This is a genomic window from Candidatus Omnitrophota bacterium (assembly GCA_041653595.1).
In the GTDB taxonomy this organism is placed as follows: domain Bacteria; phylum Omnitrophota; class Gorgyraeia; order Pluralincolimonadales; family Pluralincolimonadaceae; genus Pluralincolimonas.
The window spans coordinates 1-53,949 of sequence record JBAZFB010000009.1 but is presented as its reverse complement, the minus strand read 5'-3'; the positions used below and the strand labels follow the sequence as shown (position 1 = coordinate 53,949).

Sequence of the window (53,949 nt, the reverse complement as noted above, 5' to 3'; positions counted from 1 at the left end):
CAGACAAAAAAGGACCTATTCGTATCGCTGGCCGACTTGGCCCATGCGACGGGTTCACTTTATGCGGGAGATATAACAAATGAACAAGACAAGTGACAGGTTATTCGGTCTGCTGAAATTAGCGGTAGTACTGCTTATAATCTTTCTGGCGGTCTTCTTTATCTCGAAACTCATAAAGAAGCCGGCCAAGGCGGCGATCCCTCCCCGCAATGTGGAAACGGCGCTGGCTGAAAAGAAAGATGTCGTCGTATTCATAGAATCTTTCGGGAACCTCGATTCCCCCAACGACGTGGACATAAAATCGCAGGTCACGGGCCAGATAATGCAAGTGAATTTCAATGAGGGCGACCTGGTCAAGACCGGGGACCTGCTTTTCACGATCGATCCCAGCCAATATAAAGCCCAGTTGGAAAGGGCCGAAGCGGCCCTGATACAGGACCTAGCCAACCTTAAGCTCAATAAGGATACGGTCGAAAGGAATAGGAAGCTCCTCGCAAAAGAACTTATATCCCAGCAGGATTTCGATAAGCTCCAGACGGACGTGACCTCGTCCGAAGCCGCGGTAAAGAGCGACAACGCGAATATAGACCTCGCCAAGATCAATTTGAATTACTGCTATATAGTTTCTCCCATAGACGGCTTAACGGGAAAGCGCCAGGTCGACCAAGGCAACATACTGACGGCAAATGACGGGCCTACGCTCGTTAACGTCAAGACTATAGACCCGCTTTATGTGGATTTTACGATACCCGAGCGCGACCTCGGCAGCGTAAGGAAAGCTATGTCCGAAAGCAAATTAAAGGTCGTGTTGACGCTTGAAAAAGGATCCGGGGTGACGCAGGATAGGGCGGGAAAGGAAGGGGATTCCTACGAAGGGGAACTCCATTTCCTTGACAACGCGGTCAATAACACGACCGGGACCGTATTATTGCGCGCGATAGTGCCGAATCATGGTATGAAGCTTTGGTCCGGGCAGTTTGTAACGGTCCGGCTGCATCTCGCGATAAAGAAAAATGCCGTGGTGGTCCCGTATGAGGCCGTCCAGATCGGACAGCAGGGAAATTACATCTTCGTCGTCTCCCCTGACAAGAAAGCGGACCTGAGAAATGTTATCGTCGGCAGCAAGGAAGACGACCATATAATCATCGAGGACGGCGTAAAGGCCGGCGAAACCGTCGTTACGGTAGGCCAGATGGGACTAAGGCCGGGGACGCCGGTAGCCGAGGCAAAATAATATGAGCTTTACCGAAAACTTCATCAGAAAACCGATAATGACCACTCTTATGATGGTGGTCGTTACGATATTCGGTATCGTCGCGTTTTTCACTCTGCCTATAAGCGACCTTCCGGTCATAGACTTCCCTGTCATATTGGTCACGGTAGCGTATCCCGGCGCGAGCCCGGAAACTATGGCATCGGCAGTCGCCTCCCCTCTCGAGAATGAGTTTACCGAGATACAGGGTCTTACAAGCATCATATCGAACAATACTGAAGGCCAGTCGCAGATAATACTCACCTTCGACTTAAGCCGCAACGTCGATCTTGCCGCGCCTGACGTGCAGGCAGCCATCGCGCGCGCCCAGGGGAACCTGCCTATCGACCTGCCCGAGCCGCCGTCATATCAAAAAGTCAACCCTTCGGATACGCCGATACTCTATTTGATGCTTACATCCGATACCCTGACTTCGGGGCAGCTATACGACCTCGGCAACAGGACCGTCGGAAAAAGGATAAGCATGATAGACGGAGTATCACAGGTCCAGGTCTGGGGCGCTAAGACCGCGGTCAGGATACAGGTCGACCCCAACAAGCTTTCGGCTTTCGGCATAGGGCTCAACGACATAGCCCAGGTATTGTATTCCGGGACCGTGCTGATACCGGCAGGCAGCCTGAACGGCACCACAAGGGCATTCTCCATCGAACCCCACGGGCAGCTTTTCAAGGCAAAAGATTACTAGGAACTTATCGTAGCTTACCGCGACAGCAGTCCCGTAAGGCTCAGGGACGTCGCGAAATGCATAGACAGTATGGACAACGACGTGGTAAATCCCATGCTGGGGCGGCCCGGCCAGAAGATGAGGCCCGGGGCCGTCGTCATCGCGGTCTCCCGTTCCGCCGGCTCGAACACGGTCGAACTTTCCAAGCGGGTCCGCGGAACCATCGATATGCTCCAGGTGGAACTGCCCGGCTCTGCCAGGCTTGAGGTATTTTACGACAAGTCCGTCTCGATAGTCGAATCCGTAGACGATGTGAAGCAGACCATACTTATAGCGCTCTTCCTCGTCGTAGCCATAATCTTCCTCTCCCTGGGCCGGATATCCGACACGATAATACCGAGCATCACGCTTCCTTTGTCCGTCATCGCGACTTTCGTCGTCATGTACGCATTGAACTTCAGCCTCGACCAGATGTCGCTGATGGGGCTTACGCTTTGCATAGGTTTTGTCGTTGATGACGCCATCGTCGTGCTTGAGAATACTGTCCGCCTTATCGAAGAAGGCAAGAAGCCTATGGAGGCCGCGATAGAGAGCGCCCGGCAGATCACATTTACCATCATATCGATGACGTTATCATTGTCGGTAATATTCATCCCCCTCGTCTTCATGGGCGGAGTCGTAGGAAGGATATTCCGCGAATTCGCCATTACGGTAGTCGTCGCGATCCTCTGTTCGGGGATCATATCACTTACCCTCACGCCTATGATGTGCGCGCGCATGCTTAAAGCAAAGGGCGTGGGAGAGACCGGCCTCCAGAGGGCCATCACCGCGTTCATGAAAGGCATTATCGACAGGTACGGCGTCATGCTAAAATGGACCCTGCAGCGGCCGCTGACGACCGTCATCGCCTGGATAATATGCTTCGCGGGAACCATCGTCTTCTTCCAGGCCCTGCCGAAGACATTTATCCCCGAAGGTGACAGCGGCAGTATCTTCTCCATGATGATGACGCCCCTCGGCACCTCGACCAAACAGATGAGGCAATACCAGGACAAGATAAATAACGTCCTGCAAAACGATCCCAATGTGGACAGGTTCGTCACCGTGACCGGGCTTAACCCGGGCGCCGACCAGAGCACCGGCATAGCCTATACCGTCCTCAAGGAACGCAATAAGAGAAAGCCCATGCCTGATGTCGTCCGGGAATTGCGCACAAAGATGGCCACGCTGCCGGACGGCCAGGTCTTCTTGATGGCGATACCCGCCATAAAGGTAAGCGCGGGAGGAGAGGCGACGGCGCAGGGAGAAAAATATTCGTACACGCTGACCGGCTCGGACCGGGATGAGCTTTATAAAATATCCTTCAAGCTCCAGGACGAAATGAAAAAACTTCCCGGCTTCCTCGACATTCAAAACGACATAAGGCTGAACCTGCCCCAGCTGGACATAAAGATACTCCGCGACCGCGCCTCTACCCTGGGATTGACGGCGCAGGATATAGAAAATGCCCTCTTGCTGGCTTTCGCACAGGGAAAGGTCACTACATATAAGACTGACGTCGACCAGTATAACGTCATCGTCGAGCTGGATAAAAATTTCCAATTGAGGCCGGAGAGCCTCTCGCAAATATATATCAGGTCGTCTTTTACCAATAAACTGGTCCCGTTAAGCTCGGTCGCGAAATGGGAGATCGGGTTGGGCCCGCAGAATGTCCCGCATTTGAACCAGTTGAACTCCGCCACGCTCTCGTTCAACCTCGACCCGCAGGTCCCCATAGGGAACGCGACTAAGTCGCTCGAAGACGCCGCAAAGAAGGTACTGCCGGACGGAATAACCGGCGCGTTCGAGGGAGAAGCCGCGCAATTTGAGTCCGCTATCGCCAGTCTCGGGTTCCTCATACTGGTCGCAATCTTCATAAAATACGTCATACTCGGCATCCTTTACGAGAGCTACGTCCACCCCTTCACTATACTTACGACCCTTCCCGTCGCCACATTCGGAGGCCTTGTCACGTTGTACATATTCGGGTCCGAACTTTCGCTATACGCATATGTCGGTATATTCATGCTCCTCGGCATCGTCGCGAAGAACGGCATCATGATGGTCGACTTTGCGAATGAGAACCTCGTAAAAAACAATATGAATGATTTCGACGCCATATACAACGCCTGCCTTGTCAGGTTCCGCCCCATACTCATGACCGGCCTCGCGGCCATCATGGGCGCGATGCCTATCGCGCTCGGCTATGGCGCTGACGGCGCGTCGAGAAAGCCTCTCGGGTTGATCGTCGTAGGAGGACTGATATTCTCCCAGATAGTGACCCTCTTCGTCACGCCCGGGATATTCCTCTATATGCAGAAGTTCCAGGAAAGATATCTCGATAAGTTCGAGATGACGCGGTCGGATTCGGCGCGCAAGGCGCGGAAGGAATAATTGTAGTTCTCCGTAAAATAAAAAACCCTTCTTAAATGAAGGGTTTTTTATTTGTAATCATACTTAATTGCAACTACTGGGCTTGCGTTACCTCTAAGTCGTCAAAATAGATATCCCCGCTCGATCCGGCGGCGCTTGTTACCTTAACTACAAATCTCGCCTTATCTGCGCCGTCAGGGGCCGGGCCGCTTACCGAGAGTTGTTTCCAGTCGGTCGCTCCGGTAACGCTCTCGCTCTTTATGCTGCTCAATTTAGCGTCACCCTGAAACCACTCGATCTCCAGGAACGCCTCGCCTCCGGCGAGGGGACTTTTATGCATGCCCGACTCGTTGGGACTCATTATATAACCGGTGAAAACATACTTTGTCCCCGCGGTCGTGTTGATATCCTGGTAGGCACCCCTGTTATCGGTACCGTCAGCGGCCCAGTCATGCAGGCACCAGTCGCCGCCATGCTTGAATTCGTTGAGGCGCTCGACGCCGCCCCAGCCGTTCCAGTTGTCCGCAGTGATATCCGTACCCGACTCAAACCCCGGGTTAAGAAGTAAGTTGTCTGCCGCATTAACGGATGATTGCGTAAAGATGAACACTGCCGCCGCCGCAATTGCCAAAACAGCCAAATAAGCCCTGCTCATGCCGGTCTCCTTTTGTTATTTTTGGTTGCCCCGCTAGGACTCGAACCTAGACAGCAAGATCCAGAATCTTGTGGGCTACCATTACCCAACGGGGCAGAAACTTCGGATCTTATATTGCCGGAAGATAATTATACCTGATTTCCGGCGGAAATAAAACCTATTTTAACGGGGGGATTTTTTCGCTTAGGACGACCACCCTGTCTAAATTACTCGATATTACCGCGTTCCTCCTGCCGCTTCCGAAAAACCCGTTTATCTTCTCCAGGCCTTCTTCGGTCAAGACGCACAGCACTTTATCCTTATCCCTGAAAAAAGTCACCGCCTCAGCTTCAGTGCTCAATACATCCAGAGGATGATCGCTCCAAAAAGGCTTTTTCCCGCCCATATTCAATACCAGGACCGGGTTTCCGGTATAAAAATATACCCCTCTCACATACATCTTGCTGCATACTATCGGCTTTCCTTCATACCCGTGCTTCCTCACGATTTCAGGAAGGCCGTGATCGCTAAAAGCCGTTTCAAGTTTAGCCGGGACCGAAGAGACACCCGCGAGCAGGAAAGCCGCGAGCGCCGCGATATTCAAAAATACCGCCTGTTTTATCCTGCCTTTTATCAGCGATACCCCTCCTGCCGCCATGAAAAGGAAAAGCAGGAAAAGGCCCAAAAAAAGCGGCCTTGCCAGGCTCGGGTATTCTTTCGCGATCAACGGCAACGCTATCAAGCCCGCCGCCCCAAAGAGGATATTAACGGCTCCCGCGGCGATAAGCGTCTTCGGCCTTCCGGACAGGGAATTCACGGAAATGGCAAGGGCGCAGCAGAGCGCGGGGAAGAGCGGAAGTATATAACTGGCTAATTTAGAATGCGCGCAGATTAATATCAAAAAGGTCGAGACGATCCATGAGATAAAGAAAAGGTATTCGTCCCTATGCTCCTTAAAACCCTTTCCCAGGAACAGCAGGTAAGCTGTCCACGGGGCCATGCCCCCCATTACGACGGCCGGATAGAAATACCATCTGTCGGAACTCCGGTGTTCGGCATAGATAATCCTGTGCCAGTTATCGCGCACAAAAAATTCCCCGACAAACTCATTCCCGTATTTTGCGACGGCATAAATAAACCAGCTGCATCCGAGCGCCAGGAATATGAGCCAGTACCTGTTCAACAAAAATGCCGGCAACGCACTCGCCCCCTTGACCAAGAAGAGGAAAGGTATTATGGCGGCGAAAACAAGGACTACGGCGAGCGGACCTTTTGTCAATACGGACAAGGAGAGGGTTACCATAAAAAGGACTACATAAAGGTCTTTCCTGGACCTGTACCAGATGTAAAAGGAGTAAAGGGCGAATGCCGTAAAGACCGAAAAGGCGATATCGGTGATCACCGTCTTTGAAAGCCCGAAATACAAAAACGCGGCCGACAGGAACAGGGCCGCGTAAAAAGAGACTTGGGCGCCGGATATCTTCCTCATGAAAAAATAAGTCCCCAAGACTCCTAACAGCCCGACCAGGGCAGGGACAAGCCGCGCCGCGAATGTATTGATGCCGAAGGCCTTGAATGAACCCATCAGCATCCAGTAAAATAACGGAGGTTTCTCGAATTGGGGCTTGCCGAAGATAAGCGGCGTAAGGAGGCTCTTGTTAGCGAGCATCTCTTTTGCCGTACCGGCGTAGAAGACCTCGTCCGGATCGGTAAGATTAATGGAGGCGCTTCCGATAAAATACAAGAATAAACAGCATGCTATAAGTATAAGAACGTTTATTTTATCATTCATCTTTAATATTCGGGAGGGAACCGGTTGAAATCCGACGGCAAAATGCTACCTTTTCACTTTAAACCTTATCGACCTGACTATATGGTCGAAATCCTTGCTGTATTTGTCAAAAGCCTCTTCCCTGTTCTGGTATTTGACGGTATAAAGCTTGCCGCCATTATTTAAGATCACGACCCTTTCTTTTACGGGCACCAGTTTAGAGGCCGTGCTGTAAAGCCTGTCCGGGGCCTTAAAGGAAAAAGAAAGGTCCATCGCCTCTCCGGCAGGAAGCTTTATCTTCTCTTTTCCGAGCAGTTTGCCGTCGTTAAATTTCAAATTACCGGCGGTGATCCCCTCGGCAACGGCCGAGATATCCGGCGTCCCGGTCTTAGGGCCCTGGAAAGAAATGACTTCAATGGACGCCCTGCGTGTCTTCGCCCCCACCTTATCCCACGGTTCGCCAAAATAGACATCGGCATAGCTGTTATGGGCGCCGCGCGTCTCGCTGGGTTCCCAGCCCGGGATATGATCCATCGTCAAATTGAGCTCCGGGTCTGTGCTGGAATATTTTTTATATTTGCCCGCTCCGGAACAACCGCTACAAGTAACCATATAGGCCGCTCCTAATAATAAAATAAAAACCGTTACCGCCGATTTTTTCATATGGTCTGCTCCGATAATATCAATATTCCGGCAACCCGCCCGATCCTATCGGTATCGGCGGATTGGTCGGATACCTGTTCCTGACCTCAGCCTTCATGGCCGCTTCCGGTCCTATACCTATAGGCGGAGGAGGCGTATCCTGGAGCGTGATCCAGTCATCCATTTCGGTATTTCTATCGGCTCCCCTTATCTCTCTCCAGGTATTCGTGGAACTATTAAAGGCCTGATATTCCTGGTCTATGGAATCACCCGGATATTGGGTTATATGGATGTCGCTATCCGTCAATTCCGGATGCGCGAGTTTAGTCGCGTCTATCCACGCCTGAGGATGATAGTCGTAATCGGCATGAGTAGCCTCATGCGTGATTATGGAAGCTATGGCAGTATCGGGATACCCGAGCGCGGAAAGGTGCTCGTTTATGAATATAGTGTTGCCTGTAACAAATACATTATGCCTGCCTACGACTAAATATCCGCTTTCTATGCCTCCCCAAAAAGCCAAAGAGCCCGTGGCGCCGTAATCATCAACATTGACATAGACTACTTTTATGCTGTTGTTAGCGATAAGGTCAAGCGCCCACTGCCCGAAAATAGTGCCGTCCAGCAAATTCAATATGTCGGAGCTAAGAGTGCTTTGGCGCGGCCTTATCGTCCGTATCCCGCCGCCGCCGCTAGGGCTTCCGCCCCCGCCCGGGGTGCTAACCGGGCTGTTTTCGCCCGAAGGGGCCCCGCCGCCCGGACTTCCGCCGGGAGAATCACCGCCGGGGGGACTATTTTCTCCGGGAGGGGCTTCATCTCCTTGGGTATCGACCGATTCCGGAGGAATCGGGCCCGACTTGTTCCTGGCTATTACGGCCTGATCCGAAGAAAGGTCCCCGCTATTGATATCATCTAGTATCTTTTCCGCCAGGACGATGAAATTATCGTTCGTTACGCCGACAACCTTATAGTTATATTCCCTCGACTCTATGTCAAGCCCGAGTTTCTCGTTTACCTCTTGCGTGTTGGCGGCCGCCACATACTCGCCGGTATTCATGTCGTTTATCTCTTCGGCCTTGCTGATAGAATCAACCGTCGCGACGGCCTCGACATACTTGGACCTGTCTACGGCGGACCTGTAGAAAGCGAATATAAGGCCAAAAAGGACTCCTACTACCGCCAGCACGATCAATATCTCGACTAGGGTAAACGCCCTTATCCCTGACCTCTTATATCGCATAACTCTTTTCATATTATAATTTTATCATATTTATGAGAAATATCAAACTACTTATTTTTTCTCAAAAGCGCCTTAAGCGCTTTCTTTGCGCTTTCGTCGCCCTTGTCTATCGCGATGACTTTTTCGAACCGGTCCCTCGCCCCGGCAAAATCCCCCTTGAACGCGCAGGCCACGCCAAGATTATACAAGGCCGTGGTGTTATCGGGTTCCTTGGCTATCACTTTATTGTATTCATCTATCGCTTTATCGTAGTCCTTCTCCTGCAGGAACAGGAAGGCGAGGTTATAATGGACTTCGGGCATATCGCCGTTCATCTCCGCGGCTTTCTTGAACATCTCCATCGCGCGCCGGTTGTCTTTATCCGCGGCGTATATCGCGCCGAGGTTGTTAAAGACCTTGGCGTCGCTATTCTTGCTGTCGATTATGAATTTGTAATCTTCGGCGGTCTTGGAAAATCTTCCGGCCTTCTGGTTAAGCACCGCCCGAAGGTAATGGACCTCGTTGCTCTTCGGGAACGATTGCACCAAAAGGTCGCATAAGTCCGCGGCCTCGTTGTAATCGCCGGCTCTCACTTTCTCTTCTATCTTCCTCAGTATCGTCCCGTAATCATACCTGGAGACCGACCCGTCATCATTCAGGATCTTTTCTATGCGATCCGGGTTTACGGCTATATCCCCCGAGGGGTCTTTGACCCAGACCGATCTCTTATCGCGGCCGATCACCTGCTCCGTGACTATGGTCCCGTCTTTGTAGTATATCTTCTCCGCCCGCAGGTCCCGGCATGTCATCAAAAATCCGGCTGCCATCATGACCGATAAGGCCTTCGCGAGGCCCGCTTTAAGGCGCGCCAGCGTCTTTTCTTTTCCGATAAGGGAAAGGGTCTCAAAGAGGCTCGCGCCGACCTTCCGGCCCGTGACGGCTACGCGGACCGGATGTATGAGATCCGCCGCCTTAACGCCCGACTCCGAGGCAAGGTCCCTGACGCAGGCCTCGAGCGTCTGAGGATCGAACGTCTTGAGCGGCCCGAATTTCGCGATAACAGCCTCCAGTTTTGCCTTTACCCCTTCCTTCGCGAGGACAGAAGCGACCGCGGCTTCGTCGTAATCCACCGCATCCGTAAAAAACGGCGCTGCGGAATCTGCGAGCTCTACGATCGTCTTCGCGCGGGGATGAAAAAGCTCCACCGCCTCCTTGAGCCGCATCTTATCGTAGTTGTCTCCTATTACGCCTTTCTCTTTAAGCCTCGGCGCAACGAACGGGACCAGGTCTTCCGTCTTTTTTGCCCTGATATATTCGCCGTTCATCCAGATCAGTTTGTCTATATCGAATACGGCGCCGGTCTTCCCGACCCTCTCAAGGGAAAATTCCTTTATTATCTCGTCGATCGGCATCACCTCGCGGTCGCCTGTCGGCGCCCAGCCTAAAAGGGAGATGTAATTGACGAGGGCGTCGGGAAGGAAACCCATCTCTTTGTATTCCGAAATAGAAGTCGCGCCGTGGCGTTTTGACATCCGCGAACGGTCCGTCCCCAATATTAGCGGTATATGCGCGAATTTCGGCGGCTCGATACCGAGAGCCTGATAGGCCGCCAGCTGTTTCGGCGTATTCGATATATGGTCGTCGCCGCGTATCACGTGGGTGATCTGCATGTCGTGATCGTCGATGACACACGCGAAATTATAGGCGGGAAATCCGTCCGACTTCATGAGAACGAGGTCTTTCTGCAGGTTCATATCGAACGATACCGGCCCGTGGACGATATCGTCCATCGTCATCGTCGTCTTCGGCATTGTGAGTATAACCGCCTTCTCGCCTCCGAGAGTCCCCTCCGCCTCATACGCCTTTCCCTCCTTAAGCAGCCTTTTGGCGTATTCGCGGTAGACATCGAGACGCTTGGTCTGGTAGAACGGCCCCTCGTCCCAATTCATGCCCATCCATTCGAGCGAAGATACTATTTCCCGGAGGAATTCGTCTTTCGACCGCTCCCTGTCGGTGTCCTCCACCCTGAAGACAAAAGTGCCTTTCATGTGCCTGGCGAAGAGCCAGTTGAAGAGCGCGGTTCGCGCGCTTCCTATGTGGAGAAAACCCGTCGGAGACGGGGCGAACCTTACCTTTACCATCTATTGCCTTGAGACCAATTTGGCGCCCTCTTTCAGCGCCTCTTCGTTCATCGGAATAAGGCCGCGCTTGTCCGGAGGAATCACTTCCTTTAAAGCGTCGACCAATGCCCTCATCGATACTATCTTCAATTTCGCGTTCAGCGCGCCGAGCGCTATCATGTTCGCGCAGCGCGTATTGCCCAGCTCTTTGGCCAGCCTGGTTACCGGTATCTCCAGGACATCTATATCTTTCCTCGCCGCCTGCCTGTCGATCAGCGTGGAATTCACTATCAAAGTGCCCGATCTCGCTAGAGAATCCTCATACCTGTCCATAGACGGCCTGTTCATTACGACGCACGCGGTCGGGGTCGTCACGACCGGCGAAGGGACCATTTCGTCCGATATGACCACCATTGAATGCGCCGTGCCGCCGCGCACCTCTGCGCCGTAAGAAGGCATCCACGTAACCTTTAACCCTTCGCGCATCGCGGCCCAGGCAAGGACCTTGCCCATCACCATTATTCCCTGCCCGCCGAAACCCGCGAAAATTATCTCTTCTGTCATTTTCTTATTCTTTTTAGTGGCTTAAAATGACCCTGAGCATGCGCGAACGGGCCATTTTATGCTATGCGTCCTTTATCACGCCGAGCGGAAAATCCTTTACCATCTCTCCGGAGATCCGCAAACATGCGTCTTTCGGTGAAAGGCCCCAATAAGTCGGGCACGGCGACAAAACCTCAACCAGGGAAAATCCTTTTTTCTCTATCTGGTTCCTGAACGCCTTCTTTATCGCGGCTTTCGCCTTGATCACATTCGACGGCGTATCGACCGAGACCCGCTCGACATACCTCGATCCCGGAAGCTGGGCCAACAGTTCGGTTATTTTGAGAGGATAGCCGTCCCGCAAAACATCCCGGCCCTGAGGCGTCGTAGATGTCCTCTGCCCTATCAGCGTCGTCGGCGCCATCTGCCCGTTTGTCATGCCGTAGACGCCGTTATTTATGAATATCACCGTGATATTTTCCCCGCGGTTCGCGGTGTGGATTATCTCTGCGGTGCCTATCGCCGCCAGGTCCCCGTCGCCCTGATAACTGAAGACTATCTTATCCGGGTGGACGCGCTTTATCCCGGTAGCGACGCACGGCGTCCTCCCGTGCGCGGCTTCGGAGCAGTCGAAATCCCAGTATTCATAGGCTATGACGGCGCATCCGACCGGGCATACGGCGATCGTGTCCTCGCGGATGCCCAACTCGTCGATGACCTCGCAGATGAGCCTGTGCGCGAGGCTGTGGCCGCAACCGGCGCAGTAATGCGTCGGCACATTCCTCAACGATCTTGGGCGCTCGAATACTTTTTTCATACGCGGACCCTGTTCCTTGATCTGGGCCTCAATATATCCCTTATTATATCCAGGAGAGCGGCCTCAGTCGGGATGCCGCCGCCGGCCCTTCCGTAAAAATGGATCGGTTTTTTCCCGAGAACGGAAAGCTTTACGTCATCTACCATCTGGCCCGCGCTCATCTCGACGACAAGGAATGCCCTGGCTTTATTCGCCAGTTTTTGCAGCTCGGCTTCCGGAAAAGGCCATAATGTGACCGGCCTGAGCATCCCTACATGCAGCCTTTCCTGCCTTGCTTTCGATATCGCGGAACGGACTATCCTGCTCGTCGTGCCGTAGGCGACGACCACCAGGTCCGAATCTTCCGTATAGAGCGACTCGAAACGGACTTCCTTGGATTTCACCATGCTATATTTCATCTGGAGGAGCCTGTTGAGCTCCTCGAGTTCGCCTTCGCCCAAATATAAGGAACGGATGACGTTGGGCTTCCTGCCCTTGCATCCGGTCAACGCCCACGGCTTGTGGCGCATATCGTGGTTTGCCATTTTGCCGTGGAGGTGTTTCCTGACGACCTCTATAGGCTCCATCATCTGGCCGAGGATCCCGTCGCCGAGGATCAGGACGGGGTTCCTGTATTCGTCGGCCAGGTCGAACGCGAGATGCGTAAGGTGCCACGCCTCTTCCACCGCTGAGGGCGCCAGGACTATCGTCCTGTAATCGCCGTGGCCTCCGCCGCGCGTCGCCTGGAAATAATCCGCCTGCGACGGGGCGATATTTCCCAATCCCGGGCCGCCGCGCATCATGTTCACGATGACAGCGGGAAGCTGGCATGCGGCCAGATACGATATCCCTTCCTGTTTAAGGCTTATGCCGGGGCTCGAGCTTGATGTCATCGCGCGGGCGCCTGCCGCGGCCGCGCCGAAGACCATGTTTATCGCGGCCAGCTCGGACTCGGCCTGGATGAATGTCCCTCCGGATTCGGTCATCCTTGAGGCCATATACTGCGTCAATTCATTCTGCGGGGTAATCGGGTATCCGGAGTAGAAAGTGCAGCCGGCGTGGACGGCCGCTTCTCCTATGACCTCGTTTCCGCACATCATTATTTTTGCCATTTATTTGAATACCTCGATGCATATGTCCGGACACATCATCGCGCAAATCTTGCAGCCCTTGCACTTATCCGACTCGCGGAATTTCGCGGGATGGACGCCGCGGACGTTAAGCGATTCATCCATGAAGATGAGCTTCTCCGGGCAGTTTACCGAGCAGAGCTCGCAGCCTTTGCATGCATTCCTATTTATGGTTATCTTTGCCATCTATCTAGCGCACTTCCCCTTCGCGCATACCTTTTTTATCTCGTTCGCTATACCTTGCGCGTCTAATCCGTAATTCTTGAGGAGTTCCGTTTTTTTCCCGTGTTCGATGAACTTGCCGGGGAACCCTATCCTCTTCACGAATACGCCGGTGATCCTCTCGCGCTCAAAAAATTCCATCACCGCGCTGCCGAAACCGCCATCAAGGACGCCCTCCTCGATGACCACGAACATATTCGTGCGCGATGCCAGGTCCTTAAGCAATTCTTCGTCGAGCGGCTTTATGAACCTCATATTTACCAGCGAACTCTTTATCCCCTCATTAAACAATAATCCCGCAGCGGCGGCGGCCGGCCAGACCATGGAACCGACGGCAAGTATCGCGAGCTCGCCCTCCTTCGACATCACCTCCGCCTTCCCGTATGAGACCGGCGAGGTCTTTTCGAGGACAGGAGGCGATACGACCTTTCCGCGGGGATACCTTATCGCCACAGGGCCCTTGCATTCGTCCACGGCGAACTTGAGCATCGCCTTAAGTTCGGACTGGTCTTTCGGCGCCATTATGGTCATGTTAGGTATGTGCCTGAGGTAAGGTATATCAAAAAGGCCATGGTGCGTCGGGCCGTCCTCCCCGACGATACCCGCGCGGTCGAGGCAAAGGACCACATGGAAATTCTGCAGGCATACGTCGTGCACTATCTGGTCGTAAGACCTCTGGAGGAAGGTGGAATATATGGCGACGATCGGGATAAGCCCGCCCTTCGCCAGCCCGGCCGCGAACGTCACCGCGTGCTGTTCGGCCATACCGACATCAAAAAACCTGTCGGGATACGCCTTCTGGAATTCGTCGAGCCCTGTGCCGTCCGACATTGCGGCTGTCACAGCGGCCACCTTCGGGTTGTCCTTCGCGATATCCATTATGGCGTCGGAGAAAGCCTCGGTGAAAGAGACGGCTGAGTCCGGCGCCGCTTCCCTCAGGTCTCCCGTTTCAACATTAAAGGGCGCCGTGCCATGGAATCTCTCGGGATGTTTCTCCGCGTGGACATACCCTTTCCCTTTTTTCGTAAGAGCGTGTATCAATATCGGGCCATCCAGCCTTAAGGCGCTGTCGATAGTCTTTATCAGCTCCTCGAGGTTGTTCCCGTCGATCGGGCCGATATACCTCAATCCCAGCTCCTCGAACAACATTCCCGGTATAAGCAGGCTCTTCACGCTCTCTTCGAGCCTCTTAGCCGCCCGGTAGGCCCTGAAGCCGTACCAGGGGACCCTCTTGACGAGCCCTTCGAGGTCCTTGTGGATCTTATTGTATGTCGGATTCATCAGTATCTTGTTAAGGTATTTTGATAACGCTCCGACCGACGGGGAGATGGACATCTCGTTGTCGTTTAAGATTATCAGCAAGTTGGTGTTCGCGTGCCCGGCATGGTTTAGCGCCTCGAACGCCATCCCGCCGACCAGCGAACCGTCGCCTATGACAGCCGCCACCTTATAGGACTCGCCCGATATATCCCGCGCCTTCGCCAATCCCAGCGCGGACGAAATAGATGTGGAACCGTGCCCGACAGTAAAGGCGTCGTATTCACTTTCGTTTATATTCGGAAAACCGCTAAGCCCGCCCAGCTGGCGGATCGTCTTGAATTTATCGCGCCTGCCGGTAAGTATCTTATGGGCATAGGCCTGATGGCCGACGTCCCAGACTATCTTATCGTATGGTGTATTTAAACAATAGTGGAGGGCGATCGCTATCTCTACCGCGCCGAGGCTCGGGGCGAGGTGGCCGCCGGTCTTCGAGACCGTATCGACCAGGAGCTCCCTGATCTCTTTAGCCAGGAGATCGCGCTCCTCCCTGGATAGGACCTTGAGGTCTTGCGGAGAATTTATGGAATTAAGGATTTTGAACATAATTTATTTCTTGCGGTTTAAAATGAATCCGGCCAGGTCGCCTAACGGCTTGGCCCTTCTTCCGAAGATCTCCAGTTCCCTGCGGGCCTTCGCGATAAGCCGCGCCGCTTCTTTTTTCGCGCCGTCGACGCCCAGCGCCAGGGCAAAACCTTCCTTATCTAATATATCATCTACAACTTGGAACGTAAAGCCGATATATTCGCCGTATCTCTTGAGGGCGTCAAGTTTCTTCTTCGGCGCCTTGGCGGATATCGCGCCTATCATGCAGGAGGCCGCGATCAGGGCTCCGGTCTTGTGGGCATTAATGTAGGTAAGCGTTGGCAGGTCGGGGTCGGACTGGTTCTGGATATCCACGACCTGTCCGCCGATCATGCCGTTGGAGCCTGCCGCCCCGGCCAGCGTCTTTATTATCCGGTTATTTACTGCCGGATCCTTCCCCTCGCTCAAAAGTTCAAAAGCATAAGTCAAAAGCGCGTCGCCGGCCAACACCGCGATCCCCTCGCCGAATTTTTTGTGGCAGGTGGGTTTTCCCCTCCTGAAATCATCATCATCCATCGCCGGGAGGTCGTCGTGTATCAACGAATAGGTATGGACCATCTCCACGGCGCAGGCTGCGGCCATGGCCCCTTTTATGTTCCCGCCGCACGCCTCGCAAGAGGCCAGCGTAAGTATGGGCCTTACCCTCTTGCCCCCGCTAAAGACGGAGTACCTTATCGCCCTGTGGATCTCTTTGGGATATTCGTTCTCGGCCGGGAGGCAGGAATCCAGCGCCGCATCTATCAGTTTTCGCCGAGCCTTAAGGTATCCGGTGATCTTCAATCGCGTTCTCCCTGTTATTCCTCGAGCGCCTTTTCATTGAACGGCTTCGTTTCCAGCTTTCCGCCGCTCGTCTTGACGAGTATCTCTACTTTCCTTCGCGCTGTATCCAGTTTCTTTGAGCAGAACTGCGCCAGCTTCACGCCCTCCTCGTATTTCTTGAGCGAATCATCCAGCGACAACTCGCCGGACTCGAGGTCGGATACGGCCTTCTCCAGTTTTTTCAGGGCATCCTCAAATTTCATCTCGGCGGTCATCTGGTCTCCTCCTTTGAGATCTCTTTCACTTCGCTGGTCATCCGGCCCCCGGCCAGCTTAGTCTCTATTATATCACCGGCTTTGACGCCTTTCACGCCCCTTAATAACCTACCCTCCGGCATCCTCAGCGTTATGCTGTATCCGCGTTTCAATATCGCCAGCGGGGAGAGCGCGTCGAGCATCCCGATCAGGGAATTTAATTTCTCGGTCCCCATCTCGATGGCGTGGGCGGCATGGCTGTCCATCCTCCTGCACAAGTCGTCTATCTCCTGGCCGTATCTTTCTATCGCCTCGATAGGATATTTACGCAGGATCCTCATCAGTGAATCGAGTTTACCGGACAGGTCCTCTTTATTGGCTATGACAAGTTCCGCCGCCGCCGAGGGCGTAGGCGCGCGGAGGTCCGCTACAAAATCCGCTATCGTATAATCTATCTCGTGCCCGATTGCCGATATGACAGGTATGCCGGAGGCGTATATCGCCCGCGCGACCGCCTCTTCGTTAAAGGCCCACAGGTCCTCGAGGCTGCCGCCGCCCCTGGCGAGTATCAGGACGTCGATATCTTTAATGCGGTTCATCTCTTTTATCGCCCCGGAGATATCTTCGGCCGCGCCTTCCCCCTGCACTTTGACCGGATAGATCAGGACCTCTATATCGTTAAAACGGCGCTTCAATATGTGCAATATGTCCCGTATCGCGGCGCCTGTCGGCGACGTGACTATGCCGATCTTCGAAGGGAGCATCGGGACCGGTCTTTTGTGCGCCTCGTCGAAAAGCCCTTCCTTCTGGAGCCTCTCCTTCAGCTGTTCGAACGCGAGTTGGAGTTCGCCGACCCCTTTCGGCTCGACCCTTTCCACATAGAGCTGCGTCTGGCCCGACTTATTATAGAAACCGACCCTGCCGAAACACAGGATCTTCAGGCCGTCTTTTATCTGGAATTTTATGCCCTGGTTCGAACCCCTGAAGAACGCGCAATTCAGGACCGACTCCGGGTCTTTAAGCGCGAAATACATATGGCCGGATGAATGGAGCTTGAAATTCGACACTTCGCCCTCCACCCAGACCTGCGGGAACGCGTCCTCGAGGACGACCTTTATCTCCCTCGTGATCTGGGTTACCGAATAGACAAGCCTGCCTGCGTTGCTCTGCGCGGTCGGGGACATAAACCCTTTTAGGAAAGCTTCTCCTGTATCCTTTTTATGGAAACTGCTTTTCCGGTCTTATCGTCGCAGTTTATGACTGCTCCCTGGAGTTGGATATCCGAATCGGCCATCTCGAATCTCGTCGGTAGGCCGGTTATGAACCGCCTTATTATCTGCTCGGGCTTGCGTCCCAGGACGGAATCGAACGGGCCTGTCATCCCGACATCGGTGATATAGGACAGCCCCTTCGGGAATATCCTTTCGTCCGCGGTCTGGATGTGCGTATGCGTCCCGCATATGGCCGTAGCCAGGCCATCGAGATAATACGCGAGCGCTATCTTCTCTGATGTCGCCTCGGCGTGCATATCGATGACGATGACCGGGGTCTCCTTCTTTACCTTCTCTATCTCTTTTACCGCCGCCTTGAACGGGCATTCGACCGCCTGCATGAATACGCGGCCGACGAGGCAGATGACGCCGACCTTCGCGCCCGTCTTAGAGTGCATCACTATCGAGCCGCTGCCTGGTGCGCCGTCGCCGTAATTAGACGGCCGCAGGATCCTCTGCTCCTTGTCTATCTCCTCGAGGATCTCTTTCCTGTCCCAGATATGGTCGCCGTTCGTCAGGACATCCACGCCAAGGCCCAGCAGTTCCTGGGCTATCTCGGGTGTGATGCCGGCGCCTCCGGCCGCATTCTCGGAATTAGCTATCGTGAAATCTATCTTCTCCCTCTGCTTTATCTTCGGGAGCAGCGATTTCACGGCTTCGCGGCCGGGGTTACCGACTATATCGCCTATAAATAGTATGTTCATTTCATTTCGCGTATTCTATCGCGCGGGTCTCGCGTATGACGGTTATCTTTATCTGGCCCGGATACTCCATGCCTTCCTCTATCTTTTTCTTTATCTCGCGCGCGAGGACCGTCGCCTGCGCGTCGGTTATCTTTGCCGGCTCGACTATTACCCTTATCTCGCGCCCGGCTTGGATGGCGTACGCCTTTTCTACGCCCTTGAACGAGTCGGCGATCTCTTCTAGTTTTTCGAGGCGCTTTATGTATATCTCAAGCGTCTCGCGCCTGGCGCCGGGCCTGGCGCCGGAAACCGCGTCTGCCGCGCTTGACAATACGGTGTAGATGGAAAGGGCGGGTATTTCGCCGTGGTGCCCCTCAATAGCATTCACGACGATCTCGTTCTCGCCGTATTTCTTGGCCATATCGGCGCCGAGTTTCGGATGCGCGCCTTCGACCTCGTGGCTGACGGCCTTTCCTATATCATGCAAAAGCCCGATGCGCTTGGCGAGGTTGGCGTCAAGCCCGAGCTCGTTGGCCATCGTCCCCATTATAAAAGCCGATTCCTTCAGATGGTCTAGGACATTCTGCCCGTACGAGGTCCTGTATTTCAATTTACCTATCAATTTGACAAGTTCGGGGTGAAGGTTGCGTATCCCGAGCTCGAATACCGCGTGTTCGCCGGCTTCCTTGATCGACACTTCCATTTCTTTCTTGACCTTCTCGACGATCTCTTCTATCCTGCCCGGATGTATCCTTCCGTCTTCCATGAGCTTGGTCAAGGCTATCCTGGCTATCTCTCTTTTTACCGGATCAAATCCCGACAGTATTACCGCTTCGGGGGTGTCGTCTATAATAACGTCGACACCCGTGGCCATCTCAAGGGCGCGGATATTGCGCCCTTCGCGCCCGATTATCCTTCCCTTCATCTCGTCGCTCGGAAGGTTGACGACCGAGACCGTAGACTCGACGGTATGCTCGACCGCGCATCTCTGTATGGCCGTAGCTAAGATCTCGCGCGCCTTTTTGTCGGATTCCTGCCTGGTTTCATCCTCTATCCGCTTTATCATTACACCGGCTTCCTGCTTTACGTCTTCCTCCATCCTGGCCAGGAGCAGCTTCTTGGCTTCCTCGGCGGTCATGCCCGAGACCCTCTGCAGCCTGTCTTTCTCCTCGGCTAATAGCACCTTATATTCGTCTTCCATAGAACGGAGCTTCTGTTCTTTGGTTGTTATATCCCTTAGTTTTTCGTTAAGTTCCTTCTCTTTCCTGTCGAGGAGCTCAACTTTCTTATCAAGGTTCTCTTCGCGCTGTATGAGGCGCTTCTCCATGTTAAAGAGTTCCGCGCGCCTGTCCTTTGTCTCTTTCTCGAAGTCGGCCCTTATGTTATGGAGGAGCTCTTTCGATTCAAGCTCTATCTCTTTCTTCTTCTCCTGCGCTTTCTTGTCGGCCTCTTCCAGGATGAGCTTTGCCCTCTCCTCGGCAGACTGGACCTTCTTTTCCGCGTACATCTTCCTTGCAACAAAACCTACTAAGCCTCCGCCTATCAGCGCAGCAAGGCAGAGGACGAGTGATAAAACACCGTTCATTTAAGTACCCCCTGATTAAATTATATTGATCGTTATGCGGTAAGGAGTTTTGTGACGGGCTGGTCGTGAGAAAGTCTGGGCAACTTCTTGACTACCTGGAATTTGAAGGCGAGGCCTACGGTCGTCGCTCCCGGACGGAGCCTGACAAGGAATTTATCGTAATAGCCCATCCCGCGGCCAAGCCGGTTTCCTTTCGTATCGAAAGCGACACCTGGCACTACCGCAAGGTCTATCGAGCGCGGGTGAAAAACCTCAAAATGCGCCTTAGGCTGATAAATCCCGTAAGGGCCTCTAACCAGATCTTTATTGGGATCCATTATCTCGGATACCACCATTTTTTTCTTTCTCACTTTTATGACCGGCACAAGCACTGCCTTACCACGTTCCAAAGCCGCCTCGATCATCGGCATTGTCTCAACTTCGCCGTCTTTCGAGACGTAAAACATTATTACATTTGCCCTTTTGAAGTCGGGCAACGACAAAAGCCTCCTCTTTATAGCGAGGCTCCTACTATGCCTTTCATCCTCCTTTTGGGTTTTTAACCTTCTAAGGATATTTTCTCTAATGTTCTGTTTTAGCTTATGTACCATCTATTTATTATAAGTTAAAATACCGCTAAGTCAAGGGAAAATGCCCTAAAATCACGGCCTCGATAACAGCCTCTCGAACCAGCCCGCGAGCGTGCCGAACGAGTTAGTGAATATCAATACGCCCACGGCTACCAGGAATATACCGGTTATCACCGATATCACCCGTAAATATTTCTTTATCGCCTTAAAATAAGTCAGGAAATTGTTTATAAGTATGCTTGAAAAGAAGAAAGGCAGCGCCAGGCCCAGGGAATAGGAAAGCAGGAGCATGGCTCCCCTCGCTATGTCTTTCTCTGTAGAGCTTAACAAGAGGATTGACGCCAATAGCGGCCCGACGCACGGCGTCCAGCCGAGCGCAAAAGTCGACCCTATCAGGAATGACCCGAAATATCCGGCAGGTTTAAATTTTATCTCGAGCGCCTTCTCTTTATGCAAAAAGCCTAAGTTTATGATACCCGTTATGTTAAGTCCAAAGATGACTATTATGATCCCCCCGATCTTACTTATAACCTGCCTGTGTTGTAATAACATCCCGCCGGCAAAAGTGAGCGACAACCCCAAAAGCACAAAAATCAGGGTAAACCCAAATATGAAAAGCAGCGAATGGGCAGCGGCCAAAAACCTTATCCTTCCAGGCGCCGCCTCCCGGGTCAATTCGCCGAATGTGATGCCTGTTATATATGAGATATAGGACGGTATGAGAGGCAGCACGCACGGTGAAAGAAATGACAGGAATCCGGCTATAAAAGCGGCTATGAGACTGACCGATCCGGTATCGCTATTCATGTCAAACCCTCCTCGCCTTCACGGCGGTTTCCCCGCAAGGCCCTGACTTGAGGAACCTGTCCTCGCCCTGGTTCATGAAATACCTTATCTTGACCTCGCCTTCGTTATCCTTGCCGAGCGCATACCTTGCGGTTATCGATGCGGCCTCGTCAACGAACTCCCCGCCGGTGCTGCCCCGCAATATCGAAACGGGCCCGAGCGGGTCCTGCGCGTGGAACATGATGTCACTTTTATTTTTCAGCGACGCCAGCCTGAAATTCTCGCTCTCATCCCTCGCCACGACGAGCTTTACCGACGGGGACATCCTGAAATGCCTGCCGTATTTCAAGAGCAGCACGTCGGGCAGCCCGAAATCAGGCTTGTATTTCATCAGGTCTTCCATCCGCTGCGCGAAACTCTTGTCAGTCAAAAGGCATCCGCCGCTCGAACAGGGATAATCTTTTATGTTGAACCTTTTCGTAAGGGAGATCTGGCCCTTCCTTGAACGCCCGGAAATAGACAACAGCTTTTCCCTGTCGACGATGCCATTCTCTTCTGCCAGCGTAGGCGGGAATAGCTTGGCGCAGAGCGGCCTCAAGAGATAACCCTTGAGCCCCGACTCCCGCTCTATGGTATTCATCGCCTCGCGCCTCTGCGACATCGGCCTCTGGCCCAGCACCTCTCCGGTAAATATGAACGCCGCTCCGGACTCGCGCATATATTCCCTGGCTTTCTTGAATACGAATATGCGGCAATCGAGGCACGGGTTCATCCCGCTGCCGTATCCGAACTTCGGGTGTTTCACGACATCGAGGATCTCCTCGGAGATATCCACGACTTTTAGCGGGATCCCGAGCTGGTCTGCGGCCTTCTGCGAAGCGAGGCAGCCCGAGCCCTTGGAAGTACAGGTGCAAAACGCCGTCACGAAATTAAGCGCCTCTACTTCTATCCCCTGGTCCAGGATAAGCCTTGAGGCGACGATCGAATCGAGCCCGCCGCTCAACAGCCCTATTGCTTTTGCCCTGTTAGAAACACTGTTTCTAACAGGGTTCATTTTCTTTTCCATAATTTTTCTAAGCGTTCCTTGAACTGTTTCTCAAAGCCTATATCGGTCGGCTCATAATAAGTAGTCTTCTTGGGCATATATTCCTGTTCGACGAAATGCCCTTTATAATCGTGGGCATATTTGTATCCCTTGCCGTGGCCGAGCCCCTCGGAATCCATCGAAGCGTCTTTCAGGTGCGGCGGCACTTCCATTACCCTGCCGGCCTCGACGTCCTTTAACGCCTTTTCTATCCCGAGATAAGCCGCATTCGACTTCGGCGCGCACGCCACATAGACCGCCGCCTCGGCGAGAGGTATCCTGGCCTCGGGAAGCCCTACGAATTCCGATATCTGCAGGGCCGCGTTGGCCACCACTATCGCCTGCGGGTCGGCGAGGCCGACATCCTCAGCCGCGCATATCACGATGCGGCGCGCGATAAACCTGGGGTCTTCGCCGGCGTATAGCATCTTGGCGAGCCAATATAGCGCTGCGTCGGGATCCGAGCCGCGCATGGATTTTATGAAGGCCGATATGGTGTCGTAATGGCCGTCCTCGTCCCTGTCATATACGACGGCCTTCTTCTGTATGCATTCCTCGGCGGCCTGCAGAGTGATATTTATCGTCCCTTCCCTGGACTTCGGGGTCGTAAGGGCCGCAAGCTCCAGGGCGTTCAATGCCCGTCGCGCGTCGCCCTCGGAGATCTTCGCTAAAAATTTAAGCGCGTCGCTTTCTATCTTCACGGGCATGTCACCCAGCCCGCGCTCCTTATCCTTGAGCGCATTGTTCAATATCGTAATGATATCCGCTTCTGAAAGCGGTTTTAATTCAAAGACGAGCGAGCGCGATATAAGCGGCGCCACTATCGAAAAGAAAGGGTTGTGGGTAGTCGCGCCTATCAAAACTACCGCTCCGGCCTCTACGTCAGGCATCAGGACGTCCTGCTGCGCCTTGTTGAACCTGTGTATCTCGTCGATGAAGAGTATGGTCTTTTTGTCGTAAAGGGCCCTGCGCTGTTTCGCGGCCTCGATCTCCTTCCTTAATTCCTGGACGTTCGAGGTCGTCGCGTTCAGCTGCACGAATTCCGCCTTTGTGGCGTTCGAGACTACATGGGCGAGGGTGGTCTTTCCCGTGCCGGGAGGGCCGTAGAGCACGAGCGAGGCTATCGTATCGGCCTCGATCGCGCGGGTGAGGAGTTTTCCCGGCCCGATGATATGGCCCTGCCCCGTGAATTCCTTCAGCGCGCGAGGCCTCATCCTTGCGGAGAGAGGTTCGGGTTTGGAGGAATTCTTTTTCTTCTTCTCAAACAGGTCTTTATTCAGGTGGGTATCTGCCATATGTAAACCGGGAATTACCGTATCTTGGCGTTAAATCTATGGACCAGCACCTCGCGGACCTTCCTGTCGAGGGAATTGATTTCCTCGTCGGTCAAGGTCCTGCCGGCGGCCCTGTATTCCACGGAATAGAGGATGCTCTTGGATCCCTTGGGCACCTGCTCCCCGCGGTAAAGGTCGAACGGATTGACGCCGACCGCCAACTCTCCGCACGCCTCCTTGATCGTCCCGACGATATCTTTATTAGAGACTTTGTCGTCGACTATGAGCGATATATCCCGCGATGACGACGGGTACTTCGGGAGTTCCGAGAATTTGCGTTCAAGTTTTGCGTGCGAATATATCGGCTCGAGTTCCAGCTCGGCGGCGAAGACGTTGGCCTTTATATCATACCTGTCCAAAAGGGCCTTGTCGACTTTGCCCAGACCGCCTATCTCCCTGCCGCCGACCTTCACTATGGCCGACGCCGACGGGGAAAAAAGCGGAAGCGGTTTTAATTCAAATTCGCATTTATCGATCCTAAGCTTCGAAAATAACGCCTCGATGATCCCCTTGAGATCGAATACATCGACGGCTTCTTTCCTGTGCCAATTTTTCTCTTTCGTCCCGCATAAAGCGATAGCCAGGACCCCTCTCTCCGAGGGGATCGAGCCGTCTTTATAGAAATAAGTCTTGCCTAACTCGAATATTTTTATGTCCGGCACCTTCCTGTTAAGGTTATACGCTATCACGTCCAGCATCCCGCACATCAATACCGAACGCAGCGCCTCTGATTCCGAGCTCAGCGGATTCTGGACCTTCAAGGCCTGGGTATCGGCTATGCCCAACGCCTGCCTGATATACGGGTCGTTGCATCTTAACGCGTAGGTGACGGCTTCGTTCAGCCCCGCGCCGGTCAAGGCCTCCCTTACCGCCTCCTCCAGTATTCTGTCGCGGCTCTTCTGGGCGCCCTTGCCCCAAAGCTGTATCCTTGAAAGCGTCTCCGGTATCTTGTCGTATCCGTATATCCGCGATATCTCTTCTATCAGGTCGACTTCTTCCTTTAGGTCCCTCCTGAAAGAAGGTACTGCGACCGCAAGCGTGTCCTTGCCCTTAGCTCCGCTAAGGACTTCGCCTTTTGATTTAACGCTTAACCCGAGGCTCTTAAGTATCGAGGCGCATTTCGAGGCGGGAATCTCCGTCCCGAGCACCTTGTTAACCCTTGATATCCTTAACGTTATTTTTACGGCTCCGCGCCCTTTTGTCCCCAAGTCAGAGGGCTTAGAGACCGACTTCGCCTTGGCGGCATCGCATATCAACGATACGGCCCTCTCGGCCGCGGCAAGGCATCCGCCGATATCAACGTTCCTTTCGAACCTGTAAGAGGCCTCGCTTGAGACGGCTAGCTTTTTAGCGGCCCTGCGTATCAGCGCCGGGTCAAAATACGCGCTCTCCAGGAGAACTTTCTTCGTCGAGAAACCGACCTCGGTATCCCTGCCGCCCATTATTCCCGCGATAGCCACCGGCTTCTTCGCGTCAGCTATGACGAGGATCTCCTCGTCTAGCGCGCGCTTTATCCCGTCTATGGTGATTATCTCCTCGCCTTTTCGCGCCCTCCTGACGATCACCTTGCCGCCTTCCAGCTTATCATAATCGAAGGCGTGGAGAGGCTGCCCTGATTCGAGCAAGCAGAAATTTGTTATATCGACTATATTATTCACCTGCCGCAATCCCGCGCTCTCTATCTTCTGCGCGAGGTCTTTTGACGAGCCTGCAGGCTGGACGCCGTCGATAACGATACCTACATACCTGGCGCAGCCTTTTTTATCTTCTATCGTTATCGAAGGTTTTTCCGTTTTAGCGGATTTAGCAAGTGCGGCCTTTAACGGCTTGAGCCTCAAACCATAAAGCGCCTGTATCTCGCGGGCGATGCCGTAAAGGCAGAGCCAGTCCGGCCTGTTTGAGGTGATCTCGGCCTCGTAGATAAAATCGCCGTTCTTCTCGTCTATGCCTTTTACCTCTAGCCCGGCCATGGTGAGCTTATCGGCCAGGTCCCGGGGCTTGGCGCTGAAATTAATATATTCTTTTAACCAGCTATATGAGACCTTCATCTGAACTGCTCCAAAAAGCGCATGTCGTTCTCGAAGAAGAGGCGCATGTCGTTGATGCCGTATTTGAGCATCGCGATGCGCTCTACTCCCATCCCGAATGCGAAGCCGGTGACTTTTTCGGGATCATATTTTACCGCCTTGAATACGTTCGGGTGGACCATGCCGCAGCCGAGTATCTCCAGCCATCCTTTCCTCCCGCAGACGCTGCATCCTTTCCCGCCGCAAATGAAACACGAAACGTCTACCTCGGCGCTCGGCTCAGTGAACGGGAAATAATGCGGGCGGAACCGGACTTTTACGTCCGCGCCGAAATATCCTTTCAAAAATACGCTTAACGCTCCCTTAAGGTCGGCGAAAGTCACCCCCTCGCCTGCGACGAGGCCTTCGACCTGGTGGAACATGAAGGAATGCGACGCGTCTACCGCGTCCGGGCGGTATACCCTTCCCGGAACTACGATCTTGAACGGCGGTTTCTCCGTCTCCATGAACCTCACCTGGACCGGCGAGGTATGGCTGCGCAGCAAATATTGGTTTTTTATGTAGAATGTGTCGAAGGCGTCGCGCGAAGGGTGGTCGAGTGCGATATTGAGGGCTTCGAAATTATAGAACTCAGTCTCTATCTCCGGGCCCTCGACTACCTTGAAACCCATGCCGAGGAAGATAGAGCAGATGTCGTCTATAGTCTTTGTGAGGGGATGTTTCGAGCCGGCCTGCGGCCTGAAACCGGGCAGGGTCAGGTCCGCGAAATCCCTCGGTAAAACCGAGGGCATCACAGGCGACCTTGAAAGCTCGGCCTGCCTTGACCTGAGCGCCTCGTCGAGCCTCGTCTTCAGGGCGTTCAGCTCCTTGCCGAGGCGGGGTTTCTCCTCGGGCGGCAAAGACGCGATCCCGCCGAGAAGCTCGGTGACCAGGCCTTTCCTCCCAAGGTATTTTATCCTAAGATCATCGAGCGCCTTCGAATCGCCGGCCGCTTTTATCTCGCTTTTTGCTTCGGCCTCGAGTGCGTTGATCTTATCGAGCATTATTTTGCTTTGCTTACTTCTTCGACCAGCTTAGCGAAAGCGGGTTGGTCGTTCGCGGCCATATCCGAGAGGATCTTCCTGTCCAGCTCTATCTTCAGCTTCTTGAGGCCGCTTATGAACCTTGAATACATTATGCCGTTGTTCCTGCACTCGGCATTGATCCTCACGACCCAGAGCTTGCGCATATCGCGCTTATAGGCCTTCCTGTCGCGGTAGGCGTAGACCATCGCCCTTCTGACTGTCTCGATGGCCTTCTTGTATAACTTCGAGCGGCCGAGGAAATATCCCTTGGCTGCTTTTAAGACCTTCTTCCTGCGTTGTCTTTTTGCCGGCAAATATTTCGACTTAGGCATTTCCGATCTCTCCTTCTACTGATTGATTTTAAGCGTAAGGCAGAAGCTTTAATATCTTCTTGCGCTCGTGTTTACTTACGAGAGTCGCTCTCCTGAGCGCCCTCTTCCTTTTCTTCGTCTTGTGCCCTAACAGGTGGCCTTTGCCTCCCTTATGCCTCAAGACCTTGCGTCTTTTTGTCACCTTGAACCTTTTCGCGATTCCCTTGCGTGTCTTCATTTTAGGCATTGCTGGTCCTCCTTCGAAAACCGATTATCTATTTAGGGGCGATGATCATTATTATCGCGCGTCCCTCCCTGAAGGGCGTTTTTTCTATCTGCGCTACATCCGCTATGTCAATCTTCAGCCTCTCAAGGACCTTGTTGCCAAGCTCGGGATGCGCCATCTCTCTCCCGCGGAAAATGAGCGTGACTTTTACTTTGTCTTTATGCTCAAGGAATTTCTTTATGAAACCTACTTTCACCTGGTAATCGTGGTCGCCGATCTTTGGCTTGAGCCTTATCTCCTTAAGCTGGGTGGCGTGCTGTTTCTTCCTGGCTTCCTTCTCTTTCTTCTCCTGCTCGTATTTGAATTTGGAGAAGTCCATTATCCTGCATACCGGCGGCTTTGCCGTCGGCGCTATCTCTACCAGATCCAGCCCTGCCTGCTGCGCGAGCTTTAGGCCCTCTTCCGGGGCCATTACTCCTAGCTGCCCGCCGTCCTCGGCTATCACCATCACCTCGCGTACCCTTATCCTATCATTTACCCTGATAGATTTTGCCTGAAACTGGATACGATCACCCCCTTTTATTTTTTACTTTTTATTTCGTTAACCAGTTTATCGATAAATTCGACGAGTTTCATCGGGCCTAAGTCGCCTTTACTCCTTTCCCTGACCGAAACGCTTTCGGCCTGGGCTTCCTTCCCGCCTACGATGAGCATATAAGGGACCTTCTGCGTCTCCGCGTCCCTTATCTTATGCTGCATCCTGGCGTTCTTGTCATCGATCTCGGCCCGTATATCATTATCGCGTAACTTCTCCGCGACCTTCTTGGCGTAATCCTTATGCTCGTCCGCAATCGGTATTATAACAGCTTGGACCGGAGAAAGCCATACCGGAAACGCCCCCGCGTAATGCTCTATCAGCATCGCCAGCGTCCGCTCGTAACAACCTATGGAAGACCGGTGTATCACCATCGGAGTCTTTTGCGTGCCGTCACTGTCCACGTATTCCATGCCGAACCTTCCGGGAAGCGCAAAATCGACCTGTATCGTTATGAGAGTATCTTCCTTGCCGAAAACATTCTTGAACTGGATATCCAGTTTCGGCCCGTAAAACGCCGCTTCATTATCGGCTTCGACGTATTTAAGTTTTATATCCTCGAGGATCTTCTTCATTACCCTCTGGGACTCTTCCCAGGCCTTCGGGTCGTCGATATATTTTTCCTTGTTCTTCGGGTCCCATTTCGAGAACCTGTACCATATCTCATCCTCGATCCCCAGGGTCCTCATCACGAATTTGACCAGGTCGAGCACTTTCTTGAACTCGTCCTCAAGCTGCCCGGGCATGCATATGATGTGCGCGTCGGCCAATGTGAACTGCCTTACCCTGGTCAACCCGTGCATCTCTCCGGACGTCTCATTACGGAATAAGACCGCGTTCTCGCTGTATCTTATAGGCAAGTCCCTGTAGCTTCTTGTCTTTGCCTTGTATATCATAAATTGGAAGGGGCAGGTCATCGGCCTTAAAGCGAGGATCTCTTCGTCTTTCCCGCTGATTATGAACATGCCTTCCCTGTAATGGTCCCAGTGGCCCGAGATCTTGTACAGGTCGCTCTTCGCCATAAACGGCGTCTTCGTAGGGAGATATCCCCTCTTCTCTTCCTCGTCCTCTATGAACCTCTGCAATATCTGGATTATCTTCGCCCCTTTTGGCATAAAGAGGGGCAGGCCCTGTCCCACGGCCTCGTTTGTCGTAAAGAGCTCGAGCATCCTCCCGAGCTTATTATGGTCCCTCTTCTCCGCCTCTTCCCTTGCCTTAAGGTAGGTATCTAATTCTTCTTTCGTCGCAAAGGCCGTGCCGTAGATGCGCTGCAGCATCTTATTCTTCTCGCTGCCGCGCCAATATGCGCCGGTCGCAGAAAGCAATTTAAACGCTTTTACCTGCCCGGTAGAATCTATGTGCGGCCCCTTACAGAGATCGACGAAGTCCCCTTCTTTGTAAAGGAACACTTCCGCATCGGGCAGGTCCGTTATAAGCTCCACCTTATACTTCTCGCCCATCTTCTCAAAGAACTTTATCGCTTCATCCCTCTTCAGGACTAAACGCTCAAATTTGAGGTTCTCCTTTATGATCTTGGCCATCTCGGCCTCGATCCTGGGAAGGTCTTCTTCCAAAAACGGCTGTGGGACGTCAAAATCATAGTAAAAACCGTCCTCTATGGCCGGTCCTATAGCCAGTTTGACGCCCGGAAACAGCCTTTTTACGGCCTGGGCCATGATATGTGACGTAGAATGTCTTAAGGTATCCTGTTCCATGGTTTACGGTAAAATGGTGGGCCTAAGAGGACTCGAACCTCTGACCTCTTCCATGTCAAGGAAGCGCTCTAACCAACTGAGCTATAAGCCCACGTGTGAAGCTAGATTATAGCCGATTAGAGGGTTTTTAGTCAAGGAGAAATAAGGGGGAAAATAACGCTAAAAGGCCCATACCAAGCAAAAGCAGGCTTGCGGGTTCGGGAACGGCGTGGGAGGTATAATACGGGTCTTGCATCGCTAACTGAAAAGCCGCCAGGCTTTCGGGGGAAGAATCTATCCGCCAATCCGCCTCTTTCAGCTTGTCGAACCAATAAAAAGCGTCTATATCCGGATAGGACTGCTTGAGCCTGCTAAAAGCCTGGGCTATCCATTGCGCCTTGCTCCCGTTGTCTAACTGGTTTCCCTCGACAGAGGCGAATTCGCCGAGCATTATTGGCTTGTCGCCGAACAGCTCCGGGTTATTCTTAAAGGCGTTGTACATCACATAAAATATATCATCGATATTCTGCCAATATGGCCATCCGGGATTTCCGTCTTCCCCTGAATTATAGCCGTCTATCCCAAGCCAATCGACGTTTTCCTTCCCGGGATAATATTGCGCTAACACCGCGGGATCGAACGGGTAGTTATTCGGGCACCAGACAAACTCGACGTTATTTGCCCCCTCTTTCTTGAATATATCGCGGACATGGTTGAATGCCTGGACGTACTCCGCGGGCTTGTCCTGCCACGGATACCAACCCGGCGTAGCCGGATCGTTATCCTGTATCATCTCGTGAGCGAAACGCATCCTTATCGGATCGGCCCAAACGCGGCTGTCTATCGCGAATTTAGTGATATAAGGATCGAAATCGCCCTTTATTATCTTATCCATGGGGAAGGTGCCGTCATTTCCGCCCAGCCTTGACCATGGTTCCCATGTAAAATTTATCGATGCCTTGGTATCGTACCCGTCATGGAACCTGACCCCGCTATTGAGGCTCTGCGCCGGGAAATCGCCGTCATTCCACGCCCAATAGACCAGGACGCTATTGACGTGCCTTCCGGCGAGGTTCTCGAAATTCTGGACCTCGGCAGCGGACGGCATCACGTGGTCTTCGTTACCCACGAAAGCGCCGATCTCCGTTTCCGCGGAAACGGCCGGCGCATAGGCGAGTATAGATAAGGCAACCGCAAGGTTTAAATGATATATTCTCATAAAAGTATCAATATAATAAAGAGGGCTCCCATCTACCTGGAGCGGAATATGGAAGCCCTCTTCGTCCCCCTACACTAACTATAACCTACTTACGCTTTTCTCTTTTTTGTCAAACCAACTAACCCTACTAAACCGCTGCCGAGCAGTAACAGGCTCGCAGGCTCAGGAACGGCGTTGTATTGAACATCGTCGACGTAGAATGTAGCGCCGGTCGGGTTATCGGTATCGTTGGCGGCAAATTCAAAACCGCCGACCACACGGCTTAAATTCTTGCCGGTTAAGTCGAAAGAATACTGCGTCCAGACAGGAGCGAGAGTAACCGTCTGCGTCATACCGGCCAGCGTATCCCCGTAATCACCGGCGATACCGCCCACCTTGAATTCCATCTTCTCTCCGCCGACAGCGCCTTTTGCCCAGAACGACATATTGCCCGCGCCGGTCAAATTCCAACCGCCGTTAGCGTCGGTACCCCAGTTGCCGTCAGGCGACAGCCAATAGACGCCGGTCCACTCTGAAGCCGCGGTACCGGATGTAAAACTTATCTTGGTTGATGTGCCGCTGACAGCCGTTTCAGAAGAACTCGTGGTAACGGCTAAACTCATGGCTGAGTGCTGACCCATCCATCCCGATGGCGAATACAGGTTTCCGGCATAGCCGCCATCTTTATAAACGTAGCCCGGCCAAGAAGAGATCGCAGGAGCAGCTTGGGCCATCGTTGGTAACGCTAACATTAACGCTACCAATACCACTAACAAAAACTTTCCCATCTTCCACCTCCTCCTTGTTAAGTTACCTTTCGTCGAAACGTGTTTATTCACGGATTAAACTAATGCTCCATTCATAAGGTTGCGATTTATTTTCGGAAGCATGTGTTGCGGTTTACGCTTCGACACGTGTTTATGACATTGCTACTATACCCCAGGAGGATAAGTATGTCAAGAGAAAAAAATTGCTATTTTTTAGTATTATTTATAGGTAATCGGGAAGGAGTTTTACCATCTCGCGTATCAAGCGCCGGCACCTGTCGAACGCGGCGTCAACGTCATTTCCTATTATAGGCGTCCAGACCCTGACGGCCGAACCCCCGCTTTTTGAGCGCTTAAGCTGGTTGATCACGAAATATATCTGTTGTTTATAATAATTACCCGTCATCATGTCGCCGGCGGTATACCAATCGAGCATCAACACCTTTCCCCTTTTCGTCTGGTATACTGTCCTGTTTACCGGCAAAACCTTGCCTCCGTCAAGCGCGACCTGCGCCTTGCCCGTCTCTAAAAGCTCGTTTGCGCCGCTTCCCAGGTAGCAATATTCGGGCGGATGGAAACTCTGCCTCTTTTGGTCGGAATATACCACCTGTACCGCGGCAGACTCATTCTTCCTGTCCGAGTATGCCCTGATCAGGACCTTGTCTGTGCCGAGTATCTCGTAAACCTGTTTTTCGTATTCCTTATCTTCGAACTTGATATCCTTCCCTGTCCACTCGCCGAGATTAAGGGGGAACTCCATTAATTTTACGGCCCGGGACGGGGCCCTTTTGACGGCAGAGATCCCGAGGACGCACGCCCCGCAAGCGGCTAAGATGACGATCGCGATTATTAAGTTGCGTTCTTTTTTGCCCACGACAACATTCTCCCTACTATTAATAACCCTGCGATAGCGAAGATATAAAGTAAGAACGCGAGGAAACCGTGCACAAACGGACCTGTTGCCACTTTCGCGTCATACGCGAAACCCACAATAAGAAGCATGACTATCCTGAATATATTAGCCGCCAAGGCGATCGGTATCGAAAGGAGGAAGAGGATAATTTTCCTTGTCCTTGACATCTTCGCCAGGTAAGCGTATAGCGCGCCTAATGCCGTCAGCGCGATCAGGGAACTCAGCCCGCTGCACGGGCTTCCTATTGTCAACGAAGTGTCCGGCTTAAGGTAAACTATGCTCCCGTCCCTTACGGCGTGTATGCCCATGAGGTTAACGATACCTGTCGCGACCTGCGCGGCCATCATCTTCATTTTAAAACTTATATTTATTATCATGACCTGGGGCAACGGGACCATGAATACCAGGAATATTACCGGGAAAGTTATTTTTTTAGTGATCTCCGGCCCATACAGATACAAGGCGAGGCCGAATATCGCCGCGATAAGGGTAAAACCCGATACGAAATTGATCTCGAAGAAATAGGCCAGGAGATGGGCCAGGAGCGCGGGAGCGAAAATAAGCAGCGCCAGGCCGGCGGGTTTAATAGCGCATTTTCTCAGTTCGTCCCTCTTCATCCAGATCAGGTAAGCAAAAACCAGGGGGACGAGGTATCCGTGGGAATAATACGATTCCACTTCATCGAAACGGGCTTTCATCCATATAAAAGTGGGCAGGTATATCAATACCAGGAGGACCGCAACTATTATCGGGCCGTATCTGGAAATATTCTTCATCTTATTTGGACTTATTCAGCCTTTCCATCTGCTGTTGGGCGGCCTGCGCGAACGGGGTCTTGGAGTATTTCTTGATTATTTCATCGTAAAGCTCGCGAGACTTTTCGAGTCGGTTGAGTTTCTGCTCATAGATAGCGGCCTGTATGAGCTTGGCCTTTGGGGCAAGCAGGGTATCGGGATAGTCATTGACGAGGCTGCCTAAATAATCCACGGCCTCATTCCATTTCTCCTGGTCGGTATAACAATTTATCACCAGGTCGATCGTAAGCAGGGCGCCGTAGGTCTTAGGATTATCCTTGACCATCTTCTTGTATTTATCCAGCGCGGCGAGATAGGCGGCGTCCGCCTCGGTGTTCTTCCCTTTTACTTTATAATACTCGGCGACATGCAGCGGCACCTGAAATGCCGTCCCTGTGTCGGTATAGTCTTTTTCTATCCTGTCAAAAGTTTCCTTCGCCTTGGGCCAGTCATCCTCCCTCTCGTATACCAACGCCGCCGCAAAAAGGCTCCTGGCGCACAGATCGATATTCGCCGGGTAATCCTTAAGGATGACCATGAATTCATCCCTCGCCTTGGAAAAATTCCCCTGCATGGCATAGAGCTGGCCTATATTAAATTGCGCCTGCCCGCTGTTAGGCCACGCCGGGTACCGGATAGTTATCTCGCGGAAAGAGTCGATGATCTTCTGGTAATCGACCGGCGTCGCTTTGTCCGGGGCCTTCAACAACTGGTTGAACGCCTTGGAAGCATGCCAGAATCTTTTTTCGGCGGAATATATCCCCGAATCGCAACCGTTCAGTATTACGGCTGCGGCGAAAATAAACGGTATGATAATCGTCTTCTTGAACAACTTTACTCCCCTTTTTCCGTTTCCTGTTTAAGGATAAAAAGATTCGCGGCGCTTAAAAAGACCAGCGCGTCGGTGACCAGGGTGAGGACGATGCTTACGCCTAAGATAACGAGGGTGACCTCGGGAACCGTCAGGTTCATAATGCCCTGTTGTTTCTGCCTGACGAATACATACAAAAACTCAAATAACCTGGGGACAAAAACCAGCACGATCGTCGTCAAGAAAACATGCCTTATGACGCTAAACGACCTTCCGATGGCCCCGAAAAAGCTTTTCCGCTCGATGATGACGGCAGGATATGCGTAGATAAAGAGCGCCTCGATAACGAAAATGACTACGATACCCGCATAGGACAGTATACGGAGCAGCAACATCGCCGTCGGCGTCGGGGGCATCAATTTTGTTATGATCAGGGGCGGAAGCTTCAAAATCGCGAGAGAGAGGATAAAAGTTATAAGCCATATTCCGACCAAGGCTAAATAGCGCCTCACCGACCTGTTGAAATTACCGAATATCTTGACCTCCCCGCCTTCCGAGTGGGCCTGTGACACCATCCCCATCGCCATGCCGTACATTACCGCTCCGACAGTTATCATAATGAAGATCTGGCCATAATAAAAAAGAGTGGGAAGAAGTTCGAAGTTGATGGGATAGTGCAGATAACGCGCCCCGGAGATAACCCCCGACGGGGTCCTAGTGGTAAAGAACGATGTAACGGGCGGTCCGAAGATGGCCAGTAAGGGCGAACGGGGTGAATAAAAAAATACGGTAAGCACCAGGGCTTCGAATATAGCTTTGATAAAAAACGGGATGAGGACGCGGGGATACTTGGCGATCATCCTGAATGTTATAGACCAGACAGAAAAACTAAGCATCTAAGTTGTTTCGAAACTTTTCTTTATGACCAGGATCTTCTTTTTGATGTCCGGTTCCTGCTTCTCATCTTCAACGAAAGAGACCCCGACATTGTAGCTGTCTGCCCTCTCGCTTCCGGCGGACCTGACCCAGCTTACTTTACCCAAAGCGTTTACCGGCTCTATATCGTTTCCCGGCACTATGCGTATAGTGATATGCATCCCCGGGACCAGCTCCTTGTTAAATTCGCTGTCCCTTTGCCCGCCTTCCTTAAGCTTGCAGGTGGAATTATGCACCCAACCGAGGCAATTTGAGCAGGAATCGCAATCCCAGGAGCGCGGCCATTCAAGCAAGGCGCCCCCTTCATTTAAATTTTTTGCTTTCAACAGGATGTCGCCGGTAATATCGACCTTTTTCTGGGGGTCGATTAGCTTACCCTTGATAGCAACATTCACGTCGACACGTTTATACTTTCTGCGTTCTGACATTCTTTCTCCTTGTGCTGCAATAAATTAAGGTTAGTATAACACAAAAGTAAACGGTGTCAATGGGTTTTGTTGCTTTTATGCCGTAATTATTTGTTTTTCTATCCCCTTTCTCAGTATATTGTTCCTGTATTCGATCGGGGAAGTTTTCATGTATCTTTTAAAAACTTTACTGAAATAATTCGGGTCCTGATATCCAACGGCATACGCGATCTGGTTAACATTCAGGTTGCGGTTTTTCAAAAGCTTGGCCGAAGCCTCCATCCTGACCTTCGTCAAATATTCTATAAAAGTGATCTTAAGCTCATCTTTGAAAATATGGCTGAAATAGTAATGGCTCAGGGCGACTTCCGCGGCTACTTTCTGGAGGGATATGTCCTTGTCGTGGTAGTTTTTCTTTATGAACGCGACAGCTTTAAGGACCGCTTCCTGGTTGCGCGAATACTGCTTGTCGGTATCGGAAACGACCAGGAAGTCGAATTCGTGCTTAAACACATAATTTACAAAAATGAACAAAAGCTCGGCCGCGCTCTTAAACTGCTCCTTCGATATCCCGGTGTTGGCGGCCTGGCTGCCGCCGTGGCACATCAAGACAGCGCCTATCGCGTTCCCCTCTATTATTATCGGGACGAACGCCAGCGGTGTTTTATTATAATCGGAGATAACGGGTTTCTTCGAGCCGGAGAGGGAATTGCACGATTTAGTTACGACGTCCAGGAACGCGGAATCTTTTTTCTTCGACGAGAGGAGGGCTTTACAGGAATGCCCGGCATACTGCGAGATTATCACGGGCTTCCCCTTCAGGTCCACGAAAGAGAATTCCATTCCCGTAAACTTCAGGAAAGCGCCCTGAAGCTCCTGCAGGATCTTTGTGCTGGCAATTCCTTTTATCGCTAACGAGCATTCCATTGTCCTTAAAATTTACTACAATTAAGCAATTTTGTCAAGGATAATAAATTACCTAAAATCAAGGAAGCCGGAATCTTTCATCCACTTATAAGTCACTAAGATCACGGCGCCCAGGGCAATGATGGCATAAAGGCCTTTTATGCCCCTGAAGCTCAGGGCGATCATCCCGAAACAGACCGACAGGAAATAAAGGGAAAGTACCACCCTTCTCTGCGATTCCTCCCGGAAAAGGAGTTTATGGTGAATATGCTCCTTGTCGGCCTGAAAGATGTGTTTCTTTTTTGCCAGGCGGCGGACGATAGCAAGCAGGGTATCGATTATCGGGACACCCAGGGCTATTACCGGGATAAAAAGAGTTATCACGGTACTGCTTTTTTGGAAACTGACTATGGATATCGCCGCCAGTATAAATCCAAGGAACATGCTGCCCGGATTCCCCATAAATATCCTCGCCGGATAAAAATTGAACGGCAGGAATCCCGCGCAGGCGCCGGTAAGGGCAAAAGCCAGGAAAGCCACAACATAATCGTGCTGTTCGACAGCTGACAGGAAGATAAAAAACGAGGCTATCGCCGAGACGCCGGCTGCGAGCCCGTCAAGTCCGTCGAGGAGGTTTATGGCATTGACGATACCGACTATCCAGAGCATCGAAAAAACGGCCCCGGAGATCCCGAGGGAGAATTTTCCGTAAAACGGTATGGTCACTTCTTCAACCGTAAATCCGCATCCGATCAGGATAGAAGCGGCTATGACCTGGAAGACGAGTTTCAGCTTCGCTTTGAGCGGTACGATATCATCTATCACCCCCAGCAGCAGGATGATCACGCTGCCTACACATAATCCCGCAAATTTCAGTGAAAACGTGCCCATCGCGCCGGGCACCGCCTTAAAAGCAACGGTTATGCCGGCGAAAAACGCCGCGGCTATCGCTATCCCTCCCAAAGTCGGCATGTTCTGCCGGTGCACTTTCCGGCCCCCGGGCTTATCGACAACCCCTAACGCCAGCGCCAACCTTCTGACTATGGGGGTAAAGACGATCGCTGCCGCTGCGGAGATGAAAAATGACGTTAAGAAATACCTGATCATAATTTATCCTCTTGTTGTTTCCGCTTTTTCCCAGGTTGCCTTTATCCCGCCTGTCAGAAACTTAATTATACCGATGGCCGAGGCCAAGTTGACCACACAAAAATAAAGGGGGATTTTGAAGATGCCTATCTTTACGTTATTTTTTTCCAGTAAATGGCCGATCGCCGCGAATATGTAAAATAGGCCCTGGCACAAAAATATAACTTTATAAAACGGCTCGTTCAGCAAAAATATATTGGATATAAACATTATAATTAAAAAAACGGGAACAAACCAGCGGATAAACTTATGGAACAGGAATTGAAATACTCTTAGAGGCCCTGACAAAATAATGATCCCGCCGACAGCAAAACCGGCTTTTAGCCCCTGCGCGATGATCCTGGCTTTCTGATTTATTCCTTCTTTTGTGCTCGCTGCGGTCTTTTCCAGGGTTATTGCTTCAGGCTCATACACAAGGCCGTATCCCTTTTTGGCTATGACCATGGGTATCACAAAGTCATCTGCCAGGGTCTCTTCGACTGTCTCGAACAGGTCTTTCCTTATGGCGTATATGGAACCGTTCACTACTAATAAAGAACGTAAGCGACTTTCGTTTGTCTTTATGAATTTTTCATATTTCCAATACAGGTCTTCGCCCTCTCCTATCAGAGATTCGTTGCGATATTTTAATTCTCCGCACGCGCAACCTATTCTTTTATCGGAAAAATTCCTTACGAGCTTTCTTATGGCTTCTTTCTCATAGAGGGAATTCGCATCGGTAAATACGACTATATCACCCTTGGCTTGCGGAACCGCTAAATTCAGTGCGGCCATTTTGCCTTTTCTGGGGTTTTGCTCGATTAATTTCAGCCGAGAATCTTTGTAACCCGCAGCGATTGCTTTAGTCTTATCAATACAACCATCCAGAATTAACAAGATTTCGAACTTATCCCGGGGATAGTCCAGAGATAGGGCATTATTAAGCTTATCGGCTATAACTTTTTCCTCGTTATGGGCAGGAACGATCAAGCTAACGTACGGTTCTATATCTTTTTTTTCGTAGGGCTTGTTCAAAACAGCGGCAAAAGCGGCCATAATAAAAGGATAGCCGAAATAACTGAACGCTATCAATACAAGGGACACCCAAAACAGCCAGACGGCGGTCATTATTTACTTTCTTTTAAGCAATAGAATAGATAGGTTGTGGCGATCTCGTTCAAAATAGGTACATTTTCCACTATTATCTCAAGCAGCAGATTGACAGGAAACAGGAAATTCGGGATAAAAGGTATCGCGAGGAGTATTCGCTTTTTAGCTATGACCTTCAATCCATTCTCCTGCAACTCCTTCTCGATGAGTTTTGCCGGAATGAATTCTTCCTTTGTCCAGAATTTCAAGAAATATTTGAATCTCGTAAGAAAAGATTTCACTATTTGCGCTATTCCTCTTGTATTAGGAGTTGACAGCACAAGCTGACCTCCTTCCTTAAGGATGCGCGAAATGTCTTTAATCGAACGATTCCAGTCGTCCCCCATATGCTCCAATGCTTCCATCTGTATTACTATGTCGAATTCGCCTTCCGCAAAATTCGTCTGTTTTGCGTCCATATACAGGAAATCTGCGGGAATTCTATTGTACTCTGCCAATTCCCTTGCGACATCGAGCTGTTCCCTGTCAAGATCTATCCCGGCCGCGCGGTGGCCTAACTGCGCAAAAAGCATTACCAGGTAACCCCACCCACACCCCTCGTCTAACACCCTGCTATTAGGCTTGATATCCAATACGTTTAAAACCACGCTAGACCTCTTGACCGTCGTATGTCTTCTTGACCAGTTAGAAAGCCACCAAAGATAAAATTTCCATTCGCCGTAATTTCTTGTTTCTTTCTCATTTTTAAAATTGAATTTTTGCGGATAATCAAAAACAAGCCTGTATTTCATTTTTACCTCATTAATTAAGCCGCTTTAATTCCAGGAAGCATCGGCCGTATACTTTATCGCATCCAGATTATTTTCAAATTGCTCCCACTCGGTATCCATAATTCCAAGGCATTTTTTCTTGCCCCGTACCGAATCGGCCCACTTCCTTATGCTCCCCTTATCCTTATAACCGGCAACTATATAGTCAAATCCCTTAGACTGGAAATACGCTGGGCTGTTCTTTATCTTGCCGAATTTGTCCGCCGATTCATACCACCATACCAGCATTATAATGTCATGGGGTATTGTTTCGATGGCTTCTGAGGTCCTTCCGACTTCCCCTCCGAATTGCACCTGCATATCTTCCACCCCTCCGTTGTGCCAGGGGTTAAGCATATCATCCCACATCATCACTTTAACGTCAGAATCGGCATTTTTTATGCATTCGTACAGCTTATTTATGTCTTCGGAGAGGATCTCGGCATTACTCATGTTCCTTTTCTTGCATCTCGAATCCCTGTTTATGCCGAATATTTCATCATGGCCTATCGAAATGTACCGCGGGTGAAGGGTCTCGATAACATCCTCCAGGGCGCCGCTCATTATCTTATAAGTCCTTTCCGATGAAGGACAGTACGGGGCAACCCAATTGGCCCATGACGCGGTCTTCTTCTCAACATAATCATAGCTCACGAGAACGTCTTCCCTGTCCCGGATTTTGCCGTCCTGCAAACGGACTATTTTCGCCGGCCTGTTGTCGTCAGGATACGGATATGACATCGGCCCGTCCACCATACTGTAATCTTTGCCCTCTTTATATACCACATCTCCTTCCGCATTCTTAACTATTATATCCGATTCGTCACATCTAATAACATTTATCAGGGCCCTTGATCGTCCAAGTGGCATTGCTTCGTCGTTCACAAATCTGAAATGCGCATCCTGCACCAATATACCTTCCGCTGTATACGGATCTTTCGAAAGGATCGGTCCTGCATAACTAAAACTATTCAGGTGCGGCACTGGTTCGACGAATCTTTCTCTGGCATATTCAAATATGTCCGTCAATTTTGCGCCGTTATCATTCTCTTTCAGGCTAAAGAACGCCCAGTTTTCGATCACAACGAGATTTATCTTAAGTTGGGCGAGATATTCGATCTGATCCTTTAATCTGTCGAAGTTTGCCGCATTTATATAAACTCCCCTTATATCAGAAATGGGATAATCCTTAATACTTGCGGCGGCAATCCGGATCCTTCCGTTGTCATCCTTTGAAATCAACTGGATAAAACTCTGAACCCCATAAAAGACTCCCGCTGGTGCATTCGCTGTTATGATCACGGCGTCGGAATATACCTCCAATAAATAGCCTTCTTTGCCGAGATTTTGGGGAAAAGAGATCCCCTTTTCCTTGAGGAGCCTTTGCATCTTATCATCGCCGGCTAAGCCTATGAAAAAACTATTAGCGGCCCTTGAATCAGGCACGCCTCGGATACCAAGTGAAATATCGAAATTTTTCAGCAGGACATTTTCAAGGTACTCGGCTATGTCCATAATCTTACTGTCGTTTCCGCAAACGCTTATGCCCCAACTTCTGTTTAAATCGACCTTGAAGTCCTTCATCTCTATTTGTTTCGGAGTCGGGAAGATTTTCCCGTCCTCAGCTTGAGAAGAACCAGAAAAAGCGGATAATAAAAGAAATGTCATTATAATGAATGCGGTGTTCTTCTTCACGTCTTCCGTCATCGCCTATTGCTCCAATATTTTTTTCGCCGCCGCAACCACTTCTTCAACGGTGATGGAACCTAAGCAACGGTAATCCCCGGTCATGCACTCGAATTTCTTTCCAAACCATCGATTGCGTAATTTTGTCTCTTTTAAAGTATCCCTGAAAAAGGGATAATAACAAGGGCTGCAATCAAGCTCTTTCTGCAGGACAACATGGCCGTCTCCCCACGGCCTGTGTATCCTTGGGTCTGCTGAGCCAAAAATACTTACGGTGGGAATTCCGAGAGCCGCCGCCATATGCATTGGCCCGGAATTATTACAAATCAAAAGCCGCGCTTGTCCGATCAATGCGGCCGTTTCTTTAAGCGAGAGTTTTCCGGCAGCAACTATTGCCTTGTTCTCCATGTATGCGATTGCCTTATCAACCGCGCCTTTATCATCGGCGCCGCCTATAAATACCACTTTTGCGCCGGATCCTTCTATCAGCGTATCTGCAACTTTCGAGAATCTTTCTATCGGCCAATTTCTATATGCCGCCGTGAATTTGCCTCCTCCAGCGTGAACGGCAATTAACAGGTCTCCGTTTTTTACGCCTTCGGACTTAAGAAAATCAAAAGCACGCTCTTTTTCTTCGCCTGACACATTTAAGACCATCGCGTTATCCTGCCCGACCGTCCCTACGCCCAAAAGGTAAAGAAAATCCATATTCATCAAGACAGCATGTTTAACCTCTTTTATTTCCGTCTGCTTGGTAAAGAGCCACCTGCATCTCCAGAAAATGCCTAAGTCTTGTCCGAGCCGTTCCTTCGCTCCGCACGCGAAGGCTATGAAAGCAGAGCGTAATCCGCTGGGATAAGCGCATATTGAAATATCATAACTGTTGCCCCTCAGACAACCCAGAAGCCCTATTATGCTCAAAAAGTTATTCGATTCTCTTGGATTAAATGCGATTATTTCATCGACATCAGGATTGCCGCTTAAAATATCCTTATTGCTGCTAAAGGTAAGCACGGAGATTTTGTCAACAGGGATTCCCTTTTTGAGGGCATGCAAAAACGGCGTTAACAAAAGCAGGTCGCCTATACCCTGCAGGGATACTACCAAAATGTTTTTGGGTTTGTCTTTGTTCATTTATCGATCAAGGACCTATAAGCTATCTCGTATTCTTTTATCATCTTGTTGCGGGAAAACCGGTCTTCTATAGTGCGCCTTGCGGAATCTCCCATTTCCATTCTTTTGTTATCATCAGAGAATAATATCAACATTGCTTTCCCGATCTCTTCGGCACTACCTGGTTTCACCAATAATCCGTTATCGCCGTTTTTTATTATCTCCTGTGCGATCCCGACAGCCGTGGCAACCACGGGTTTCCCGGCGGCCATTGCTTCGACCAAGGCCAACCCGAAACTCTCCCTCAAGGAAGAAGAGACGAATATATCAAGTGCAGCATAAACATTCTTAACGTCTTTCCTGAAACCAAGGAAAACAATCTTTTCTTTTATCCCAAGCCTTTGGGCCCGGGCAATAAGACTATTTTTAAGATCGCCATCCCCGGCGATTAAAAATTTTATGTCGGAACATTTTCCCAGAATCTCTTTTGCCGCATCCAGCAAATATTCGTATCCTCGTTCAAGGCTTAACCTTCCAACCGAGCCGACGATTATAGTCTCCGGTCCGGCGCCAATCTCTTTTCTTATATCCGAACCTGCGCCGCTCCGGATATCCGAATAATCCAAGGCGTTCTCTATGATTTTTAACTTATCTTGCGGAATACCTGCCTTCGCTAGTTCATTCTTCATCGCGCCGGATACCGCTATTACCTCGTCAAAAGCCCTCAAGAACATCGAATCGATCCATTCATATAGCTTTATTTTAGGATCTATATAGAGCCATCCGTGCGCCGTGGCTATCGTCCTTGCGTTCGTGTGTCTCGCCGCCAGAAAGCCTATTATATCACTCCTGTATTCATTGGCATGTAAAATATCTATCTTGTTTGTTAATAATATGTTACGTAGCCTGCCTATTGACGAACGGTCAAATTTTCCTTTTAATTTTACTATCTCGACCCGCAGGCCGCTGTTCCTTGCTTCCGAAGCTAGAGGCGGCAATGCATCTCCTTCTCCCTGCAACACTATGATAAGCGGATCGAATGCCTCTCTGTCTATTCCTTCCGCGATCGATAATATTATTTTCTCCGCCCCCAAGAGGATATTTCTACCCCTTTGGCTACCTCTCAAAAAAGCAACATTTATCTTGTCCATTTATGAATTTATTCCTGTTTAATCGACATTCGCCTCAACACCACGGCCAACGGTATCATGATCCAAAAGATCTGAAGCTGAAGATAGGAAATAAACATGCCTCCTAACAAATAAACCAGCAGGCTTATCTCCAAAGCGCCGGATATTTCAAAAAATAATGAATCATCTTTTTCCTTAAAATTATTTTTCGCAACCCTGAAATCCCTAAATGTATAAAAAAGGAGGAATAGCAGCAACAGTAAACCGAAAAGACCGGTCTCTGCCGCCGTGTGAATGTATAGGTTATGGGCATCAAGTCTTAACTTATACTGGATATCCGAGGAAGTTACGGCTTTCATGATATAGGCATTGCGAAATAAGCCGAATCCCACTCCCGTAAAAGGATTTTCTTTTATCATTTCCAGGCCCACCTTCCATCCCGTGAGCCTGACGTCTATCGCCGTGTCCCCTCCCTTGAACATGCTTTGGGCTCTTTCCAAATACTTTGAGGGAACCAGCGGTAGAAATATGCCTATGGCCGCAACAAACAATAATATTCCTAATATTTTTCGCTTTCTGAAAATCCTGACGCCGATCGAAAAGAACAAGACAGATAACAACTGGATTAAGCCCGCTCTGGAATAGGTTAGAATGGTTGTTACTATTAGTATACCCACTACTCCGACCATAATCGCCTTTATCGACAACTTTTTGTAACAAAAGAAAAGCCCTATCGCTAACGGAAGAGAAATCGTCAAGTCCATAGCAAAGACGTTGGCATCTTCCGCAAGCCCGCTGATCCTAAGTATGCCTTCGGGAGCATAATAGACCCCTATATGGTTTATATATTGGTAGATACCTATAAGTGCCGAGACAAAACTTATACCGACGATAAACCAAATCAAAAACACGATCTGCCCTTTCGTCCTTATCATATTAGTTATGGCGAAATACAGCACCAAGGATTTTACGGCGATTTCGAGCCAAACAGGGAAACTTATTTCAAAATTCTTAAATGTCGTCGCAAAAGCAATAGCAAAAAACAAGGCAATAAAAAGATTTTGCGGGGCCTTCACTAAACGGAAATCCCTGTATATTATCGTATGGAACGCCCATATGAAAAGCACGGCGAAAGCAAGGTTCCTCGCAGGATGCAATTCTTGCAAAGAAGTGAGCCAATAAGTCGGATGGAAGAACGCGCCAACTAGGAAAATCAGAATTCCAACATACAAATTAAAGAATATTATCAGGCCTAATACAAATCCGAGATACAGGAATAGTACGATTTGCCAGGGCAGGATAAGAAAGCTTGCTCCTAAGCATAATGCCGAGAAGGCAATGAATATCTTGATCAAAGCCGGTAGTTCTATTAACGGCTTTTCTTCTTCGAGAAAAATTTCTGGTCTTCTTCCCATTCTTTTTTGTTAAGCCTCACAATTCTAGGTTTAAAAGCCCATTGCAGCATACTGGAACTTCTGAATATTATATTTTTGAATTTTTGCTTCCTTGATGACGGACCCAGAAGATACCCTGCTGACGCCGCTGTTATCAGCCATATCATCGTTATTATCACTGTCAGTCTGTGCATAACGACAGCCCACATGCCGTAGTGCTTAAGATAAAACGCTTCCATTGTTTCCCGTGCGTGCATTACCATCTCTTTCTTGTACGGTATCTGTTCGCTGCTTCTTCCTCCGAAATGTATAATCTCCGCCTCCGGCAGATACCATACCTTCCAGCCTGCTTTTTTGACGCGATAACACAAGTCTGTGTCTTCGGTATACATGAAGAAATTCTCGTCAAATAATCCGACCTCTTCCAGCGCAGATCTGCGCAACAACATGCAAGCTCCAGAAAGTAACGGCACTTCTCTCCCATCGTTATGGTCCCAGTAGCTCATCAGATATTTCCCGAATATCTTACTTTTCGGGAATCTCTTGTATAAAGAGCTCAATATAAAGAAATCGATCAATGGAGTAGGAAAATTGCGGGCGCATTCTAACTGTATACTACTGTCCTCATTTAATATTTTCGGTCCTACCGCACCGACTCTGGAATTTTTGTCCAGAAAATCAACCAACAGCTGCATACTGCCGGGCAGGACGATGGTATCGGGATTCAGTATCAGGATGTATCTGCCGCACGACTGCTTGATCGCAATATTGTTTGCCTTCGCAAATCCAAGATTTTCTTTATTACCGATCGGCTTCACGTCAGGGAATTTCTCCCTGACCATCGCGATGCTTCCATCGGATGAATTGTTGTCGACTACTATAATCTCAAGTATCAAATCTTTCTTTTCTTTGAAAATCGAGGTCAGGCATTTATCCAGATAATCTTTGACGTTATAGCTTATTATCGAGATCGATAAATCCACCATCCGGTTGCTCCTTGGGTAATGTCCTTTTAATGATCTTTGAAAATATCGAAATATCCTTTTCGTCCAGGTATTTTAGCATATAGATAAGGGTTATATAAATGAGCGCCCCTATAGTGATCAGTAAGAGCAAATTGGAATTTCTGAAACAATAAAGCACGATAGCCATAGCCATGCTGGCTAATGCCGGCTTGTACACCATCTTAAATATGCCGGTCCGTAAGGACAGGTACTTGTTGATCACCCACAGAAAGAGGATCGCATTTATAATCTCCGATAATACGGTAACGGCGGAAGCGCCTATGTAGCTGGCCTTCGGGATTACAATGAGGTTTAAAATTATATTCGCTGCCATGCTTATTCCCACAACAACAGCAACTTGCGCCTGTTTTCCAGCGGCATACAAAACATACATGTTTATGGAATTGATAAATATCCAGGGGAGAGCCCAGATAATAATCTGAAGCGCAATCACGGATTGTTTAAAACCTGAGGAGTAAAACAAAATTATTATTCTCTCGGATAATACCATGGTCCCGGCCGATATAGGAATCCCTATTAGTACCAGATATTTTATGGACCTTTCCCAGCTAAAGGCAAATATGTCTTCCGAAAATTCTGCGGAACGCGACAGGGAAGGGAAAATAGCCAGAGTATAGCTTACAGATATGAACATAATGGCTGAAAGCAAATTATAAGCGGCATTATACCAACCTACCACTTGATCATTTATCATAAGCGAAAGCATTACCGTATCTATCTTAAAATAGATCAACCCCATCATGCCTATTAGCGCGAACGGGATGGATTTGATAAACAGCTTTTTGCACAACGACAGGTCTATTTTGGCAAGCAACTTTCCGTAAAGCTTCGAACAGACCGCCCAACCGGAAATTGCTCTTATAAGTTCGCTTATAGCAATAGCTCCTATCAACAGAATTAAATTCTTATTGAAATATAACGCCAGGCAGCTGAAAAAGATAACGATTACCTTTGAAACGACCAGGAGATGCGCCTTGATGTCCAATCTTTCGTGAGCATTTAATACCGCTGAAAAAATATTCGCCGATGCCGTAAATATCAGCGTAATTCCAGCGACGCATGAACCGTAAAAAACGTCCGTAGGCTTATTTATAAAACATGAGGCGCAAATCAATAAAGTGCCAGCTATGACGGAAAGGGCAAATTTCAGGAATAGGGCACTCGATAGATACGCCAGGGTCCTGTCTTTTTGTTTCGCTACTTCACGGGTAACCAGGCCATCAAGCCCAATATCGGCAATGATCTGAAACAACATCATCAAAGTTATTATAAAAGCGTACTGGCCGAACTTAACGTCTCCCATCCACCTCGCTATCGCAATGGAAAGGATTAACGCCAAGACTTTATTAATTATCTCGGCTGCCATCATGGCCAATGAATTTTTTGCTATTCTAGAAACGGATTCCATTAAAACGCTAGCCTCTTATAAATTAAAAAACCAAAATCCATGTCGCGGGATTTTGGTTTAATTCACCGAATGAGCCTCCTTAAGGAACTACAGATGCCGGTGAATATACTCAGGAATATGATATTCTACGCCTGTAAGGACATACCCCATTATATTCGCGCCGACACTCTTCAGGATGCTCTCCGCGCGGGCTACCACTTCCCGGCGTGTCTTTCCCGCCCTTACCACTATTATAACGCCATCGACCACTTTACTCAATATCCTCGGGTCTGCGAACGGTATGACCGCGGGCGTATCCAGGACTACCGCCTCAAACTGCGGCCTTACCTCCGCCAGAAGGGCCTTCATCCTGTCTGAGGCTAGCAATTCGTTCGGATTAGCGGGCGCCTGCCCCGCCGGCAGTACTACCAGGTTCGCGATATCGGTCTTTACCAGCGCTTCTTCTAATTTCAGGTTTCCCGACAGGACGTCGGCAAGTCCCCTGTCGCTCCTTACCCCCAGCAATGAATCTACGGCTGGTTTACGTATATTGCAGTCGATAAGCAGGACCGGTTTCCCGAAATCCTGGGCCATGACTACCGCGAGGTTCGTCGCCGCGACCGATTTACCTTCGCCGTTAGCGGAGCTGGTGACAACTATAACTTTTATGTTAAAGTTCTTCTCCGAAGAGCAGGCATGCATCCTCAGGACGCGGAACTGCTCCGCTACAGGACCGGTGGGATTATGATAAGCCACGATCTTTTTGCTTATTCCGGTTGAGCGTATCTGGCTTTCTGGCCTTTTAGCGGCCTCATACACAGGCGCCTCTTGAGGAGCCTGCTGCTTCTCCTTTTCCGGAAGTGACGGCGGAGGGGTAATTATCGGAGCCCTGTCCTTCTGCAAAGCTTCACCTTTCTCTTCGGCGGCTTTTTTCAGGGCATCGCTTAATTTTTTGAACCCGTTGCCGTTATTTGCCATATTGTTTCGCCTCGGCAGTCTTTTCTTTGTTGGCTATCTCGATGACTTTATTCTTTACCTCTTCCTGCCTGGCATTTGAGTAACTCGCGGCGACGGCGAAAAAGACGATATACAATATTATCACCGTCACCCCGACCACGCGCTGCCTTGCATTCCGGGCCATTACCTCGTTACGGTCGACAATGGTCGCCACGGCCCCCAATATCTCGAATTTCAAAAATGCCCTCGCGTCCTCCACCCCCCTGAAGGAATGGTCCGCGAATTCAGCCATGAATACGCAGCCGAAACCGGAAAGGACTCCCAATATGAAAGCGACTATCCCTATCAGCAAGATCTCCGGTTTGGAAGGCTTAAGCGGGAGCCTGGCATCGTCCAGGATCGTATATTTAGTGCCTTTCTCCTCGGCCTCGGATGTCGCGAGTTTATTCTCTTCCACTTTTAGCACCAGCATTTTATATATATTGTCATTTACTTCGGTATCTCTCGTAAGCAGGGCCAGTTTCCTGTCCTGTTCCGGCAGTGTCTCGATCCTCTTTTCGTATTCCCTGACCAGCCCCTGCAGGTTCTTCTCCCGCACCCTTAATTCATCCGCCTCTTTTTGGGCATCTCTAAGTCTTTGCTCAAGCCTCTTGAAAAAAAGGGGCGCGGTCTGGGCGGTCTCTCCTCCGACCAGTTTTTCGGTCTCGAGCCGCAGTTGATCGCGCGTCTCTTCCATCTCGACCTGCAAAGAAGAGATGTCAGGCGAATCAGGAGTAGTCTTTATAAGCTCCTCTTGCTGAGATTGTAACGATTGTAACTTGGAATTAAGCCGGCTGACCGCAGGATTAAGGTCTATCGACTCGGCCGTTATTATGACCGGCTCCCTCCCCGCTAATTGTCTTTTTACCAGGTCTATCTTGTTCTGGGCTTCTTTTATGCTCATTTGGATGGCCGTAAGCGATGTCTGGTAATTAGTGAGCATGGAGACGTTATAATCGAGTTCCTTCCCTGGCAGCTGCATTGGATACTGGGCCCGGAATTCGAAAAGGGCTTTTTCCGAGTCTTCGAGTTTTTTCTTATAAAGCTGGGCGTGCTGTTCTGCGAATTTAACGGCGTCCTGGGCTTGCTCGGTCTTTTTTGATTTATTTTCGTCTATAAAGATCTTTACCAGCGTCCTTACGGCGTCCCTTGATACAACCGGATTTTTATCTTCGTATGAGATCTGGAAAACGTCCGGAGAACGCATTCTTACGTCGGTCCGGTTACGTATGCCTAATAGCAGTTTTTCATAAGCGACTTGGTCGGCAACCCCCTTATCCATGCCAAGGGTCTTTACCAACACTAAAAGATGCGGGTAGTTTAAGATCTTTTCGGCTAATGTCTTGAGTTGCTCTGCGAGCGTAGGAGGCTGGCCCGTAGAAGAAACATATGCCGGTTCTTTGGTCGCGAGCGGATTTACGGGTTTCTCTTCTTCGACGAGTATAAGGACCGATGACTTGTAATATTTGGGCAGAAAAAAACTGCCTATGCTGGCAGTAAAGAAGACGATGACGAAAGGCATCATAAAAAACCATCTGCGGTGGAAGATTATCTGTAGATAATCGCGTAGCGAACCTTGGTCCTCATGCGTTGTCGTGGTCATGGTTTAATACTCATCGCCGCCGTCTAACAATCTCTGAATATCTTTTCTTATCGCCTCGCTCTTCTTTTCTTTCTCTACGGGGGTGATCAGTACCCCGCCGGACTTTTCTATGGCATCGGTGACGATATCATCCGGCCTCTTGGTCCTGTTGACGGTTTCTTGGTACTCCTGTCTCGAAATCGTCTGGCGGTTATTATTAGTCAGGATATGAGGGGTGACGAAGACTATCACCTCTCTCTTCTGGTCCTGGTAATTCTTATTCCTGAAGAGCATGCCGACCAGGGGCAGGTCCCCCAATACCGGGATCTTATTTACCGTCAGCTTCTTCTGGTTCTTGATGAGACCGCCCAGGACTATCGTCTCGCCGTCCCTGACCATCATCACTGTGTCGGCCTGGGTGGTATCCTTGGCCACGACGTTGTCGACCTCGGGTACCCTTCTCGCGGTGCTGATCTCGGGGTGGATCTTCATCGTGACATAATTATCTTCGCCGATCTGCGGCGTGACTTCCAATTTTACGCCGACATCTATATATTTTATATCCTGGACGAGCAAGTGGGTTATCGGGTCGGTCGTCGCCACCGCGTACGGCTCACTGCTCCCGACGAGTATATTCGCTTTCTCGTTATCTATGACCACGATCCTCGGGCTCGAAAGGACCTCGGTATTCGCGTTGCTCTTGAGGGCGTCTATAACGATATTATATTCGTCGGCGGTAAGGCTTCCGATCTTAAAGAAACCCGCCGGTCCCGCCGCCGGGAGTCCGGAGGCAAACATCGCGGCTGTGTTTACAAGCGCGGGATGGTGGGCAGCTTTGCCGCTGGCATCGACCGGGAGCTGCATCAATTGCTGCCATTGTATTCCTAGCTTCGTCCCTTCATCGAGGGTGACCTCTAATATCATCGACTCTATGAGCACCTGCTTATGCTGGGAATCCCATCCCCCGATAAAACCATCTATGTTTTTCAGTATGACCGGCGTCGCCCTGACGGTTATGCTGTTAGTCCTTTCGTCGATATATACGTCGCCCTTCTCTTTGGGGATCACCTGGAGTATCTTCGGTTCGACATCCTTGGCCTTGGAATACAAAAGTTTATATTCTTTCGTCTCGGTAGGCCGGTCGAGTTCCTTAAGCGCGATCTCGATCTCTTTTACCTTTTCCGGAGTGTCTGTCACTATTACCTGGTTGTTCTTCTCATTCGTCTCTATCCTGCCGCGGGCGGTCTTCATCGAAAGCAGGACTTTCTTCAGGTCGGTAACATCCGTATATTCAAGAGAAAACACCTTCGTCTCGAGATTTACGAAACGCTCCTGCTGCTCCGAGTCCTGGTATGTATAGACGGATATTATCCCGTTTTCTATGGAATACAGGTAATTATTCGCCTTCAGGACCGAGTCGAGGGCCTGGATCACGCTTACGTTGTCAAGTTTTACGGTGACCGTACCTATGACATTATTGCTCAGGGCTACGTTCATTCCGCTCTGGTCGGCTATCATCTTGACGACCGCGTCTATATTCATGTTCTGCACGTCTAGGGTGATCGTCTTATCGTCCTGGGCGCAGGCGGGATGGGCAAACACCAAAAGGAAAACCGTGACGAAGCTGCAAAACAAAAGTTGCCTGCTAAATCTCATTCGTGATCTCCTTTACGGCGCGGCAGGTCTTGTTCCTGCCTTCGGCCTTGGCCCTGTATAACGCCCTGTCGACGTGCTTTATGAGTTCCGTTTTCGAGACCGCTATGTCGGGATAGCTCGCGGCCCCGATGCTCGCTGTCAGGTTTATTACGTTCTCTTTTGTTCCGAAAGCGTAATTCTTTATGACCATCCTTATCCTGTCGGCCAGGACAAACGCGCCCTCCAGGTCCGTCTCCGGAAGTATTATCGCGAATTCCTCGCCGCCGTACCTCGCCACGATATCCACCTCGCGGCATATCTTCTTGAATATTTGGGAGACTTCTTTCAATACCTCGTCGCCCTGGGGATGGCCGTAGCTGTCGTTTATCTTCTTGAAGCTGTCCAGGTCGATCATTATGAGGCCGAATGGCTGCCTGTACCTGGCCGATCGCAGTATTTCCTTGTCGAGCGCGTCGTTAAAATACCTGTAGACATAAAGGCCGGTAAGGCCGTCTGTTATCGAAAGCTCGGTTATCTTCTTGTGGAGCATGGTATTGTTTATCGCGATGCTTGAATGGCGGGATATGATCGAGAAGACTCTCAGGTCTTCGCCGCTGAAGGCGTTCGGGAATGAATTGGCGACTGCCAGCATGCCGATAGGCTTCTCGCCGGCCAAAAGTAATTGCGCCTGGAAAGAGCTGAGGATATTCCTGTCTTCGGCGGATGAGTCTATTAAATTTCCGCTGTCTCGAGCCTGATCAACCGAAACTTGTTCCGGCAACAGTCTCCCCCCTGTTAACCTGTTGAACGTTTCTATGATCTTCAGCTTAAAGTTGTCAATCTCCTGCTGGGTAGCCGGGTATTTTACCTCGACTATTATCCCCGTCTTTTTTTCCTCATCCACAAACAATAAGCCGCATAGATGACAATCGATGGAGCGCTCGATTATCTCCAAAATCGCGTCTATTATCTCCTTATAATCGAGCCTCGAGTATATTATATTACTAACTTCCTGCGAGATTGTCAACTCATATAATTCGTCATCGAGCGAACGGGCGATATCTCCGAGGATCTCCTTGCTGATCTTGAGTTTTTCTATTTTTTCGTTGGCCTCTTCGAGCTCTTTCTGCCAATGCGAGGATTCGATCGCTATAGACATCTCATTTGTGAGGATCGTCAGGAGCGCAAGGTCGTATTCCGTAAAAGGCTCCTTCGTTGATTTATTGTTTACGTTGATCACGCCTACGATCCTGTTCTTTATCCGGATGGGCGCGCTCAATAAGGACGATGTATAATATCTCTTGGAATTCTGGCGGGAGAAACGCTCGTCGGTCTCGATGTTCCTTATCAGTAACGGGCTCCCCGCCTTCGCCACCCAACCGGAGATCCCCTTGCCCACCTTTATGCGGGTCTTATTAATTACGTCGGCGCTTAATCCTTTGGAGGCCTTGATAACAAGCTCCTGCGCGGGTTCGTCGACGAGCATCAACGACCCGAGTTCGGAACTCAGCATCGTCGTTATCTTATCGAGGACTTCGTTAAGGATACCCTTGACCTCTTCCGACGATAAACCGTTATACGACTGGTAAGCGCTCACAAGCTTTACCAGGACTTTCTTGAAATGTTCGCTGTCGAGCTGGAATTTATTCGACAGGACGCGGTTCTCTATGAGATCGAGCGATTTTTCCAGGTTATCCTTAAAATCGGATTTTGCCGTAAACCTGATCATGTTCTGTTCGGGCTGAGATTTCATGCCGCAGAACCTGAACATACCCCTTTCGCTGGTGACGCAGATCAGGATGGGGATGTGGCCGTTCTTGGGGTCGTCCCTGAGGAGTTTATATACGGAACTGCCGTTTATGTCTGTAATGCCGGGATTAAGCATGATGAGTTCGGGCGATTCCTCGCAGACCAGCTCTATGCCGTCCAGCCCGTTGGCCGCTAACAAAGGAAGGTAGCCCTTCTCCGAAAAGATATCGGAGATATCCTGCGCTACCGTCGGATTGTTCTCTATTATTACTACTTTTTTCTTTTCCATTCTCCAGTCCCATCAAACAAAAAGGAGCCTAATTTCCGGCTCCGGTTTTATATTTATGTTACCCTAGCTTTGTATAAACTACACCCAACGCATACATTTGTCAAGGAAAATATCTTGCTTTTTAGTGGTAATTTGTTGACGAGATGGTGCCGGGAGAGGGGGTCGAACCCTCATAACCTTACGGTCGCGGGATTTTAAGTCCCGTGCGTCTGCCAATTCCGCCATCCCGGCGTTTGGCGCTTATAATAGATAAATCTGGAGGCGACGACCGGAATCGAACCGGTGGATCGCGGTTTTGCAGACCGCTCCCTTAGCCACTTGGGTACGTCGCCTTAAACAAAAGGCACCGGAGTATTGTAACCCAAGTGCCTTTCTTTGTAAATACCCTAAAATGTTAACAATTATTTATTTTATCTTTACGTAACCGCCCTTATAGAGGCTTACGCCTGCAGATCCGCCGCCATGCCCGGCGACTGTGCACGTCAGGACAGCAGTATTTGATGATGTAGTGGTAAAAGGCTGTGTCGTCCAGCTGCCGTAAGAAGCTCCGCCCACCGGACATTTTAATACGTTAGCATCGTCAACCTCTGCGTCCGTATACAATGTGTTCGGTGAGC

General features: G+C 50.4%; 47 protein-coding genes, 4 tRNA genes and 2 pseudogenes. 2 read left to right on the top strand and 51 right to left on the bottom strand.

Annotated features, from left to right (window positions below):
- The first annotated feature begins 79 nt into the window (after nucleotides 1-79).
- Both WC317_05130 and WC317_05125 read left to right on the top strand, forming a co-directional pair.
- Nucleotides 80-1,234 (top strand): efflux RND transporter periplasmic adaptor subunit, encoded by a 1,155-nt coding sequence (locus WC317_05130; GenBank protein ID MFA5339509.1) that lies wholly within the window; start codon nucleotides 80-82, stop codon nucleotides 1,232-1,234.
- A 1-nt stretch (nucleotide 1,235) separates the two neighbouring features.
- Nucleotides 1,236-4,370, top strand: a pseudogene (locus WC317_05125) (efflux RND transporter permease subunit).
- A gap of 73 nt (nucleotides 4,371-4,443) precedes the next feature.
- Here the strand turns inward: WC317_05125 and WC317_05120 are convergent.
- The 51 genes and pseudogenes from WC317_05120 to WC317_04870 form a co-directional block, all read right to left on the bottom strand.
- Nucleotides 4,444-5,004 (bottom strand): hypothetical protein, encoded by a 561-nt coding sequence (locus WC317_05120; protein MFA5339508.1) that lies wholly within the window; start codon nucleotides 5,002-5,004, stop codon nucleotides 4,444-4,446.
- Between the two features lie 22 nt (nucleotides 5,005-5,026).
- Nucleotides 5,027-5,100: transfer RNA gene (locus WC317_05115), tRNA-Gln, on the bottom strand.
- Nucleotides 5,101-5,161: 61 nt separating this feature from the next.
- On the bottom strand, nucleotides 5,162-6,775 hold the full coding sequence (locus WC317_05110) for a glycosyltransferase family 39 protein (GenBank protein MFA5339507.1): 1,614 nt from the start codon (nucleotides 6,773-6,775) through the stop codon (nucleotides 5,162-5,164).
- A gap of 45 nt (nucleotides 6,776-6,820) precedes the next feature.
- Nucleotides 6,821-7,417, bottom strand: coding sequence for a hypothetical protein (locus WC317_05105; protein MFA5339506.1), 597 nt, complete (start codon nucleotides 7,415-7,417; stop codon nucleotides 6,821-6,823).
- 19 nt (nucleotides 7,418-7,436) lie between these two features.
- The gene (locus WC317_05100) at nucleotides 7,437-8,636 is read right to left on the bottom strand and encodes a prepilin-type N-terminal cleavage/methylation domain-containing protein (protein ID MFA5339505.1); all 1,200 of its coding nucleotides are present in this window, start codon (nucleotides 8,634-8,636) and stop codon (nucleotides 7,437-7,439) included.
- A 47-nt stretch (nucleotides 8,637-8,683) separates the two neighbouring features.
- Nucleotides 8,684-10,756 carry a glutamate--tRNA ligase gene (gene gltX, locus WC317_05095; protein MFA5339504.1) on the bottom strand — a complete coding sequence of 691 codons (2,073 nt, stop codon included), beginning with the start codon at nucleotides 10,754-10,756 and terminating at the stop codon, nucleotides 8,684-8,686.
- Complete coding sequence (locus WC317_05090; GenBank protein ID MFA5339503.1) at nucleotides 10,757-11,299, bottom strand: 2-oxoacid:acceptor oxidoreductase family protein; 543 nt, start codon at nucleotides 11,297-11,299, stop codon at nucleotides 10,757-10,759.
- Between the two features lie 61 nt (nucleotides 11,300-11,360).
- On the bottom strand, nucleotides 11,361-12,095 hold the full coding sequence (locus WC317_05085) for a thiamine pyrophosphate-dependent enzyme (GenBank protein MFA5339502.1): 735 nt from the start codon (nucleotides 12,093-12,095) through the stop codon (nucleotides 11,361-11,363).
- Nucleotides 12,092-13,186 (bottom strand): 3-methyl-2-oxobutanoate dehydrogenase subunit VorB, encoded by a 1,095-nt coding sequence (gene vorB / locus WC317_05080; protein MFA5339501.1) that lies wholly within the window; start codon nucleotides 13,184-13,186, stop codon nucleotides 12,092-12,094. Before vorB ends, WC317_05085 begins: the two co-directional genes overlap by 4 nt.
- Complete coding sequence (locus WC317_05075) at nucleotides 13,187-13,390, bottom strand: 4Fe-4S dicluster domain-containing protein (protein ID MFA5339500.1); 204 nt, start codon at nucleotides 13,388-13,390, stop codon at nucleotides 13,187-13,189. It abuts the gene before it with no gap.
- The gene (gene dxs / locus WC317_05070; GenBank protein MFA5339499.1) at nucleotides 13,391-15,289 is read right to left on the bottom strand and encodes a 1-deoxy-D-xylulose-5-phosphate synthase; all 1,899 of its coding nucleotides are present in this window, start codon (nucleotides 15,287-15,289) and stop codon (nucleotides 13,391-13,393) included.
- Nucleotides 15,290-15,292: 3 nt separating this feature from the next.
- Nucleotides 15,293-16,108, bottom strand: coding sequence for a polyprenyl synthetase family protein (locus WC317_05065; GenBank protein MFA5339498.1), 816 nt, complete (start codon nucleotides 16,106-16,108; stop codon nucleotides 15,293-15,295).
- Nucleotides 16,109-16,122: 14 nt separating this feature from the next.
- Nucleotides 16,123-16,362, bottom strand: a complete 240-nt coding sequence (gene xseB, locus WC317_05060; GenBank protein MFA5339497.1) for an exodeoxyribonuclease VII small subunit — start codon at nucleotides 16,360-16,362, stop codon at nucleotides 16,123-16,125.
- Nucleotides 16,359-17,525 (bottom strand): exodeoxyribonuclease VII large subunit, encoded by a 1,167-nt coding sequence (gene xseA, locus WC317_05055; protein MFA5339496.1) that lies wholly within the window; start codon nucleotides 17,523-17,525, stop codon nucleotides 16,359-16,361. Before xseA ends, xseB begins: the two co-directional genes overlap by 4 nt.
- An 8-nt stretch (nucleotides 17,526-17,533) precedes the next feature.
- Nucleotides 17,534-18,316, bottom strand: a complete 783-nt coding sequence (locus WC317_05050; protein MFA5339495.1) for a TIGR00282 family metallophosphoesterase — start codon at nucleotides 18,314-18,316, stop codon at nucleotides 17,534-17,536.
- Between the two features lies 1 nt (nucleotide 18,317).
- Nucleotides 18,318-19,880, bottom strand: a complete 1,563-nt coding sequence (gene rny, locus WC317_05045) for a ribonuclease Y (protein ID MFA5339494.1) — start codon at nucleotides 19,878-19,880, stop codon at nucleotides 18,318-18,320.
- Nucleotides 19,881-19,912: 32 nt separating this feature from the next.
- Nucleotides 19,913-20,470, bottom strand: coding sequence for a 5-formyltetrahydrofolate cyclo-ligase (locus tag WC317_05040; GenBank protein ID MFA5339493.1), 558 nt, complete (start codon nucleotides 20,468-20,470; stop codon nucleotides 19,913-19,915).
- A 51-nt stretch (nucleotides 20,471-20,521) separates the two neighbouring features.
- Nucleotides 20,522-21,256, bottom strand: a complete 735-nt coding sequence (locus WC317_05035) for a cytochrome c biogenesis protein CcdA (GenBank protein MFA5339492.1) — start codon at nucleotides 21,254-21,256, stop codon at nucleotides 20,522-20,524.
- Nucleotide 21,257: 1 nt separating this feature from the next.
- Nucleotides 21,258-22,289 (bottom strand): hypothetical protein, encoded by a 1,032-nt coding sequence (locus tag WC317_05030; GenBank protein ID MFA5339491.1) that lies wholly within the window; start codon nucleotides 22,287-22,289, stop codon nucleotides 21,258-21,260.
- Nucleotides 22,286-23,614 (bottom strand): replication-associated recombination protein A, encoded by a 1,329-nt coding sequence (locus WC317_05025; protein ID MFA5339490.1) that lies wholly within the window; start codon nucleotides 23,612-23,614, stop codon nucleotides 22,286-22,288. The genes WC317_05030 and WC317_05025 overlap by 4 nt, the downstream gene beginning before the upstream one ends.
- A 14-nt stretch (nucleotides 23,615-23,628) precedes the next feature.
- Entirely contained in the window at nucleotides 23,629-25,701 is a 2,073-nt protein-coding gene (pheT, locus tag WC317_05020; GenBank protein MFA5339489.1) for a phenylalanine--tRNA ligase subunit beta, read from the bottom strand.
- On the bottom strand, nucleotides 25,698-26,723 hold the full coding sequence (gene pheS, locus WC317_05015; protein MFA5339488.1) for a phenylalanine--tRNA ligase subunit alpha: 1,026 nt from the start codon (nucleotides 26,721-26,723) through the stop codon (nucleotides 25,698-25,700). The genes pheT and pheS overlap by 4 nt, the downstream gene beginning before the upstream one ends.
- Nucleotides 26,723-27,076, bottom strand: coding sequence for a 50S ribosomal protein L20 (gene rplT, locus WC317_05010; protein MFA5339487.1), 354 nt, complete (start codon nucleotides 27,074-27,076; stop codon nucleotides 26,723-26,725). The genes pheS and rplT overlap by 1 nt, the downstream gene beginning before the upstream one ends.
- 28 nt (nucleotides 27,077-27,104) lie before the next feature.
- Entirely contained in the window at nucleotides 27,105-27,302 is a 198-nt protein-coding gene (gene rpmI, locus WC317_05005; protein ID MFA5339486.1) for a 50S ribosomal protein L35, read from the bottom strand.
- 28 nt (nucleotides 27,303-27,330) lie between these two features.
- Entirely contained in the window at nucleotides 27,331-27,846 is a 516-nt protein-coding gene (gene infC, locus WC317_05000; GenBank protein MFA5339485.1) for a translation initiation factor IF-3, read from the bottom strand.
- Nucleotides 27,847-27,860: 14 nt separating this feature from the next.
- A pseudogene (gene thrS / locus WC317_04995) lies at nucleotides 27,861-29,570 on the bottom strand (threonine--tRNA ligase).
- Between the two features lie 35 nt (nucleotides 29,571-29,605).
- Nucleotides 29,606-29,682, bottom strand: a tRNA-Val gene (locus WC317_04990).
- A gap of 36 nt (nucleotides 29,683-29,718) precedes the next feature.
- Nucleotides 29,719-30,789, bottom strand: a complete 1,071-nt coding sequence (locus tag WC317_04985; GenBank protein MFA5339484.1) for a glycosyl hydrolase — start codon at nucleotides 30,787-30,789, stop codon at nucleotides 29,719-29,721.
- A gap of 89 nt (nucleotides 30,790-30,878) precedes the next feature.
- Nucleotides 30,879-31,391, bottom strand: a complete 513-nt coding sequence (locus WC317_04980; GenBank protein ID MFA5339483.1) for a PEP-CTERM sorting domain-containing protein — start codon at nucleotides 31,389-31,391, stop codon at nucleotides 30,879-30,881.
- 367 nt (nucleotides 31,392-31,758) lie between these two features.
- Nucleotides 31,759-32,409, bottom strand: coding sequence for an exosortase C-terminal domain/associated protein EpsI (locus tag WC317_04975; protein MFA5339482.1), 651 nt, complete (start codon nucleotides 32,407-32,409; stop codon nucleotides 31,759-31,761).
- Nucleotides 32,385-33,224 carry an exosortase/archaeosortase family protein gene (locus WC317_04970; GenBank protein MFA5339481.1) on the bottom strand — a complete coding sequence of 280 codons (840 nt, stop codon included), beginning with the start codon at nucleotides 33,222-33,224 and terminating at the stop codon, nucleotides 32,385-32,387. Before WC317_04970 ends, WC317_04975 begins: the two co-directional genes overlap by 25 nt.
- Nucleotide 33,225: 1 nt before the next feature.
- On the bottom strand, nucleotides 33,226-34,074 hold the full coding sequence (locus tag WC317_04965; GenBank protein ID MFA5339480.1) for a tetratricopeptide repeat protein: 849 nt from the start codon (nucleotides 34,072-34,074) through the stop codon (nucleotides 33,226-33,228).
- A 2-nt stretch (nucleotides 34,075-34,076) separates the two neighbouring features.
- Nucleotides 34,077-34,949 (bottom strand): hypothetical protein, encoded by an 873-nt coding sequence (locus WC317_04960; GenBank protein MFA5339479.1) that lies wholly within the window; start codon nucleotides 34,947-34,949, stop codon nucleotides 34,077-34,079.
- Entirely contained in the window at nucleotides 34,950-35,417 is a 468-nt protein-coding gene (locus WC317_04955) for a hypothetical protein (GenBank protein MFA5339478.1), read from the bottom strand.
- A gap of 75 nt (nucleotides 35,418-35,492) precedes the next feature.
- Nucleotides 35,493-36,323, bottom strand: a complete 831-nt coding sequence (locus WC317_04950; GenBank protein MFA5339477.1) for a helix-turn-helix domain-containing protein — start codon at nucleotides 36,321-36,323, stop codon at nucleotides 35,493-35,495.
- 48 nt (nucleotides 36,324-36,371) lie between these two features.
- Nucleotides 36,372-37,409: an MraY family glycosyltransferase gene (locus tag WC317_04945; GenBank protein ID MFA5339476.1), complete on the bottom strand. Its 1,038-nt coding sequence runs from the start codon at nucleotides 37,407-37,409 to the stop codon at nucleotides 36,372-36,374.
- 3 nt (nucleotides 37,410-37,412) lie between these two features.
- Nucleotides 37,413-38,483 (bottom strand): glycosyltransferase family 2 protein, encoded by a 1,071-nt coding sequence (locus WC317_04940; protein MFA5339475.1) that lies wholly within the window; start codon nucleotides 38,481-38,483, stop codon nucleotides 37,413-37,415.
- A gap of 71 nt (nucleotides 38,484-38,554) precedes the next feature.
- A complete protein-coding gene (locus WC317_04935; protein ID MFA5339474.1) occupies nucleotides 38,555-39,328 on the bottom strand; it encodes a methyltransferase domain-containing protein in 774 nt (257 codons plus the stop codon).
- Between the two features lie 24 nt (nucleotides 39,329-39,352).
- Nucleotides 39,353-41,053 (bottom strand): glycoside hydrolase family 20 zincin-like fold domain-containing protein, encoded by a 1,701-nt coding sequence (locus WC317_04930; GenBank protein MFA5339473.1) that lies wholly within the window; start codon nucleotides 41,051-41,053, stop codon nucleotides 39,353-39,355.
- Between the two features lie 3 nt (nucleotides 41,054-41,056).
- The gene (locus tag WC317_04925; protein ID MFA5339472.1) at nucleotides 41,057-42,166 is read right to left on the bottom strand and encodes a glycosyltransferase family 9 protein; all 1,110 of its coding nucleotides are present in this window, start codon (nucleotides 42,164-42,166) and stop codon (nucleotides 41,057-41,059) included.
- A complete protein-coding gene (locus WC317_04920; protein ID MFA5339471.1) occupies nucleotides 42,163-43,296 on the bottom strand; it encodes a glycosyltransferase family 4 protein in 1,134 nt (377 codons plus the stop codon). Before WC317_04920 ends, WC317_04925 begins: the two co-directional genes overlap by 4 nt.
- 8 nt (nucleotides 43,297-43,304) lie before the next feature.
- Complete coding sequence (locus WC317_04915; GenBank protein ID MFA5339470.1) at nucleotides 43,305-44,690, bottom strand: O-antigen ligase family protein; 1,386 nt, start codon at nucleotides 44,688-44,690, stop codon at nucleotides 43,305-43,307.
- Entirely contained in the window at nucleotides 44,645-45,655 is a 1,011-nt protein-coding gene (locus WC317_04910) for a glycosyltransferase family 2 protein (protein MFA5339469.1), read from the bottom strand. Before WC317_04910 ends, WC317_04915 begins: the two co-directional genes overlap by 46 nt.
- A complete protein-coding gene (locus WC317_04905; GenBank protein MFA5339468.1) occupies nucleotides 45,621-47,102 on the bottom strand; it encodes a flippase in 1,482 nt (493 codons plus the stop codon). Before WC317_04905 ends, WC317_04910 begins: the two co-directional genes overlap by 35 nt.
- Before the next feature lie 87 nt (nucleotides 47,103-47,189).
- Nucleotides 47,190-48,059 (bottom strand): CpsD/CapB family tyrosine-protein kinase, encoded by an 870-nt coding sequence (locus WC317_04900; GenBank protein MFA5339467.1) that lies wholly within the window; start codon nucleotides 48,057-48,059, stop codon nucleotides 47,190-47,192.
- Complete coding sequence (locus tag WC317_04895; GenBank protein ID MFA5339466.1) at nucleotides 48,049-49,680, bottom strand: GNVR domain-containing protein; 1,632 nt, start codon at nucleotides 49,678-49,680, stop codon at nucleotides 48,049-48,051. Before WC317_04895 ends, WC317_04900 begins: the two co-directional genes overlap by 11 nt.
- Before the next feature lie 3 nt (nucleotides 49,681-49,683).
- Entirely contained in the window at nucleotides 49,684-51,315 is a 1,632-nt protein-coding gene (locus tag WC317_04890) for a secretin N-terminal domain-containing protein (GenBank protein ID MFA5339465.1), read from the bottom strand.
- Complete coding sequence (locus WC317_04885; protein ID MFA5339464.1) at nucleotides 51,305-53,332, bottom strand: diguanylate cyclase; 2,028 nt, start codon at nucleotides 53,330-53,332, stop codon at nucleotides 51,305-51,307. Before WC317_04885 ends, WC317_04890 begins: the two co-directional genes overlap by 11 nt.
- 144 nt (nucleotides 53,333-53,476) lie before the next feature.
- A tRNA-Leu gene (locus WC317_04880) sits at nucleotides 53,477-53,563 on the bottom strand.
- 25 nt (nucleotides 53,564-53,588) lie between these two features.
- A tRNA-Cys gene (locus WC317_04875) sits at nucleotides 53,589-53,664 on the bottom strand.
- Nucleotides 53,665-53,737: 73 nt separating this feature from the next.
- On the bottom strand, nucleotides 53,738-53,949 hold a 212-nt coding region (locus WC317_04870; GenBank protein ID MFA5339463.1), incomplete at its 5' end, for a hypothetical protein.

Excerpts from the sequence above, each read along its gene's own strand:
- dxs (MFA5339499.1), bottom strand. The coding sequence starts at position 15,289 with ATGTTCAAAATCCTTAATTCCATAAATTCTCCGCAAGACCTCAAGGTC.
- WC317_05025 (MFA5339490.1), bottom strand. The coding sequence starts at position 23,614 with ATGGCAGATACCCACCTGAATAAAGACCTGTTTGAGAAGAAGAAAAAG.
- gltX (MFA5339504.1), bottom strand. The coding sequence starts at position 10,756 with ATGGTAAAGGTAAGGTTCGCCCCGTCTCCGACGGGTTTTCTCCACATA.
- WC317_04970 (MFA5339481.1), bottom strand. The coding sequence starts at position 33,224 with ATGAAGAATATTTCCAGATACGGCCCGATAATAGTTGCGGTCCTCCTG.
- WC317_04955 (MFA5339478.1), bottom strand. The coding sequence starts at position 35,417 with ATGTCAGAACGCAGAAAGTATAAACGTGTCGACGTGAATGTTGCTATC.
- WC317_04985 (MFA5339484.1), bottom strand. The coding sequence starts at position 30,789 with ATGAGAATATATCATTTAAACCTTGCGGTTGCCTTATCTATACTCGCC.
- WC317_04910 (MFA5339469.1), bottom strand. The coding sequence starts at position 45,655 with ATGGTGGATTTATCGATCTCGATAATAAGCTATAACGTCAAAGATTAT.
- WC317_04950 (MFA5339477.1), bottom strand. The coding sequence starts at position 36,323 with ATGGAATGCTCGTTAGCGATAAAAGGAATTGCCAGCACAAAGATCCTG.
- WC317_04920 (MFA5339471.1), bottom strand. The coding sequence starts at position 43,296 with ATGGACAAGATAAATGTTGCTTTTTTGAGAGGTAGCCAAAGGGGTAGA.
- WC317_04925 (MFA5339472.1), bottom strand. The coding sequence starts at position 42,166 with ATGAACAAAGACAAACCCAAAAACATTTTGGTAGTATCCCTGCAGGGT.
- WC317_04935 (MFA5339474.1), bottom strand. The coding sequence starts at position 39,328 with ATGAAATACAGGCTTGTTTTTGATTATCCGCAAAAATTCAATTTTAAA.
- WC317_04890 (MFA5339465.1), bottom strand. The coding sequence starts at position 51,315 with ATGAGATTTAGCAGGCAACTTTTGTTTTGCAGCTTCGTCACGGTTTTC.
- WC317_05110 (MFA5339507.1), bottom strand. The coding sequence starts at position 6,775 with ATGAATGATAAAATAAACGTTCTTATACTTATAGCATGCTGTTTATTC.
- WC317_05100 (MFA5339505.1), bottom strand. The coding sequence starts at position 8,636 with ATGCGATATAAGAGGTCAGGGATAAGGGCGTTTACCCTAGTCGAGATA.
- WC317_05030 (MFA5339491.1), bottom strand. The coding sequence starts at position 22,289 with ATGAACCCTGTTAGAAACAGTGTTTCTAACAGGGCAAAAGCAATAGGG.
- vorB (MFA5339501.1), bottom strand. The coding sequence starts at position 13,186 with ATGGCAAAAATAATGATGTGCGGAAACGAGGTCATAGGAGAAGCGGCC.
- WC317_05050 (MFA5339495.1), bottom strand. The coding sequence starts at position 18,316 with ATGAACATACTATTTATAGGCGATATAGTCGGTAACCCCGGCCGCGAA.
- WC317_05040 (MFA5339493.1), bottom strand. The coding sequence starts at position 20,470 with ATGGTACATAAGCTAAAACAGAACATTAGAGAAAATATCCTTAGAAGG.
- WC317_05090 (MFA5339503.1), bottom strand. The coding sequence starts at position 11,299 with ATGACAGAAGAGATAATTTTCGCGGGTTTCGGCGGGCAGGGAATAATG.
- rpmI (MFA5339486.1), bottom strand. The coding sequence starts at position 27,302 with ATGCCTAAAATGAAGACACGCAAGGGAATCGCGAAAAGGTTCAAGGTG.
- WC317_04900 (MFA5339467.1), bottom strand. The coding sequence starts at position 48,059 with ATGGCAAATAACGGCAACGGGTTCAAAAAATTAAGCGATGCCCTGAAA.
- rplT (MFA5339487.1), bottom strand. The coding sequence starts at position 27,076 with ATGCCTAAGTCGAAATATTTGCCGGCAAAAAGACAACGCAGGAAGAAG.
- WC317_04885 (MFA5339464.1), bottom strand. The coding sequence starts at position 53,332 with ATGGAAAAGAAAAAAGTAGTAATAATAGAGAACAATCCGACGGTAGCG.
- WC317_05085 (MFA5339502.1), bottom strand. The coding sequence starts at position 12,095 with ATGAAAAAAGTATTCGAGCGCCCAAGATCGTTGAGGAATGTGCCGACG.
- WC317_05075 (MFA5339500.1), bottom strand. The coding sequence starts at position 13,390 with ATGGCAAAGATAACCATAAATAGGAATGCATGCAAAGGCTGCGAGCTC.
- WC317_04945 (MFA5339476.1), bottom strand. The coding sequence starts at position 37,409 with ATGATCAGGTATTTCTTAACGTCATTTTTCATCTCCGCAGCGGCAGCG.
- WC317_04905 (MFA5339468.1), bottom strand. The coding sequence starts at position 47,102 with ATGGAATCCGTTTCTAGAATAGCAAAAAATTCATTGGCCATGATGGCA.
- pheT (MFA5339489.1), bottom strand. The coding sequence starts at position 25,701 with ATGAAGGTCTCATATAGCTGGTTAAAAGAATATATTAATTTCAGCGCC.
- rny (MFA5339494.1), bottom strand. The coding sequence starts at position 19,880 with ATGAACGGTGTTTTATCACTCGTCCTCTGCCTTGCTGCGCTGATAGGC.
- xseA (MFA5339496.1), bottom strand. The coding sequence starts at position 17,525 with ATGTCCCCGACCGCGCAGAGCAACGCAGGCAGGCTTGTCTATTCGGTA.
- pheS (MFA5339488.1), bottom strand. The coding sequence starts at position 26,723 with ATGCTCGATAAGATCAACGCACTCGAGGCCGAAGCAAAAAGCGAGATA.
- WC317_04960 (MFA5339479.1), bottom strand. The coding sequence starts at position 34,949 with ATGCTTAGTTTTTCTGTCTGGTCTATAACATTCAGGATGATCGCCAAG.
- WC317_04940 (MFA5339475.1), bottom strand. The coding sequence starts at position 38,483 with ATGGCCGCTTTTGCCGCTGTTTTGAACAAGCCCTACGAAAAAAAAGAT.
- WC317_04980 (MFA5339483.1), bottom strand. The coding sequence starts at position 31,391 with ATGAGTTTAGCCGTTACCACGAGTTCTTCTGAAACGGCTGTCAGCGGC.
- xseB (MFA5339497.1), bottom strand. The coding sequence starts at position 16,362 with ATGACCGCCGAGATGAAATTTGAGGATGCCCTGAAAAAACTGGAGAAG.
- WC317_05035 (MFA5339492.1), bottom strand. The coding sequence starts at position 21,256 with ATGAATAGCGATACCGGATCGGTCAGTCTCATAGCCGCTTTTATAGCC.
- WC317_04915 (MFA5339470.1), bottom strand. The coding sequence starts at position 44,690 with ATGGGAAGAAGACCAGAAATTTTTCTCGAAGAAGAAAAGCCGTTAATA.
- WC317_04895 (MFA5339466.1), bottom strand. The coding sequence starts at position 49,680 with ATGACCACGACAACGCATGAGGACCAAGGTTCGCTACGCGATTATCTA.
- WC317_04930 (MFA5339473.1), bottom strand. The coding sequence starts at position 41,053 with ATGACGGAAGACGTGAAGAAGAACACCGCATTCATTATAATGACATTT.
- WC317_05105 (MFA5339506.1), bottom strand. The coding sequence starts at position 7,417 with ATGAAAAAATCGGCGGTAACGGTTTTTATTTTATTATTAGGAGCGGCC.
- WC317_05120 (MFA5339508.1), bottom strand. The coding sequence starts at position 5,004 with ATGAGCAGGGCTTATTTGGCTGTTTTGGCAATTGCGGCGGCGGCAGTG.
- WC317_05130 (MFA5339509.1), top strand. The coding sequence starts at position 80 with ATGAACAAGACAAGTGACAGGTTATTCGGTCTGCTGAAATTAGCGGTA.